Origin of the sequence: Pseudomonas sp. NyZ480 (assembly GCF_029537255.1) — a bacterium.
Lineage (GTDB): Bacteria > Pseudomonadota > Gammaproteobacteria > Pseudomonadales > Pseudomonadaceae > Aquipseudomonas > Aquipseudomonas taiwanensis.
On the sequence record NZ_CP120626.1, the window covers coordinates 5,360,060 to 5,416,570 of the forward strand.

Genomic DNA, 56,511 nt, shown 5'->3' on the forward strand with positions numbered 1-56,511 from the left:
CCCTTGTCGGAAACCCGCATGCCCACCAGGTTCTGCTCTTCAAGCGCGATCATCAGCGGCTTGCCGGCGTCCTGCTGCAACCAGGTCGGCTCCAGGGCCTTCTTGCTGGTCAGCTCGGCGCCCTGGAACAGTGGCAGCACCACATAGGCCAGGTAGAAGAAGATCAGGGTAATGGCTGCCAATACGGCAAGCCCGCCCACCAGTACATACCAGCGGGTCAGGCGATCCTTGAGGGCGCGCATGCGGCGCTTGCGTTGCAGCTCCGGCGTATTGAAGTCAATCCGCACGGGAGGGGAATTTTGGGTCATTGTGGAGTTGGCCAGATCATTCATGCGCACACCCTAGCGGTCCCGTATGACAAAAACATGACAGTGCGTTGACGCACAAAAGCCCGCCGCTCAGGAACCCTGGCTTCGGACTGGGAATTCGTGGAAAAGGCCGGCATCCGCGCCGACCTCTTCCTCAGTTACTTACTTCTTTGCAACGTTACCTGCGTGGGACAGGCCCAGGTCAGCCAGGGTCTTGTCGACCACTTTGGCCGGCAGCGGGATGTAGCCATCCTTCACCACGACCTGCTGACCAGCTTGCGACAGGACCAGCTTCACGAACTCGGCTTCCAGCGGGGCCAGAGGCTTGTTCGGGGCCTTGTTGACGTAGACGTACAGGAAACGCGACAGCGGGTAAGTGCCGTTCAGGGCGTTGGCTTCGTTGTCCTCGATGAACTCGCCGCCTTCTTTCTTGGCCAGGGCTACGGTCTTGACGCTGGCGGTCTTGTAGCCGATGCCCGAGTAGCCGATGCCGTTGAGCGAGGAGCTGATCGACTGCACGACCGAAGCCGAGCCAGGCTGTTCGTTGACGTTAGGCTTGAAGTCGCCTTTGCACAGGGCTTCTTCCTTGAAGTAGCCGTAGGTGCCGGACACCGAGTTACGACCGAACAGCTGAACCGGCTTGTTGGCCAGGTCGCCGGTCACGCCCAGGTCGCCCCAAGTCTTGACGTCGGCCTTGCCGCCGCAAAGGCGGGTCGAGGAGAAGATCGCATCGACCTGGGCCATGGTCAGGCCTTTGATCGGGTTGTCCTTGTGTACGAACACGGCGAGGGCGTCGACGGCAACCGGGATGGCGGTCGGCTTGTAGCCGTACTTCTGCTCGAAGGCCTGCAGCTCGACATCCTTCATCTTGCGGCTCATCGGGCCGAGGTTGGCGGTGCCTTCGGTCAGCGCAGGTGGCGCGGTGGAGGAGCCGGCAGCCTGGATCTGGATGTTTACGTTCGGATATTCCTTCTTGTAGGCCTCGGCCCACAGAGTCATCAGGTTCGCGAGGGTATCGGAACCGACGCTGGAGAGGTTGCCCGATACACCGGTGGTCTTGGTGTAGGTCGGGATCGCAGGATCGACAGCGGCTACCGCATTGGCGGTTGCAACGCCAGCGGCGGCAAAGGTGAGGGCCGCCATCAAACGCTTCAGTTTCATGCCTTGCTCCTAGCAGGAATATTGGGGGTGTTGGATGGATCGGGCCCAAGTATCTGCAGGCCGCATGAACACGATATGACTTCAATGTGACAATTGGATGAAAGGCCATCACCGGTTGCCGGGATGGCCTTTTCAGGATGTTTCAGAAAGGGGGAACCTTATCGCTGGCAAGCCGGCACCTACAGGGTCGGGGCTTGCCAGCGATCGGAGCGGTACCTCTGCCAATCAGCGTTTGTTGGCGAGCAAATAAAGGCCCACGACCAGACCAACGGCGCACAACCCCGCCACATAGTAGGCGGGCGCCATCGGGCTGACCTTCAGCAGCGCAGTGACCACCATTGGCGTCAAGCCGCCGAAGATGGCGTATGCCACGTTGTAAGAGAACGACAGGCCACTGAAACGCACCACCGGCGGGAAGGCTTTGACCATTACGTAAGGCACCGCCCCGATCACGCCCACGCACAGGCCAGTGACGGCATACAACGGGAACAGCAGGTCAGGCCGGACCGGCAGGCTGTGATAGAAGGTCCAGGAGCTTGCCAGCAGCAGCAGACTGCCAACCACGAACACGCGGCCCGCGCCGAAGCGGTCGGCCAGGCTGCCGGCACCGATGCAACCGAGGCTGAGCAGCACGATCGCCAGGCTGTTGGCCTTGAGCGAGTCGGTGGGGCTGATGTGGTAGATGCTCTGCAGCAACGCCGGAGTCATCAGGATCACCACGACGATACCCGCCGACAGCATCCAGGTCAGCAGCATGGACAGGATGATCGGGCCACGGTGATCGCGCAGTACCGCGCGCAATGGCAGCTCTTCGGCCAGTGCCTTGCGTTCCTGCATTTCGGCGAACACCGGGGTTTCATGCAGCCAACGACGCAGGTACACCGAGAACAGGCCGAACACGCCACCGAGCAGGAATGGGATACGCCAGGCGTAGCCGGCGACTTCCTCGGCGCTGTACACGCTGTTGATCAGGGTCGCGACCAGCGAACCCAGCAGGATGCCGGCGGTAAGCCCCGCAGTCAGGGTGCCGCAGGCATAACCTGTGTTGCGCGCTGGTACGTGCTCGGAGACGAATACCCACGCACCCGGCACCTCACCACCAATGGCCGCGCCCTGGATGACGCGCATCAGCAGCAGCAGGATGGGTGCCCACATGCCAATTTGCGCGTAGGTCGGCAGCAGGCCCATGACCAAGGTTGGCAGCGCCATCATGAAAATGCTCAAGGTGAACATCTTCTTGCGACCCAGCAGGTCGCCGAAGTGGGCCATGATGATCCCGCCCAGCGGCCGCGCCAGGTAGCCGGCGGCAAAGATGCCGAACGTTTGCATCAGGCGCAGCCACTCAGGCATGTCGGCCGGGAAGAACAGCTTGCCGACCACGGTGGCAAAGAATACGAAGATGATGAAGTCGTAGAACTCCAGCGCTCCGCCAAGGGCGGACAGTGAGAGAGTCTTGTAGTCACTGCGGGTCAGCGGCCGCGAAGGCTGCTCGATACTGCTGGGCACGGAGGTCATCGCTCGTTGTTCTCTTGTAGGTCATGCAGACCGCTTGGCACGCGGCTTCTGGATTGGGAGACAGGCGAAGATAGCAAATTGCCGAGGCGCATCGTTAGCGATACAAAATCCATACAGATATTCATCAATGCACGGTCGTCGCTGGCTGTTCTGCTCTATATACTGCCCACTCGTAGGAAAAAGGTTGGTCCAACTGTGGGATGTTGTGCGAAAACGCCGGTCACTATGCTCAGGCGGTTTCGCAGAGTTTCCCTACGGCCGCCCAGCAAAGCGAAATCAGCGTAGTATGTTTCGAGCTGAATCGTTTTCACGGCCTTGCGCCATACCAACGAAGCGTCACGGGTCAGAGGCCCCACCGCATGATTGAGCTCGAACAAGAAGATCCTATTCCGCAAGGCGACCTGGCCTTGCAAATCACCGCACTCCCCCGCGAAACCAACGGTTTCGGCGACATCTTCGGCGGTTGGCTGGTTGCCCAGATGGACTTGGCCGGCACCGCCATGGCCAGCCGCGTCGCCGGCGGCCGGGTTGCCACGGTGGCCATCGATCGCATGGCATTCCTTGTCCCGGTGGCCGTCGGCGCGCAGCTGTCGTTCTATACCCAGACCCTGGAAATCGGCCGCAGCTCGATCCAGATGATGGTGGAAGTCTGGAGCGACGACCCGCTGTCCAGCGAATGGCGCAAGGTGACCGAAGCGGTATTTGTTTTCGTGGCCATCGATGGCAGCGGCCGCACCCGCTCTGTGCCTCGTCGCTGAGCCTGGCGAGCGGTAAACTCATTGCAAGTCACAGGGTCCAAGACCCACAGGCATTCAATGAGACGAGCGCAATGGCTACCTTCAAGGTCGAATCCGAGCAACATGGCGAACTCAACTGCTGGCGCATCACCAGCGACCGCGCCGAATTACTGATCGCCCAGCAGGGTGCGCAGATCCTCAGCTACCAGCGCGTGGGCGAGCCACCGCTGCTGTGGCTGAGCGACCAGGCCATCTTCCGAAAGGACAAGTCGGTGCGCGCGGGGGTGCCAGTGTGCTGGCCGTGGTTCGGCAATCTGCAGCGCAACCCCCAGTCGGTGCAGGCCATGTACCGTGGCGAGCAGCCGCCTGCCCATGGTTTGGCGCGCACGCGTGACTGGCAATTGCTGGGTATCGAAGAAGTTGGCGATGGCCTGCGCATCGAGTTCGAGCTGCCCGAGGCAAAGGGTGAACTGCCCGGCTGGCCTCATGAAGTCGAACTCAAGCTTGTGGTGGAGCTGGACCAGGACCTGACGCTGACGCTGACCAGCTGTAATCAGGGCACTACCCCGGTCACCATCAGCCAGGCCCTGCACAGCTACTTTGCGCTCAGCGATGTGCGACAGGCGCGGGTCGAAGGCGTCGAGGGGCTGAGCTACATCGAGACCCTGGCAGACTGGGAGCAACGCCAACAACAGGGTGCACTGGGCTTCACCGGCGAGACCGACCGCATCTACCTGAACACACCCGCTCGACTGAGCATCGTCGATCCACACTGGAACCGGCGCATCACCTTGAGCAGCCAGGGTTCACGCTCGGCGGTGATCTGGAACCCATGGACCGACCGCGCCCGCGAACTGCCAGACATGGCCGATGATGGCTGGCAACGGATGCTGTGCATCGAGACGGCGAACGTGTGGGATGACGTAGTGGAGTTGGAACCTGGGGCCAGCAGTTCGCTGCAGGTCCGGGTGGGTAGTGACACGATCTGACAGCCTGCGCCTAGCTCATGGGCCTCTTCTAGGGTTCTCTCGCGAAGAGGCCGGCGCAGGCACTCAGAGGTCGGCGTCTTCAACCACCCTCACCTGCCCCGCATCCATCGCATACGCCGCATCGGCCAGGTCATTGCTGACCTTCTCCACCTTCAGCTTGCCGCTGACCCAAAGCGGGGTGTAGATATCGTCGATCTTCAGTCCCTTCGGGTAGCGCACCAGCACCAGCTGGTTGGGCGGCGGCGGTGGCACGTGGATGCAAGCTCCTGGGTACGGCACCAGGAAGAACAAGGTGCTGTTGCCCTTGGCATCGCTTTCCAACGGCACCGGGTAGCCACCCAAGCGGATTTCCCGGCCGTCCATCGCCGCCACGGTCTTGGTCGAGTACATCACCGCCGGCAAGCCCTTGCTCTGCTTGAGGCCGCCCTTGTCGGTGAAGGTGCCCATGGCCTCCGGCGAGTTGTGGTCGATCTCGGGCATCTGCTCGAGCGCTTTCTGATCCGACTTGGGCATCAGCTCCAGCCAGTCGGTCTCGGGCAGTTCGGCATGGGCCAGGGTACTGGCCAGAAGCAAGGGAATGAGAAAAAAGGCTCGCATGAAATGCTCGGCAACTCGGATGAATTGCCGGGCATTCTACCGCCTATTCAACGCTTCTTGATGAATCCATAGATCACCAGAAGGACGACGGCACCTACCAGCGCTCCGAAGAAGCCTGCAGCCTGGCCCGCCTGGTAGATCCCCAAGGCCTGCCCACCGTAGGTGGCGAGCAAGGAGCCGGCGATACCCAGCAGGATGGTCATGATCCAGCCCATGCTGTCGTCCCCTGGCTTGATGAAGCGCGCCAGCAGGCCAACGATGAGGCCGATGAAGATAGTTCCAATGATGCCCATGGCAGTCCCTCTGCAGTGAAGATGGAACAAGCCAAAGCCTAGACAGCGCTTTGGCTTGTTGCCATTTCAGAGACCCTGCCCGTAGCAGAAGTTCGATCAGTTGCTGATCAGCGCCTCTACCTCGGCGATTTTGCTCTTGAGGGTGGGCATGTCCTGGCAGCGCAATGTGGCGTGACCCACCTTGCGTCCGGCCTTGAAGGCCTTGCCGTAGTGATGCAGGTGGCAATCTTCGATAGCCAAGACCTTGTCGACCGCCGGGACTTCGCCGATGAAGTTGAGCATCGCGCTCTCACCCACCTTGGCGGTCGAACCCAGTGGCAGGCCGGCAACGGCGCGCAGGTGGTTCTCGAACTGGCTGCATTCGGCGCCTTCGATGGTCCAGTGCCCGGAGTTGTGCACCCGCGGGGCGATTTCGTTGGCCTTCAGGCCACCGTCGACTTCGAAGAACTCGAACGCCAGGACGCCCACGTAGTCGAGCTTCTGCAGTACACGGCCAACATAGTCTTCAGCCAGCGCCTGGAGCGGGTGAGCCTCGCTGGCCACCGACAGACGCAGGATGCCGCTCTCGTGCGTGTTGTGCACCAGCGGGTAAAAACGGGTTTCGCCATCCCGGGCACGCACGGCCACCAGCGAGACTTCGCCGGTGAACGGCACGAAGCCTTCGAGCAGGCACGGTACGCTACCCAGTTCGGCGAAGGTGCCGACCACGTCCTCGGGCGTGCGCAGGACCTTCTGGCCTTTGCCGTCGTAACCGAGGGTGCGGGTCTTGAGCACCGCCGGCAGGCCGATGCTGGCCACGGCAGCGTCCAGATCTTGCTGCGAGAGGATGTCGGCGAAGGCTGGGGTCGGGATGCCCAGGTCACGGAACATGCTCTTCTCGAACAGGCGGTCACGGGCGATGCGCAGGGCCTCGGCGCTCGGGTACACCGGTACGAATTGCGACAGGAAAGCCACGGTCTCGGCCGGGACGCTCTCGAACTCGAAGGTCACCAGGTCGACTTCGTCGGCCAGCTGGCGCAGGTGGTCCTGGTCGCCATAGTCGGCACGCAGGTGCTCGCCCAGTGCGGCGGCACAGGCGTCCGGCGCCGGGTCGAGGAAAGCGAAGTTCATGCCCAGCGGAGTACCCGCCAGAGCCAGCATGCGGCCCAACTGGCCGCCACCGATTACACCGATCTTCATGGGTTCAGCCTCAAGCCTGACGTGGATCTGGATTGTCCAGGACGGTCTCGGTCTGCTCTGTGCGGAACTGCTTGAGCGCTGCATGGTACTGAGGGTACTTGGCGCCCAGGATGCTCGCCGACAGCAAAGCGGCGTTAACAGCTCCGGCGCGACCGATAGCCAAGGTAGCAACCGGTACGCCGGCAGGCATCTGCACGATCGACAGCAGCGAGTCCACGCCCGACAGCATCGACGACTGCACCGGTACGCCCAGCACCGGCAGGTGGGTCTTGGCCGCGCACATGCCTGGCAGGTGGGCTGCACCACCAGCACCGGCGATGATCACCTCGATACCACGCCCTTCGGCTTCTTCAGCGTACTGGAACAGCAAGTCCGGGGTGCGGTGGGCGGAAACCACCTTCACTTCATAGGGAATGCCGAGTTTTTCCAGCATATCGGCGGTGTGGCTAAGGGTGGACCAATCGGACTTGGAGCCCATGATCACGCCAACCAGTGCACTCATCGTCGAGCCTCTCCTGCAAGCGCCTTCAGGCGCGCTAAAAGCAACAAGCCACGCAGGTCGACCGGCGTGGCTTGTCATACGGATTCTGAATCGACCTAGCCGGCCGAAGGCGCGGGATTATAGCGTATAGCGAAGCAGCCCGCCCACCCCCACAAGCACATGTCGGATCAAAGGGCAAGCTGTCTCGCGGGACAACTTTTTACCCCCTAATGATTCAGAGTGCAGGGTCCGCCTGGTTACCGGCCGACTCCAGTTTGCGCCACAACAAACGCACGTTGGCCTTGCGCACCAGGGCGCAGCGGTACAAGCGTATTTCCAGCGGAACATGCCACTGGCTACCACCACAGACCACCAGTTCGCCCCGCTCCAGTTCACCCCGCATGGAAAGCCGCGGCACCCAGGCCACGCCCATTCCTTCCAGAGCCATGCTCTTGAGACTGTCGGCCATGGCCGTTTCGTAGACCGTGGTGTAGCGCAGGTTGCGTTGACGTAGCAGCAGGCTCACCGACCGCCCCAGGAAGGCGCCGGCACTGTAGGCAAGCAGCGGCACGCTGCTGTCACCATCGAGGTCGAACAAAGGCTTGCGATCTGCGCCCACCGCGCACACCGGCAGCATTTCCGTGGTGCCCATGTGCAGCGACGGGAAGATCTCGGCATCCATCTGCAGGGCGGCATCCGGGTCATAGAAAGCCAGCATCAGGTCGCAGCCACCCTCACGCAAGGCATGCACGGCATCCCCCACGTTGGTGGCGACCAGGCGCGTGGCGATGTTCAACCCATCGTTGCGTAACTGTGCCACCCAACGGGGGAAAAAGCCCGATGCCAAGGAGTGCGCCGCAGCCACCTGGATCACCTCACCCTGCCCACCTTCAAGATGATGTAAATGGCGGAGAACTTCGCTCAACTGGTCGACAACCGTGCGCGCCGTGACCAGAAAAAGCTGTCCTGCCTCAGTCAGCTCGATGGGCGTGCGGGAACGATTCACCAAGGTCAAGCCCAGGGCAGCTTCGAGGCTGCGGATACGACGGCTGAAGGCTGGCTGGGTGACGAAGCGGCGCTCTGCCGCCTGAGAAAAACTACGTGTGGCGGCCAGGGCACTGAAGTCTTCCAGCCACTTGCTTTCGAGGTTCATCGACTACTCCGCAAGGCGTGCACCAAAATGGAACACGCTCGATTGTCAATCGGCGTCACATCAAACCGTATGCCGTTTATGCATAGGTTAGCGTGCAACAGCATTGGCCGCAAAATCGCGGCAGCCCTAGGATTGGCGCCATTCCGGCATGTGCCGGGTCAAAATCGAGATGATATCCATCATGTCCTCCGCTGCATCGTTCCGCGTCGAAAAAGATCTGCTTGGTACCCTTGAAGTCCCTGCCGATGCCTACTACGGCATCCAGACCCTGCGCGCTGCCAACAACTTCCACCTCTCCGGTGTTCCGCTGTCGCACTACCCGAAGCTGGTCGTGGCCCTGGCCATGGTCAAGCAGGCCGCTGCCGACGCCAACCGTGAGCTGGGTCACCTGAGCGATGCCAAGCATGCTGCCATTACCGCAGCCTGCGCCCGCCTGATCAAAGGCGACTTCCACGACCAGTTCGTGGTGGACATGATCCAGGGTGGTGCTGGTACTTCCACCAACATGAACGCCAACGAAGTCATCGCCAACGTCGCACTGGAGGCCATGGGCCACCAGAAGGGTGAGTACCAGTACCTGCACCCGAACAATGACGTGAACATGGCTCAATCGACCAACGATGCCTACCCGACCGCGATCCGCCTGGGTCTGCTGCTGGGTCACGACGCCCTGCTGGCCAGCCTCGACAGCCTGATCCAGGCCTTCGCCGCCAAAGGCAAGGAATTCGACCACGTACTGAAGATGGGTCGTACCCAGCTGCAGGACGCCGTGCCGATGACCCTGGGCCAGGAATTCCGCGCCTTCGCCACCACCATGACCGAAGACCTGCAGCGCCTGCGCTCGCTGGCTCCGGAGCTGCTGACCGAAATCAACCTGGGCGGCACCGCCATCGGTACCGGCATCAACGCCGACCCTGGCTATCAGGCCCTGGCCGTGCAGCGCCTGGCGACCATCAGCGGCCAGCCGCTGGTACCGGCTGCCGACCTGATCGAAGCCACCTCCGACATGGGCGCCTTCGTGCTGTTCTCCGGCATGCTCAAGCGTACCGCGGTCAAGCTGTCGAAGATCTGCAACGACCTGCGCCTGCTGTCCAGCGGCCCACGCACCGGCATCAACGAGATCAACCTGCCGGCACGCCAGCCAGGCAGCTCGATCATGCCAGGCAAGGTCAACCCGGTTATCCCGGAAGCCGTGAACCAAGTCGCCTTCGCCATCATGGGCAACGACCTGGCGCTGACCGTCGCCGCCGAAGGTGGCCAGCTGCAGTTGAACGTGATGGAGCCGCTGATCGCCTACAAGATCTTCGACTCGATCCGCCTGCTGCAACGCGCCATGGACATGCTGCGCGAGCACTGCATCGTCGGCATTACCGCCAACGAACAGCGTTGCCGTGAACTGGTCGAGCACTCGATCGGCCTGGTCACCGCCCTGAACCCTTACATCGGCTACGAAAACGCCACCCGTATCGCCCGCGTTGCCCTGGAAACCGGCCGCGGCGTACTGGAACTGGTGCGCGAAGAACAGCTGCTGGACGAAGAGATGCTCAACGACATCCTGCGTCCGGAAAACATGATCGCTCCACGTCTGGTTCCGCTGAAGGCGTAACCGACCGCTTGAAACGTCTCACCAGGTCGAGGGACTAGACACCTCTCAACCTTTCAAGGGCCCTAGCGCACGCTTAGGGCCCTTTTTTTATATCAAATTCAACGGGTCGGACGGGTCGTCCTCAGCGTCGAGCATGGCGAGGATGTCACTGTGCTGTGAGTGCCTGGCTCGGGCTTGTAAATCACACCAGCCAATAAGAAAAGTTTGGCGGTAGCTCACTTACCTACGTGAACGTATTCGATTGCTCTTCAAAACAATTGGTCTGTAACCATGCTGCGGTCACCACAACGACTCGTTTCAAACAATATTTCATTTCACACCCCCTAGCGCCGAACGGCGCAAACCGTCGCATCCGCTGAAAATGCGTCTCGGGTGTTTCCTCCGGCCACGGTGGTAAGCGGGCAGCTCAGCCGGGGCCAAGCTGGCCAACCAACCCCAATTCTGCTGCGGCGTCGAACGGTCAGGCTCGGCCAGACTTGGCTCGCCAGGCATCACCCGGAATGCCACTGGGCCAGCATTAGACGATTAGGCGGCTGGCGTCTGGCTATGAAGCGCGCACCATCGGTCGCTGCCCAGGGCGGCCATCAACTCGCGGCGAGTGAATGCTTCGCCATCCAGCACCACAATGACTTCACGCCCCTGGGCACGCTGCGGGGCCATCCACGGCCACACATCGAGGCCGTATTTGGCGTCGTACCCGTCTAATTCACTTCTATCGCCGTTGTTAAAGTGAAAAGGCACGCTAATTGCTCCAGAATCTGCCCAGCCCAACGGGATTCCGAGCATGCTGCACAGCCACCTCACCACCCTCAACGCGGTTTCGCTGATTCTCAACCTCTTCCAGGAAGAAGGTTGCGAGGCTGCGTCGCTGCTGGCCGGCAGTGGCATAGGCCCGGCAGACCTGGGGCATCCCGATGCGCGCATCACCACCCAGCAGGAGCTGCAGGTCTGCGCCAATGCTGTGGCTCGGCGCGAGGATATCGGCCTGGAATTGGGCCGGCGGATGCATGTGTCGTGCTATGGCATGCTCGGTTACGCCTTGCTCTCCAGTGCCACTTTGGGTGACGCCCTGCGCCTGGCGTTGCGCTACCCGGCACTGCTGGGAACAGTCTTCCAGCTGCGCCTGGTGGATGATGGCCAGCGCGTCTGGTTCAGTGCCAGCGACTACCGCGACAGCCCAGCGCTGGCGGCCTTCAATGCCGAGTTCTGCCTGGTGTCGCTGAAAGTCATCTGCGATGACCTGCTGGGACGCACGCTGCCGCTGCTTGGTGCCCGCTTCGAACACCGTCGGCCCGTCTACCATGCGCTCTATACCGGTGCATTCCAGTGTCCGCTGGGTTTCGATGCCGAGGACAATGCCTTCGCCTTCGAGCGCCGCTGGCTAGACACGCCACTGCCACTGGCCGACCCCATCACGCACAAAGCCATGAGCGAGCGTTGCCGGCGCCTGAACCTGGAGTTCACCGGTCGCCAGGCCTGGCTCGGGCGCATTCGCCAATTACTGCTGCAACAGCTGGATGCCGCACCTGGGTTGGACGGCCTGGCGCGGCAGATGAACTGTTCATCGCGCACCCTGCGCCGGCACCTGCAAGCGCTGGGCTGCAGTTATCAACAACTGCTGGATGAGCTGCGCTTCGAGCGGGCCAAGCAGCTGCTGGCCGATGCGCAGATGCCGATCTACCGGATCGCCGAAACCCTGGGATTTAGCGAAACAGCGAGCTTTCGCCATGCGTTCCAGCGCTGGAGTGGTGTGGCGCCAAGTCATTATCGAGGCTGACGGGTCTTATCGCCGGCAAGTCGGCCCATGGGTCGTTGAACGGCCAACGAGCTTGGCCACATCTATCCCCTTTTGGCCGTTTGCGTCGTTCTCCACCCCAGGCCTGCCCATGACAATGGGCCTACGCCAGTAAAACCGGAGAACAACAATGCTGACGATCTATTCCGATGATCATCGCCTGCACCACGGCCGCTGCGAGCTGATCGACGGCAAGCTGATGCCTTGCTTCGAAATGCCATCGCGCGCCGATCATGTGCTCGAACGCGTGAAAAAGCGCAACCTCGGCGAGGTAAAAGGGCCGAGCGACTTTGGTCGTGCGCCATTGCAGCGCATCCACAGCGCCGAGTACCTGAACTTCTTCGAAGGTGCGTGGGCACGTTGGGCCGCATTGGGTCACGAGGGCGACTTGCTGCCCTTCACCTGGCCCGCCCGCACCTTGCGCCAGGTCAAGCCCACTGGCCTGCATGGCGAACTGGGCTACTACAGCTTCGACGCTGGCGCCCCGATCACAGCCGGGACCTGGCAGGCGGCCTACAGCGCCGCCCAGGTAGCCCTGACCGCCCAGGCCGCCATCGTCGAAGGCGCACATTCCGCCTTCGCCCTGTGCCGTCCACCGGGGCACCACGCTGCCGCCGAAGTCATGGGCGGATATTGCTACCTGAACAATGCCGCCATCGCCGCCCAGGCCTTCCTCGATCAAGGCTATGGGAAAGTGGCGATCCTGGATGTCGACTACCACCACGGCAACGGCACCCAGGACATCTTCTACAGCCGCAACGATGTGTTCTTCGCCTCGATCCACGGCGACCCACAAGCGGAATTCCCGTTCTTCCTCGGCTACGCCGACGAAACCGGCGAGGGTGCGGGTGAAGGGTGCAACATCAACTATCCACTGCCGGCTGGCAGCGACTGGGCAGCCTGGAGCGCCGCATTGGAAGACGCCTGCCTACGCATCGCCAGCTATGACGCGGACGTGCTGGTGATCTCCCTTGGCGTGGACACTTTCAAGGACGATCCAATCTCCCAGTTCAAACTGGACAGCCCGGACTACCTGGAAATGGGCAAGCGCATCGCCGCCCTGGGCAAGCCGACCTTGTTCGTGATGGAAGGTGGCTACGCTGTGGAAGAAATCGGTATCAACGCAGTGAATGTGCTGGAAGGCTTCCAGCAAGCACAACCAGGAGCCCGGTAATGGTCCGACTCAAGCGTCTGCTCGCCCCGCTCATCGCCGCCACGCTGTTCACCGGCGCCCTCAATGCCCAGGCCGAACAGCGTACCCTGCGCGTATACAACTGGTTCGACTACATCACGCCACAGACCTTGACCGACTTCCAGAAGGACAGTGGCGTCAAACTGATCTACGACATCTTCGACACCAACGAAGCGCTCGAGGCCAAGTTGCTTACCGGTAACTCCGGTTATGACGTCGTAGTACCGTCCAACGTGTTCCTGGCCAAGCAGATCGAGGCGGGCGTGTTCCAGCCGCTGGATCGCGCCAAGCTGCCGAATTGGCAACACTTGGACCCTGCGCTGATGAAGCTGATCGAAGCCAACGACCCTGGCAACAAGTTCGCCGTGCCCTACATGTACGGCACCGTGCTCATCGGTTTCAACCCGGACAAGGTCAAGGCGGCGCTGGGCGACAAAGCACCTGTGGACAGCTGGGACCTGATCTTCAAGGAAGAGAACATCGCCAAGCTCAAGCAGTGCGGTGTCGCACTGCTCGACTCGCCATCAGAGATTCTACCGCTGGCTCTGCAGTACCTCGGCCTGGACCCCAACAGCGGCAAACCTGACGACTACAAGAAAGCCGAAGCCTTGCTGCTCAAGATCCGCCCGCACATCACCTACTTCCATTCCTCGAAGTACATGGCGGACATCGCCAACGGCGATATCTGCGTCGCAGTGGGCTATTCGGGCAGCTTCTCCCAGGCCGCCAACCGCGCCCGCGATGCCAAGAATGGTGTGGTGGTCGATATGCGCCTGCCCAAGGAAGGCGCGCCGATCTGGTTCGACATGCTGGCGATTCCGAAGAATGCGGCTAACCCGGAAGATGCCCACACGTTCATCAATTACCTGCTGCGCCCAGAGGTGATTGCGCCGATTAGCGACTTCGTCGGGTATCCAAACCCGAACAAGGATGCCACCGAAAAAGTGAGCCCGGCTATTCGCAACAACCCCAACCTGTACCCGACAGCGGAGGCGATGACCAAGCTGTATACCCTCAAGCCGTTGCCACGGGATGCGGAGCGGGCACGCACGCGGGCTTGGACACGGATCAAGTCAGGCACCTGAGTCGCTCACTTCGCGGGCAAAGCCGCTCCCCGTAAGGGTATGCCCCCAAGGAAGTGGACCCAAATCCAACCCTCGGGGGCGATATCCTTGAACACCCGTGCCTGTGGGAGCGGATACGCCCGCGAAGTGGCCATCAGCGTCACCGTTGCTTCCATGCCTTGCGCAAGCGCATCAACGCCTCAGCGATCTCCCCTTCTGGCACCGCCGCAAACCCAAGAACCAACCCAGCGCGTTTATCCACAGGCACCTCGCTGTCCTCAAGCCAATAACTGCTCAGCGGATTGACCTCGACCCCCACCGCCTCAGCCTTGGCTACCAGTTCCTGCTCCCGGGCATGGTTATCCACATCTACCTTCACATGAAGCCCAGCCTCGACTTCCGGCATTTCGCCTAGCCCGGGAACATCCACCGGCCATCCCGCCTTGAGCACGTTGCGGCGGCTCAACGCTGCCCGGCGCATGCGCCGGATATGCCGCTGAAAGTGCCCCTGGGCCATGAACTCGGCCATTACGCACTGCGAGCCCACTTCCGAATGCCGCACCGCCAGCGCGCGGCCCTGGCTGAAGGCCTCCGCCAGGCGCGCAGGCAATACCAGATACCCCAGGCGCAAGGCCGGGAAGGCAATCTTGCCGAAGGTACCCACGTACAACACGCGCCCCTGCTGATCGAGGGCGGCCAAGGGTGCCAATGGCGCGCCGCTGTAGCGATACTCGCCGTCATAGTCGTCTTCGACGATCCAGCCCTCGTTGCGTTCGGCCCAGTCCAGCAACGCCAGGCGTCTCGCCAGGCTCATGGTTACCCCCGTGGGGTACTGATGAGCGGGCGTCACATAGGCCAACCGGCAGTCCGTCACCTGCGCCAGTCGTTGGCAGTCCATGCCCTGCTCGTCCACCGCTACCCCAATCACCCTGGCCCCTGCAATGGCGAAGGCGTGACCTGCTGCCCGGTAGCCTGGGTTTTCCACAGCCACCTTGTCGCCGGGCTGCAGCAGCAACTGTGCACAAAGGCTGATGGCCTGCTGCGCGCCATGGGTGATCACAATTTGCTCAGCCGTGCACGAAAGTCCTCGGGAACGACGCATATATGCCGCTACCAGCTCTCGCAAAGCTCGCTCGCCTGCGGGGTCCCCATAGCCGAGTCGCGCGGGATCCGGATTTCTCCAGAAACCCGCTTGCAGCTTGGCCCAGACCTCGAACGGGAAAAGGTCGAACGCGGGAATGCCCACCCGAAATGCCCGTGGCGCGCCACTTTTTGGTGGTGGTAAATGGTTATTTTTCAGACGCTCAAGCGGCTCGCTGGAACGCTCTCGGCTGGATATATCCTCAGTGTTTTTCGATGAAAATGTGGATAACTCTGTTGATAAACCCCGGAATAACCCTGTGGATAGTTGTGTGGATAGTTTTGGCAGCCGACTGACATAGGTGCCATCGCCAACCCGGCTTTCGATGTAGCCCTCGGCATACAACTGGTCATACGCGCGGATCACGCTGTTGCGGGACAACGCCAGTATGGCGGCCAGGTCGCGGGTTGCTGGCAAACGTGTACCACTGCTGAGCCGGCCATCGAGCACCCGTGCCCGCAGTGCCTGATACAGCTGTTGGCTGAGGCCTCGGCGGCGGTCGAGGACGATGCCGGCAGGGTCGAATGGCAATACGAGAGGACGCTCGCTCATGGAATTGGACCTATGAAATCAGCCGTTAATGGCTCTTACTCGGTGCCAATAGCCTGCCTAGGATGGAGTGATTCGACAAGGAACCTCGCCATGTACAACAGCAAGCCTCATCAGGAACATGATCTCCAGCGCCTGCACCAGCACATGCTCGATACACGCCTTGCCGTGCTGGTCAGCCATGGCGAGCACGGCCTGCTGGCCAGCCACCTACCCGTGCTTGTCGAGCCAAGCGAAGGCGAGTTCGGCACCGTCTATGCTCACCTTGCCCGAGCCAATCGCCAATGGCAGGACCTGCAGCACGGCAGCGAGGCAATGCTGGTATTCCCAGGAGCGGACGCTTATGTCAGCCCCAGCTACTACCCCAGCAAAGCCGACAACCCCAAGGTCGTGCCAACGTGGAACTACCTGGCGGTTCATGCCTATGGCTCGGTCGACGTCATCCACGATGCCACCCCTTTGCTGGACATCGTCAGCCGCCTGACCGACCGCCACGAGCAAGGCCGTAACCTGCCATGGAGCGTGACGGACGCTCCCACCGACTACGTGGACGGCATGCTCCGCGCCATTGTCGGCATCCGCATGCCCATTGCCCGCCTGCAGGGAGCACGCAAGCTCAGCCAGAACCGCTCGGAGCAGGACATCGCTGGCGTGCGCGAAGGCCTCAGCGCCAGCGCCGACCACCTGGACAATCAACTCGCGGCGCACATGCGCCAACTCTGAAGGAAAAGCCCCATGACCTGCGTCACCCTGCGCCCCGTCCGCGCCGAAGACCACGCCGCCTGGCTCGCCCTGTGGCAAGCCTACCTGCGCTTTTATGAAACCGAACTGGCAGAGGAGGTCAGCGTCAGCACCTGGCAGCGCCTGCTCGACCCGAACGAGCCTACCCATTCGGCGCTGGCCTGGGTCGATGGCGAGGCGGTCGGGATGGTCAACTGGATCTATCATCGTTCCAACTGGAGCATCGAGAATTCCTGCTACCTGCAGGACTTGTACGTGGACAGCAAGCAACGGGGCCTGGGCATCGGCCGCCAGCTGATCGAACACGTTTATGCCACGGCCAAGGCCGCTGGCTGCATCAAGGTGCACTGGCTGACTCACGAGACCAACGCCACCGCCATCAGCCTGTACGAGCAGGTTGCCGAGCGCCCTGGCTTCATCCAATTCCGCAAAGGGCTGTAGGCTGAGCATGACTGACGCATTGAACTGGAAACCTGCATCTACGCCTACGGCAGAACCCATCGAAGGCCGTTTCATCCGCCTGGAAAAGCTCGACCCAGCGCGCCATGGCGACAACCTCTGGGAGGTGCTGCAAGGCCCAGCCTCGGACCCGCGGCTATGGGACTACCTGCCTTACGGACCCTTCACCGAGCGCGCCACCTTCGACCGCTGGCTAGACAGCAACGCTGCGGGGCGTGACCCGCTCTACTATGCCGTCATCGACCGCCGCAGCGGACAGGCGCAGGGCATCCTGAGCCTGATGTCGATCGTGCCCGATCATGGCCGCATCGAGATCGGTCATATCGCCTTCGGCGCCGCCATGCAGCGCACGCCAAAGAGCACCGAGGCGGTGTACCTGCTAGGCAAGCTGAGCTTCGAGCTGGGCAACCGCCGCCTGGAATGGAAGTGCAATAACGCCAACGCTCGCTCCAAGCGGGCTGCAGAGCGATTCGGCTTCCAGTTCGAGGGCGTGTTCCGCAAGCACCTGGTGGTCAAGGATCGTAACCGCGACACGGCCTGGTATTCGATTACCGATGATGAGTGGCCGCGAGTGGCCGCGGGGTTCGAGCAGTGGTTGAGTGCTGACAACCAGCGTCCCGAGGGCCAGATCAAGACACTCGAGGCGTGCCGCAACGGCTGATGGTGGTACTGGACCGACTTGCCGGCGTCCAGGCAAAAAAAGGGGAGCACCCGCTCCCCAGAGGTTAACCGCTTGTAGATGAGGGCGTATCTCAGCCCTCGATCTCGATCAGGATCTCACCCGGCGTCACACGGTCGCCCTTGGCCACATGGATAGCCACGACCTTGCCGGCGATCGCCGCCTGCACTTCGGTCTCCATCTTCATGGCCTCGGTGATCAGCACCGCTTGGCCGGCCTTGACCACAACGCCTTCCGTGACCAGTACATCGACGATGTTGCCTGGCATGGTCGTGCTGATGTGGCCCGGCGCGCTGGCCTGCTTGCGCTTGCTGCCGCCACCGCTGACGAACTCGTTGAGCGGCTCGAACACCACTTCCTCCGGCATGCCGTCGATCGACAGGTAGAAGTGACGTTTGCCTTCGGCCTTGACCCCCACACCGGTGATGTCGACGCGGTAGGTTTCGCCATGCACGTCGATGACGAACTCGGTCGGCACGCCTTCTCCGCCTGGCGCCGCCGCTGCGCCGGCTTCCGGAATCGGCAGCAGGGCTTCGGGGACCAAGGTGCCGGCTTCACGCTCTTCGAGGAACTTGCGGCCGATGTCCGGGAACATGGCGTAGGTCAGCACGTCTTCCTCGCAGCGCGCCAGGGCGCCGATATCGGCGCGCAGCTTGGCCATTTCCGGCTTCAGCAGGTCGGCCGGACGCACGTCGATCACTTCTTCGCTACCGATGGCCTGGCGACGCAGTTGCTCGTTCACCACGCCTGGCGCTTTGCCGTAACCGCCTTGCAGGTACAGCTTCACTTCGTTGGTGATGGTCTTGTAGCGCTCGCCAGCCAGCACGTTGAAGAACGCCTGGGTGCCGACGATCTGCGAAGTCGGGGTGACCAGCGGCGGGAAGCCAAGGTCTTCGCGAACACGCGGGATCTCGGCCAGCACCTCGTTCATGCGGTTCAGAGCGCCCTGCTCCTTGAGCTGGTTGGCCAGGTTGGAAATCATGCCACCGGGTACCTGGTTCACCTGCACGCGGGTGTCCACGGCGGTGAATTCACTTTCGAACTGATGGTACTTCTTGCGCACGGCATAGAAGTACAGGCCGATTTCCTGCAGCAGTTCCAGGTCCAGGCCGGTGTCGAACTCGCTGCCCTTGAGCGCGGCGACCATCGACTCGGTACCCGGGTGGCTGGTGCCCCAGGCGAAGCTGGAGATGGCGGTGTCGATGTGGTCGGCACCGTTTTCCACCGCCTTGAGCTGGCACATGGCTGCCAGGCCGGCAGTGTCATGGGAGTGGATGAACACCGGCAGCGACTGCTCAGCTTTCAGCGCCTTGACCAGTTCGCCGGTGGCGTAGGGAGTCAGCAGGCCGGCCATGTCCTTGATCGCCACCGAGTCGCAACCCATGGCTTCCATCTGCTTGGCCTGGGCGACGAACGCATCGATGGTGTGTACCGGGCTGGTGGTGTAGGCAATGGTGCCCTGGGCATGCTTGCCCGCAGCCTTGACCGCCTCGATGGCCACACGCAGGTTACGCACGTCGTTCATGGCGTCGAAGATACGGAACACGTCGATGCCGTTGACAGCAGCCTTGGCCACGAAAGCCTTGACCACATCATCGCTGTAGTGACGATAGCCCAGCAGGTTCTGGCCGCGCAGCAGCATTTGCAGGCGGGTGTTGGGCAGCGCAGCGCGCAGCTTGCGCAGGCGTTCCCACGGGTCTTCCTTGAGGAAGCGCACGCAGGCATCGAAGGTGGCACCGCCCCAGACTTCCAGCGACCAGTAGCCGACTTTGTCGAGCTTGTCGCAGATCGGCAGCATGTCTTCGGTGCGCATGCGGGTAGCCAGCAGGGACTGGTGGGCGTCGCGCAGGATCGTGTCGGTTACGTGAATTTTCTTGGACATTATGGAATTCCTCACAGGCCTGCGTGGGCGGCGATGGCGGCAGCGATGGCCAGGGCCAGCTCTTCGGGTTTGCGCTTGATCGAGTAGTTGGTCAGTTCAGGATGGCTTTCGACGAAGCTGGTGTTGAACTGGCCGCTACGGAATTCTGGGTTGCGCAGAATTTCCTGGTAGTACGCGGCGGTGGTTTTCACCCCTTGCACGCGCATGTCGTCCAGAGCCCGCAGGCCGCGGTCCATGGCCTCTTCCCAGGTAAGCGCCCAGACCACCAGCTTCAGACACATCGAGTCGTAGAACGGCGGAATGGTGTAGCCGGTATAGATCGCCGTATCGGTGCGCACGCCCGGGCCGCCGGGAGCGTAGTAACGGGTGATCTTGCCGAAGCTTGGGAGGAAGTTGTTCTTCGGATCTTCAGCGTTGATACGGAACTGCAACGCGTAGCCGCGGTGCTGGATGTCTTCCTGCTTGACCGACAGTGGCAGGCCAGAGGCAATGCGGATCTGTTCACGGACGATGTCGATGCCGGTGATTTCCTCGGTGATGGTGTGTTCCACCTGCACCCGGGTGTTCATCTCCATGAAGTACACCTCGCCATCGGCGAGCAGGAACTCCACGGTACCGGCGTTCTCGTAATTCACTGCCTTGGCCGCACGCACCGCCAGGTCGCCGATGTAGGCGCGCTGCTCGGGGGTCAGCTGTGGGCTTGGGGCAATTTCGATGAGCTTCTGGTTACGGCGCTGGATCGAGCAGTCGCGCTCGAACAGGTGCACCACATTGCCGAAGCTGTCACCGAGGATTTGTGCTTCGATGTGCTTGGGGTTGACGATGCACTTCTCCAGGAACACTTCAGCCGAACCAAATGCCTTGGTGGCCTCGGAAATGACCCGGGGGAAGTTCTGTTCCAGTTCTTCACGGCTGTTGCAACGGCGAATGCCGCGGCCGCCACCGCCGGAGGTGGCCTTGAGCATCACCGGGTAACCGATGCGGTCGCCTTCGCTCAGGGCTTCGTGGATATCGGCAACGTTGCCTTCGGTGCCAGGGGTCACCGGAACGCCAGCGGCGATCATGGTACGGCGCGCTTCGGTCTTGTCGCCCATACGGCGAATGACGTCGGCAGCCGGCCCGATGAACTTGATGCCGCGCTCAGCGCAGATCTCTGCCAGTTCAGCGTTTTCCGACAGGAAACCGTAACCGGGGTGCAACGCATCGCAGCCGGTTTCCACAGCCAGGTTCACCAGCTTGCGCGGGTTCAGGTAACCGGCCAGCGGCTCGGCACCAATGCTGTAGGCCTCATCGGCACGCTTGACGTGCAAGGCATGACGGTCGGCGTCGGAATAGATCGCCACCGAGCGAATGCCCATCTCGGCGCAAGCACGCACGATCCGAACTGCGATTTCACCTCGGTTGGCGATCAGGATTTTTTTTATCACTGGAGTCTTCCCAAAGCCGTAGGAACAGACGAGCCGGTTCTACCGGTCGGCGCGTGACCAGACGTTGATGGCCAGTCGCGTATTCACCCTAGCGCCGAAGGTCGATAAACAAAAATCAATATTTGTTAGAGGCTGTATTAGCAAAAGCTTATAGTGCAGTTACAAGGTTTTGCAGGAGCCCGGATAAAAATGCGTAAGTCCTTGATGCGTATGACATTGCGTCAGCTGCAGATCTTCAACGAGGTGTGCGATTTGCGCTCGTACAGCCGGGCTGCGGAAGAAATGGCGTTGACGCAACCCGCCGTTAGTCTACAGATTCGGCAGCTCGAAGAGCTGATCGGCCAACCGCTGTTCGAGTATGTCGGCAAGAAGCTCTACCTGACCGAGGCGGCTGAAGCTTTGCAGCGCGCCAGCCGGGATATCTTCGGTCGCCTGGAAAGCCTCGACATGCAACTGTCGGACATGCAGGGCTCATTGCAGGGGCAGCTGAAGCTGGCGATCGAGTCCAGTGCCAAATACTTCGTGCCACACCTGTTCGCCGCCTTCAAGCAGCGTCACCCGGAGGTCAACCTGACCCTGACGGTGGTCAACCGCGCCCAGGCCATCCGGCGCCTTTCGGACAACCGCGATGACCTGATCATCATGTCGATGGTGCCCCAGGACATGGGCTTGGAGTTTCTGCCATTCCTCAACAACCCGATCGTTGCCGTAGCGCCTCCGGACCACCCGTTGTGCAAGCTCGAACACTTGCGCCTGCAAGATCTTGAGCCTCATACCCTGCTCGTGCGGGAACAGGGTTCCGGCACGCGCAAGGCTTGCGAGGAGTACTTCAAGGACAAGCGCGTGCACTTCACCCAGACCCTGGAGGTGGCCTCGGCCGATGCCCAGCGCGAATGTGTGATCGCCGGGCTTGGCATTGCCCTGCTGACCCGCCATGCGCTGAACCTGGAGCTCGCCACTGGGGTGCTCAAAGAGCTGCCGGTCGAAGAGCTGCCCCTGTATCGCAGCTGGTGCGTGGTGCAGTCCAAGGCCAAGCGACAGTCGCCGGTGGCCTTGGCGTTTCTGGCGTTCATCCGCAGCGAACGTGCTTTGATCAGTGCGCTTGTTGAGCGTTTTTCGGGGAAGCTGCCGACGATGCCCGCCACACCGTGAGCGCTTGTAGCTCAGGGTAGTCCGCCAGGTCGCGGAGCAATTGACGTTGGTCGCAGTAGCTTTCGATCGCGCGTCGATATTCCATGCGACGCTGATCTTTTTCCTGCTGCTTGCGAGCCTTGGCGCTGGGTTGGTACGTACCGTCGTAGTCACGAGCCATTGCCTGTCTCCCAGATTAAGATGCGGGAGCTTCAGCGTGACGTTGGCGGTTTACGGTTTGGCTGTGAAACGGTGACAAAATGGTGAAATTTGGTCGTTTGGGTACCGGAGCATCGCCGGCAAACCGACGCCTGCAGTGCCTGCCCGGTCAGTCGTCCATCGCCTTGATCGACTTCGGCGACAACCGCAGGCTGCGCAGACTGCGCTTCACGCTCTTCAGGTGGTTGACCAGGCTTGGCCCGCGCGCCATGGCTACGCCCATGGCCAGCACGTCGATCACGACCAGGTGGGCGATACGCGAGGTCAGCGGCGTATAGATTTCCGTGTCCTCGTGCACATCGATCGCCAGGTTCACCGTGGACAGCTCCGCCAATGGCGTCTGGCTTGGGCACAGGGTAATCAGGTTGGCACCGCTCTCACGCACCAGGTTGGCGGTGATCAGCAAGTCCTTTGAGCGCCCGGATTGCGAGATGCAGACCGCAACATCACCAGGTTTCAAGGTGACGGCAGACATCGCCTGCATGTGCGGGTCGGAGTACGCCGCGGCGCTGAGCAACAGACGGAAGAACTTGTGCTGGGCATCGGCGGCCACCGCACCCGAGGCACCGAACCCATAGAACTCCACGCGCTGCGCCTGCGCCATGGCGCTCACCGCCTGCTGCAACGCCTGAGGGTCGAGGTGTTCGCGCACTTCCATGAGGGTGTGCAGCGTGGTGTCGAAAATTTTCAGGCTGTAGTCGGCGACCGAGTCATCCTCGTGGATCGCGAACTGGCCGAAACTGGCACCGGCCGCCAGGCTCTGCGCCAACTTCAACTTGAGGTCTTGGAAACCCGAGCAGCCAATCGCACGGCAGAAGCGCACGATGGTAGGTTCGCTGATACCCACGCTGTGAGCCAGGTCGGCCATCGAGCTGTGCATGACTGCAGCCGGATCAAGCAGCACATGGTCAGCCACTTTCAGTTCCGATTTGCGCAGCAGGTGGCGCGATTGAGCGATATGTTGCAACAGATTCACAGGCTGGACTCGGTTATGATCGGCTGGCCGGGATGTAGCTTTCTTGTAGTTATACTACATGCACGCCAACCCGCCCAGTTAAACGAACGTGGAGAGTGGTGGTTTTGACTATTCCTTGCGACATTCTGGTTTTCGGTGGCACTGGCGATCTGGCCCTGCACAACCTGCTGCCGGCGCTCTACCACCTGTATCGCGAGGCTCGCCTGAATAATGCCGTGCGCATCATTGCGCTGGCCCGGCGCAACCTGCCACACAACGACTATGTGAAGCTCGCCGAACGCCATTGCCGGGCACAGATCGCCCGCAACGATTTCGACGAAGAAGTGTGGCGGCGTTTTTCCGCACGCCTGGACTACTTCGCCATGGATGCTTCGCAAAGCGCGGACTTCGGGCGCCTGGCCCGCTACCTTGGCGAACCCGGTGGGCTTACCCGCATCTACTACCTGGCCACCGCGCCCAACCTGTTCGTGCCGATCGTCAACCACCTGCGCATCGCCGGCCTGGCTGACAGCGAAGCCCGCATCGTGCTGGAAAAGCCCATTGGCCATTCGCTGGAATCGGCCACCGCCATCAACGAAGCCATTGGCGCGGTGTTCGACGAGTCCCACGTGTTCCGGATCGATCACTACCTGGGCAAGGAGACCGTGCAAAACCTGATGGCCCTGCGTTTCGCCAACGCCCTGCTGGAGCCGGTATGGCGCAATGGCCAGGTCGACCATGTGCAAATCAGTGTCTGTGAAACACTGGGCGTCGAGAATCGTGGTGCCTATTACGACCGTGCTGGCGCGACCCGAGACATGCTGCAGAACCACCTGCTGCAGCTGTTGTGCCTGGTGGCCATGGAACCGCCTGCCCACTTCGAAGCCGAGGCGGTGCGTGATGAGAAAGTGAAGATCCTTCGAGCCCTCAAACCGATTACCGGCCAAGACGTGCAGGACAAGACCGTGCGCGGTCAGTACGGCGCTGGACGCATTGGTGGCCAGGAAGTGCCGGCGTACTACTTCGAAAAAGATGTCGACAACGACAGCGATACGGAGACTTTCGTCGCCGTTCAGGCTCATATCGAAAACTGGCGCTGGGCGGGCGTACCGTTTTACTTGCGCACCGGCAAGCGAATGGCAAGGCGCTCCTCGCAAATCGTCATCCAATTCAAACCAGTACCCCATGAGCTGTTCAACGGCGGCCAGGCCAACCAGCTCCTGATACAGCTGCAACCGGACGAACGCATCAGCCTGCGCATGATGACCAAGACCCCCGGCAAGGGCATGCGCCTGGAACCGGTCGACCTGGATCTGAACCTTGCCCAGGTGTTTGGCCAGACCCGGCGCTGGGAAGCTTACGAGCGCTTGCTGCTGGACGTGCTCGAAGGCGATTCGACCTTGTTCATGCGGCGCGACGAGGTCGAAGCGGCCTGGGCCTGGATCGACCCGATCATCAAGGGCTGGGAGGAGCATTTCCAAGCGCCACGCCACTACCCGGCGGGCACCAACGGCCCCGAGCAGGCCAATAGCCTGCTGGCCCATCAGGGACGGGCGTGGCACAGCTGAACTCAAGTTACCGCGCGACGCCAGGTGCGCATCAGGCCTGGCGGGTGGCGATCAAGCGTTCGAAGTCCATTTCGCAGATCGGTCGGCTGATCAGATAACCCTGTGCCTCGTCACACCCTTGCTCACGCAGGAACGCCATCTGCTCCTGCGTCTCTACCCCTTCCGCGACCACTCTCAGGTTCAGGCTACGCGCCATGGCGATGATTGCCCGGGTGATGGCCGCATCCTGGCTGCCTTCGTGCAAGCCTCGGATGAAGGCCTGGTCGATCTTCACGAAATCCACCGGTAAGCGCTTCAAGTAGCTGAGCGAGGAGTAACCGGTTCCGAAATCGTCGATGGCCAGTTTCACACCGAGTTCGTGCAGCTGCCTGAAGGTCGAAATGATGTGCTCGACATTCTCCAACAACTGGCTCTCGGTCAGTTCGAGCTCCAGCAGATGCGGCTGCAGGCCCGTTTCTTCGAGCACCTGCCGCACCAGGCTGACGATCTTGCCTTGGCGCACCTGGTAAACCGACAGGTTCACCGAGACACGCACATCCAGCCCCTGACGCTGCCACTGACAAGCCTGCCAGCAGGCACGCCGCAAAACGAACTCGCCCATTGGCGCAATCAGCCCGGTTTCCTCGGCCAGGCCGATGAAATCACCGGGCGGTACCATGCCCCATTGAGGATGAAGCCAGCGCACCAGAGCTTCAGCCGCATGCAAACGCCCGGTGCGCAAGCAGAGCTTGGGTTGGTAGTAGACCAGCAGTTGGCCTTCATCAATGGCCTTGCGCAGCTGGTTCTCCAGTTGCAGACGCTCCAAGGTGCTGGCGCGCAGGCTCTCGGTGTAGAACTGGAAATTGTCGCCACCCAGGTGCTTGGCGTGCTGCTTGGCCATGTCAGCCTGGCTGATCAACTGGTTGGGTTCGAAACTGCCGTCAGCCGCCAGGCTGATGCCAACCGATGCGCTGATCACCACTTCATGCTCGCCCAGACGCAACGGCACGCGCAGCTTGTCCAGCAGCCGGGTGGTCACCCGCACCAGGCTCGACAGGTTGCTATAACCGTCGAACAGCACGGCAAACTCATCGCCAGACAAGCGCGCCACGGTGTCGGCCTCGGGTACGGCATTGGCGATTCGCTGAGAGATCTTCTTCAACAGTTGATCGGCATGCTCATGGCCGAGGCTTTCGTTCAGCAGCTTGAAGCGGTCCAGGTCGATGTGCAGCAACGCCAGGCTGCGGCCACTCAGACGCACACGCCGCCCGGCCTCATCGAGGCGCATGCGGAACAACGCACGGTTGGCCAGGCCGCTGAGCTCGTCGTGCTGGGCCAGGTAACGAATGCGCTCTTCGGACGCCCGTCTCGCGGAAAGATCGGAGAAAAAGCCAACGATATTGCTCAAATTCCCCGAAGCATCACGAACGCCCGTGAACTGCAGCCATTGCGGGTACAGTTCTCCACTCTTGCGAGCTTCCACCAACTCGCCCTGCCAGTACCCCTGCTGACGCAGCGACTGCTCGATCTGGCCGCTGTGCCGCCGAGCATCGCTGCTGCAGGGCAGATCCAGGACATTGCGCGCCAGCAGCTCGCTGCGCGAGTAACCGGTCATCTGACAGAAAGCCCGATTGACGGTCAGCAGCGTGAAGTCAGCGCTCAGGATGACGATACCTTCACTGGAAGCCTCGAACACCGAGGCCGCGAGCCGTTGGTGGTCCTCCAGGGCTTTCTGGGCCTGGACGCGCTGCAGGTCCTCGGTCAACAGCTGGTTCTGGAAGCGCCGCAACAGCCCGCGCTCGATCAGGCGATTAACCTGCCAGGCCACGACCAGCAATGCCGCCAGCAGAATCAGGCCAAAACATCCCCAGCCCCGTTGTTCGCCGGCATCGTAAAAGAACAGAAACGCAATCGGTGGCAATAGGCATGGCAGGGCAAAGCTGAGGAAGGCTGGCAAACTCACCGCGTAGGCGACACTGGCCGACAGCGTAGCCGCGCCCAACAGGCCAAACCCCCACGCCTGCTGGACGAAACTCTCCGCAGGTACCAGAGCGATGGCCGCACAGGCCAGGGTCAGGCCGCTGAAACCCGAGCCAAGCAGGAACATCCGCCACCATATAGGCCGGGCCTGGCGCTGGGTGTCGGCCGCTTCGAAAGCGGTTACCTGAATGACTCGCAAGGCCACCAGCGCCAGCAGCCAGACAATCCAGACACTGACCAGCAGGTAGCGCTCAGGGCTCCACAGCAACCAGGCGCAGAGCAGGCCGTTGAGCAGCATGAACAAGGTGGGCAACAAAGAGCCCTGGTAGAGCAGACGGGTGCGCTCGATCGAAAGCTGGGTAGCGAATTGCCTGCGAACACTCCGTGTCGTATCCGGCGATGCTCCGATCGCCACGCAATCCTGGGTCATAATGTCGGGTTCTTGTGCTGTTATTGTTATGGATGACCGCAAACGTGCTGGGAGAATACACAAGCGCCGCGCCAGACCAAACTGCTCTGGATCATGATTTGCCAAAACCCCGACAAACCCGCACCGAACCGCTCAATTACGCTGCCCTGGCACAAGCCCGGATGAACGGCAACGGACGAACGGCAAGTTTTGCCCCATCGGCGTTTGCCCCTGTCCCCTGCACGGCCCTAGAATGGCCGGATGCACAATGATGACCTCTCCCTCCTGCTGAACTCCCTCAACGATGCCCAACGCCAGGCCGTAGCAGCCTCGCTGGGGCGTCAACTGGTGCTTGCTGGCGCCGGCTCCGGCAAGACCCGTGTGCTGGTGCACCGTATCGCCTGGCTGATCCAGGTCGAGCAGGCTTCACCGCATTCGATCCTGTCGGTGACCTTCACCAACAAGGCCGCAGCAGAAATGCGCCATCGAATCGAGCAATTGCTGGGCATCAACCCGGCTGGCATGTGGGTCGGTACCTTCCACGGCCTGGCTCACCGCCTGCTGCGCGCGCACTGGCAGGAGGCGCGGCTGGTGCAGAACTTCCAGATTCTCGACAGCGACGACCAGCAGCGCCTGATCAAGCGGGTGATCCGCGACCTGGGGCTGGACGAACAGCGCTGGCCAGCACGCCAGGCACAATGGTTCATCAACGGGCAGAAGGACGAAGGGCTTCGCCCGCAGCACATCCAGGCCAGCGGCGACCTGTTCCTGGGCACCATGCGCAGCATCTACGAAGCCTACGAACAGGCTTGCGAGCGAGCCGGGGTCATCGACTTTTCCGAACTGCTGCTGCGCGCCCTCGACCTGTGGCGCGACCACCCCGGCCTGCTGGAGCACTACCAACGGCGCTTCCGCCATGTACTGGTGGACGAGTTCCAGGATACCAACGCCGTGCAGTACGCCTGGCTGCGCCTGCTGGCCGGCGGCGGCGTGAGCCTGATGGCCGTGGGTGACGACGACCAGTCGATCTACGGCTGGCGTGGCGCCAAGATCGAGAACATCCACCAATACACCGCCGATTTCCCCGACGCCGAACTGATTCGCCTGGAGCAGAACTATCGCTCCACCGGCGGCATCCTCAAGGCCGCCAACGCGCTGATCGCCAACAACAGCGGGCGCCTGGGCAAGGAGCTGTGGACGGACCTCGGCGAAGGCGAACCGCTGACCCTCTACGCCGCCTACAACGAGCATGACGAAGCGCGCTACGTGGTCGAGACCATCGAGAGCCTCATCAAGCAAGGCAACTCGCGCAGCGACATCGCCATTCTCTATCGCTCCAACGCCCAGTCGCGGGTATTGGAAGAGGCGCTGCTTCGCGAACGCATCCCGTATCGCATCTACGGCGGCCAGCGCTTCTTCGAGCGTGCCGAAATCAAGAACGCCATGGCCTACCTGCGCCTGCTCGAAGGCCGTGGCAACGATGCCGCTCTCGAGCGGGTCATCAACGTACCGCCACGGGGCATCGGCGAGAAAACCGTCGAGGCCATCCGTGAACATGCCCGCCACAGCCAACTGTCGATGTGGGAGGCGATGTGCCAGTTGCTGGCCGCCAAGGCTCTCAAGGGGCGCGCCGCCAGCGCCCTGGGGGCCTTCATCGAGTTGATCGAAAGCCTGACAGGCAAAACGGCTGACATGCCCTTGCACCTGATGACCCAGACGGTCATCGAACAGTCCGGCTTGATCATCTATCACCAGGAAGAAAAAGGTGAAAAGGGCCAGGCACGGGTAGAAAACCTTGAGGAACTGGTCAGCGCAGCACGCAACTTCGAAGCGGGCGAAGAAGATGCCGATCTGACGCCGCTCTCGGCCTTCCTGGGTCATGCGTCGCTGGAAGCGGGCGAGGCGCAGGCCGACGAGCACGAGGACAGCATTCAGCTGATGACCCTGCACAGCGCCAAGGGCCTGGAGTTCCCCTATGTGTTCCTGGTGGGCATGGAAGAAGGCCTGTTCCCACACAAGATGAGCCTGGAAGAGCCTGGCCGCTTGGAGGAAGAACGCCGCTTGGCGTATGTGGGCATTACCCGCGCCATGCGTCAGCTGATCATGACTTACGCCGAGACCCGACGCCTGTACGGCAGCGAGACCTACAACAAAGTGTCGCGTTTCGTACGGGAAATCCCGGCCGGCCTGGTTCAGGAAGTGCGTTTGTCCAATAGCGTCAGCCGACCATTCGGTGGGGCGAAGACCAGCTCGGCCAGTAGCCTGTTCGCCAACGCCAGTATTCCGCAGACCGCCTTCAACCTTGGCCAGCGCGTGCAGCATGCGGTGTTCGGCGAAGGGGTGATTCTCAACTTCGAAGGTTCCGGCGCCCAGGCACGGGTGCAGGTCAACTTCGCCGAAGGCAGCAAGTGGCTCATGCTGGGGTACGCCAAGCTCGAGGCTATCTGAGGCTCCTGCGCCGCCATCGCTGGCAAGTAGACTCCTGCGGGATTTCGGGATCGGTGCCATACGGGCAGGAGCCGGCTTGCCCGCCACAAGGTCTTGGCAACATCAGGCAAAAGCTCGAAACATTATGACGCTGGTCATGTGCCCAGGAACCTGTGCAACATGACGCGCGTGCAATCCACAACAGGGGAAATCCCATTTATGCAACGTTTTCTTAGCATCGCTCTGGCGCTCTGCGTCGGCCTGACGCTGAGCCTGGACGCCAACGCCAAGCGTTTCGGCGGCGGCAAGAGTTCGGGCTCCGCGCCTATCCACCAGACCCGCCAGGCCACGCCAACCACGCCTGCTGCCGCGCCGACCGCTCCTGGCCGTGCTCCGGCCGCCGCCAGCGGTGCTTCGCGCTGGCTGGGCCCACTCGCCGGCCTCGCCGCCGGTGGCCTGCTGGCGTCCATGTTCATGGGTGACGGCTTCGAGGGCCTGCAGATCATGGACTTCCTGATCGTCGCCCTGATCGCGTTCCTGGTGTTCCGCTTCATTGCTGCGCGCCGCCGCCAGCAGCAGCCGCAAATGGCCGCGCCTGGCCATGCGCCGTTCCAGCGTGAAGCTCACGCCCAGCCTGCCCAGCCGTCGATCTTCGGTGGTTCGGCCGCGCCAGCCGCCGCAGCCGCTCCGGTGATCAACGCACCAGCCTGGTTCAACGAGCAGAACTTCCTGGCCGCCGCTCGCAACCACTTCCAGGCGCTGCAGCAGCACTGGGATGCCAACGAGATGGACAAGATCGCTGAGTTCGTGACCCCGCAAATGCTCGAGTTCCTCAAGCGTGAACGTGCCGAACTGGGTGATGGCTTCCAGTCCACCTACATCGACAACCTCGATGTGCAACTGGACGGTGTAGACGATCGCCCAGACCGCACCGACGCTACCCTGACCTTCCGTGGCGTGTCGAAGAATTCGCGCTTCGATCAAGGTGAGGCCTTCAGCGAGAGCTGGCACATGGTTCGCGCTCAAGGCGAGAACCAGCCGTGGCTGGTCGCCGGTATCCGCCAGAACGGTTAACCGACGCACGCTGTGCAAAAAACCCCGGGCTTGCCCCGGGGTTTTTGCTTTTGCCAAAGTGGGATACTAGGGTATAACGCGCAGCGTTCATCAAGGTTAGAGGATGTGAACCGTGGAAGAAGTGATCGAACAACTCCGTGAAGCCAACGAGCCGGTACCGGTACCCTTGGAACTTCCCGACGAAGATCTGCTGGTCGAGATCGAGGAACAACTGTTCATCAACATCCCTTTCGTGTTCAAAGAGTTCCTGCTGACCGTCAGCGATGTGGTCTATGGCTCTCTTGAACCGGTAACCGTCACCGACCCGCAGTCGCACACCTACCTGCCCGACGTCGCGGCAAACGCTTGGGATGCTGGCGTACCGCGCGACCTGATCCCCATCTGCCAGGACGGCGACAACTACTACTGCGTCGAGGAAGACGGCACTGTCGTGTTGTGGGATGCCGAAGAGGAAGCCTTGGGCGAAGACAGCTGGGAGTCGGTCTGGCACTGGGCCCGGGACGTCTGGCTTGAAAGCTGAGTGAGAATTAAACTCACAAAATAATGGCCCATGGCCATTTTGCCCCGTAGAATCCCCAGGCTTTCTGCGCTTGGCGCCATCGCTACCGCTCCATCCCCTCGGACTTCGGTGAACGCTGGCGCAGAAAGCCCAACCCGCTCAGTGCGAGTGATCGCGACTGTTCTCCAGGGTTTCAAGCAGGGCGATTTGCATGCGCGTGTGTACGCGTATGAACCAACGCCAAAGCAACGCCACCACCAATGCCGCCACCACCGCGATCACCAGCAGCAACTCGCTGGTGGGCAGAATGCTCGCCGATAGCGCCGACAGCAGCAGGAAGATGACCAGCAACGACAACAGCGGGATCACCTCGGCAATCACCCTCCGCACGCGCTGCGTGTGACGCCCGGCCATCTCCGGCTTGACGCCCATCTCCGCCAGCAGCATCGACAGCGCCTTGAGCTTGCGATAGGCCGCAATCAGAAACGGGAGCGAAAGCAGCAGTGCAGCGCCCCAGATCACCGCCTTCTGCTGACTGACATCGCTCACCCACTCGGTCAGCCAATTGCCGATACGGCCAGCAAAATAGCCTCCGCTGAAGAAGATCGCGATCACCAGTGCCAGATTCACCCCCACCTGCAGCAGGATGCGACGGATCATCGCGGCCAGCATCGCGCCCTCGCCCTGCGGCTGGATGCTGCGCAACCACTCGCCATACAGCGACAGCACCCGTGCCAGGCGGCGCGGCACCACGTGCCCGAGTTTGATCGAAAGCGGATCAGCGGCGCGGATCAGATACGGCGTCAGCAGCGTGGTGATGGCCGACACCGCAACGGCGACGGGGTAAAGGAAGTCGCTGGTTACCTGCAGGGTCATGCCCAAGGCAGCGATGATGAACGAAAACTCGCCAATCTGCGAAAGACCCATGCCCACGCGTAGCGACGTGCGGCCGTCATTGCCGGCAATGAATGCCCCCATGCCACAGGACAGCATTTTGCCCAGCACCACCGCCAAGGTGATGACCACGATCGGCCAGGCATAATCTACCAGCACCTGAGGATCGATCATCAAACCGATGGCGACGAAGAAGATCGCGCTGAACAGGTCGCGAACGGGTTCGATCAGGCGTTCGATTTTCAGCAACTGCCGCGACTCGGCCATGATCGCGCCAATCAGGAAGGCCCCCAGTACCATGCTGTATTCGAGCTTCACCACCAGCAGGCAGAAGCCGAAGCACAGCCCAAGCACGGTGATCAGCAGCATCTCGTTGCTTTCGAATTTGGCGACGTAGGCCAACAGCCTCGGCACCAGCAGAATGCCGATGACCAGCGCCACGATCATGAACAAGGACAGCTTGCCTACGGTGGAAAACACTTCCCCGGAGCTGACAGTGCCACTGACCGCGATTCCTGACAGCAAGGCGATGATGCCGATACCGAGGATGTCCTCGACGATTAGCACGCCGAAGATCAGCTGGGCGAAACGCTCGTTCTTCATCTTCAGGTCATTGAGCGCCTTGACGATGATGGTGGTCGATGAAATCGCCAGGATCGCCCCTAGGAACAGCGAATCCATGGTGCTCCAGCCGAACCAGCGGCCTATCTCGAAGCCGATCCAGATCATCAGGACGATTTCCAGAAACGCTGCGATGAAGGCGGTGGCACCGACCTTGAACAGTTTGCGCAGACTGAACTCAAGGCCCAGGCAGAACATCAGGAAGATCACCCCAAGCTCGGCCAGGGTCTTGATGGTGTCTTCGTCGTGGATCAGGCCAAAGGGCGGAGTGTGCGGGCCGATGATGAAGCCTGCGACGATGTAGCCCAGCACCACGGGCTGTTTGAGCCGATGAAAGAGAATGGTCACGACACCAGCGACAAGCATGATCACTGCGAGGTCCTGGATGAAGCTGATGGCATGCATGGCGCGATTCTCCTTTTTCTCGATGCCAAGGCAGACCGCTCCTCTGCCAAAGCAGCCCCGAGCGAGCAGCAAGTACATACTGTATTGAATGCTGGAAAGCCCATGTTGCAGGGGCGTACTCAGGTTAACATCGCACCTCGCCGCAAATTGCCGGTGCAATATGCAGAAACAGATCGGCTACTTAACCGCCGCCGATGGCGTGATCGGCGTGACGATGGAGCGTCAGCCAACGTCCCGTATCAGGATGGCAAACACCAAGAGGGGAACCGACGTGTCTGTAGATACCCACCCCGCTTCAGCGCAACCTCACCGTGAGCACTCTATGGAACCTGGAAACGCCCAGCTGACTATGACCGTTTTGATGACGCCGGACATGGCCAACTTCTCCGGCAACGTACATGGCGGCACCCTGCTCAAGTATCTCGATGAAGTGGCTTACGCCTGCGCCAGCCGATATGCCGGCAGCTACGTGGTGACGCTGTCGGTGGACCAGGTGATATTCCGTGAGCCGGTACACGTCGGCGAACTGGTGACCTTCCTGGCTTCGGTCAACTACACCGGCAATACCTCGATGGAGGTGGGCATCAAGGTGGTGACCGAGAACATCCGCGAACGCTCCGTTCGCCACTCAAACAGCTGCTTCTTCACCATGGTGGCTGTCGATGACAATCGCCGCCCGGTCCAGGTACCACCGCGTCAGCCACAAACCAGCGAAGAGAAGCGGCGCTTCCTGCAAGGCCAGCAGCGCCGCCAGATCCGCCAGGAACTGGAAAAGCGCTACCAGGACCTGAAGACCGACTCGATCTAGAACGCCAGGCGTTGCGCCTCGAAGCGCACACGCGGATGGGCGATGCGATCATGGGCCCTCACCAGCTGCAATTCGTAGCTGGTGCAGGCTTGGGTTTCCAGCAATACCTCGTGCACCGCCGCCGCAGTGAACTCGAAGGCCTGCTGCCAGCTGTCCCCCAGCAGCACACGCGCCAGGAACAGCCCCGAGGTAAGGTCACCGACACCCACCGGCTGGCGCGGGAAGGCCAGCAGCGGCCGCTTCAGATGCCAGCTCGCCTGCTCGGTAACCAGCAGCATCTCGAACGAATCTGGCGCCCGATCGGGGTAGGACACGTGCTTGACTAGCACCACCTGCGGGCCACGCTTGAGCAGGCTGCGCGCCATGGCCACGCAATCGGCCAGCGACTCTGCGCGCCGGCCGCAGAAGCTGTCCAGCTCCAGCTGATTCGGACATAGAATGTCAGCCTTCGCGACGGCCTCTTCGAGCAGGAACTCGCTCACCTCGACCGGGACGATACAGCCCTTCTCCGCATGGCCCATGACCGGGTCGCACAGGTACAAGGCATTCGGGTTCACCGCCTTGATACGCTCCACCCCCGCCAGAATCGCCCGCCCTTGCTCCGCACTGCCCAGGTAGCCGGAAAGCACGGCGTCACAGTTGCCTAGCTCCCCGATGTTGCTAATGCCTTCCACCAACGCAGGAATTTGCGCTGGAGCAAGCACTTCTCCTGCCCACTGGCCATACTGAGTGTGATTGGAAAACTGCACGGTATTGAGCGGCCAGACGTTGACCCCGATACGCTGCATGGGAAACACCGCAGCACTGTTTCCGGCATGGCCAAACACCACATGGGACTGGATTGCGAGCAGGTGCGGGGTACGTTTCATGCGGGAGATTTCCAAAGCTGTTTCAAGGATTGTGCGCAGCGCAGTATGAACTCGATTGCCACCTGTACGACAGGCCAGGGACGCAGTTAAGCTGGTTCGACCTGTTTGGAGCATATGCAAATGTTGACCCTTGAGAATCTTCTCGTCCTGATGCTGGTGGCCACGGCAGGCGCTTGGTTGTGGCACAACCATGGGCTGCGCGAAAAAGCCTTGGAACGGGTCAAGCAGCATTGCGCCAAGCTCGACCTTGAGCTGCTCGACGACGCCGTCGCCCTCAAGCGCATCGCCTTTGTCCGCGATGCCAATGGGCGCAAGCGCTTGGCGCGGGTATACGCCTTCGAGTTCACTGTCACAGGCGAGCAACGTCACCCAGGCACCGTAACGCAATTCGGTGCCCACAGTATGCAGATCGAATTGGCGCCTTACCCGTTCGAGATCAAGACCCCGCCTCGCGGCGACAACGTGATCGAGATGCAGCAGTGGCGCCAGGAGCACAACCGCTGGCGCAATTGATCAATCGATCCGGCAGTCAGCCAGCGCGTCCTGCAGGACTTGCTGGGGCTGGGCTTGGTCGAAGATCAATTCGATACGGGTGTCCCTGCGCCAATCGCTGGGCTGCCAATCAGGCGCCCTGCCATGGACACCGTTGAACGATTTCCAGCCCTGCGCACTGTGGATAACACCCTTGGCGCGACGCCAAGGCCAGGACTCAAGAAGACCGCGCAGTCGCTGCTGATCGAAACACTGGCTGGGGTGCCAGCGCCAACCGATGCTCCAACTCTCCTCTCCCGCGTGGACAAGGCACATTGGGATTCGTGGGTCTGTCCACAGGGGCTGAGGTGGAGCCGGCGCATTACCCACAGCCAGTGCTTCTACCGAACCTCGACCGGCCGTCCCTGTGGACGAAACCGGAAGTCGGGCCAAGGGCAATGCGCCAAAGTCCGTCCAGTAGCCTTCCTGGCCGGCCAAGGCGGCAGTTATCAACAGCCGTTTCTGTTCATCCACAGCAGCGGCCTTATTGAAAACCACCAAACCCGATGCCTGTAACGCCTGTGCTTGAGCATCTGCCAGAGGCTCGCCGCGCGCCAGCGCTTCTGCGTCCACCACCATCAACAGCGGCTGGACAGCCAGGACCCCAGTCCACGGCGCTTGCCCAAGCTGCTTCAACAGCTGCACAGGGTGACCCAGCCCCGAGGGTTCGATGAACAGGCGGTCGGGCCGAGCTTTGCGCAGCAGCCGGCCCAATCCTACCTGAAACGGCATGCCATTGACGCAGCACAGGCAGCCTCCTGCCACCTCGCCGATGGCAATGCCATCGTCATCGCGGTGCAGCAGGGCGGCATCCAGTCCTATTTGCCCAAACTCGTTGACCAGTACCGCCCAACGCTCATTGAGTGGGCGCTGGGCCAGCAACTGGCGAACCAGACTGGTCTTGCCAGCGCCCAAGGGACCGGCGATGACATGGGTGGGAATATTCTGCAGCATGCGATGAGTTCAAGGCGGGTGTGTCACCCACTATGCCCCGTCACGCCAACCAGTCAAGACTGAGCAGCAAACGCCGCTCGTTACTCGACGGCGAACGATGGACCAATCCGGCACCTTCGTTACCCAACCATTTCTCACCTTTGAGAATGGCAACTTCGCCCGCTTGCAGGCGCTGTATCTTATCCACAGGCTCGTGCGCCAGCGACAGGCCGTCGCGGGCTATAGACCCCTCGGGTAACCACTCGCTACCGGGGCCGGCGTAGGTCGTGAGCAAGCGCAAAGGCACATGATCAACATGAAAGCGGGGACACATGGCCCCCTCCAGTACGCGCACACGCAGGCCGACACGGCGCGCACCGACAAGGCAGGTAAACGCAGAGACCAGCCAGTAGACATCGGCGACGAACCCTTCGTAACCATGCAGATCAGCCGCCTCGGGCAATAGAGGGCTCAGTTGGAGCGGGCGATCTTCATTCACCTCCAGCACACGCGCATCCGCCAGCAATTGGCCTTGACCGAGCAGCAAGCTGGCAAAGTCCTGCACCTGGACCGGCAGTCGACGTTGCCACACGGCCAGGTTGACGCCATCGAGCAGAATGTCGGACAGGCTGCGCGGTGATTCACCTGCGACCTGACGGATATCCACAGCCCTGAGCGCGGGCGTCATGCCGCCGCCTCCTCATGCCAGGGACCAAAAGGATCAGGCAACCGCAGCCAAGCCATTGCGCCAAGCGCCATCTCCTGGTCGGTTAACAGGCATGCATCGAGCTCTGTGGATAACCTCTCGAAGTCGATGTTCTGCCCGATGAACACAAGCTCCTGCCGGCAATCTCCGCATTCTTCGGTCCACAGCTTAAGAATGGCGGCGATGTTCTCCTCGTCCTGAGGCCATTGCTCCTTCGGCACGAACCGCCACCAACGCCCCGCCAACCCATGGCGCATCATGCCGCCAGCCTGCGACCAACTGCCGGCCTCCTGAAACTTGCTAGCAAGCCAGAAGAACCCCTTGGAGCGCAGTAAACGACCATTGCTCCAAGGGCTGTGGATAAAATCAAAGAAGCGTTGTGGATGCAGGGGTCGACGGGCCTGCCAGGTGCTCGCGGCGATGCCGTATTCCTCAGTCTCTGGCACGTGCTCGCCCCGCAGCTCACGTAACCAGCCCGGCGACTGTGCAGCTTGGTCGAAGTCGAACAGACCCGTGTCCAGGATGCGCGCCAGCGGCACCTGCCCCATGACCATCGGCACGATCTGCGCCCGAGCGTTCAGGCTGCGCAAGATGGCCGTCAGCTCTTCTCGCTCGTGCTGGCTGATGAGGTCGATCTTGCTCAGCAACAGCACATCGGCAAATTCCACCTGCTCGATCAGCAGGTCGCTGATCGAGCGTTCATCCTCCTCGCCCAGTGTCTCACCACGGCTGGCCAAGCTTTCGGCCGCCTGGTAGTCACGCATGAAGTTCAGGCCATCGACGACGGTAACCATGGTGTCCAGGCGCGCCATGTCAGACAGACTGCGCCCTTGCTCGTCGCGGAAAGTGAAAGTTTCCGCCACGGGCAAGGGTTCGGAAATCCCCGTGGACTCGATCAGCAGGTAATCGAAACGCTTCTCCTGCGCCAACCGGGCAACTTCCTCCAGCAGATCTTCCCGTAGCGTGCAGCAGATGCAGCCGTTGCTCATCTCCACCAGTTTTTCTTCAGCGCGGTTAAGGCTGACATTGCGCTGCACTTCACTGGCGTCGATGTTGATTTCGCTCATGTCGTTGACGATCACCGCCACACGCAGGTTGTCGCGGTTACGCAGGACATGGTTGAGCAACGTGCTCTTGCCCGCTCCAAGGAAGCCGGACAACACGGTAACGGGTAAGCGATTGGACATGGTGAAACCTCATCAGGCAGACGCATTCGAAACGATGCATTGCATAATGTTATAAAGTAACAATACAATTTCGCCAAGCCGTTCTCGTCGGACGTGTTGCCCGGAGCTGTAAATGAACCTGTCGCGCGCGGTGGCACTGCTGCTGCTTTTCACGCCTTTGCCACTGTTCGCCATGCCCAAGGTCGGCAACCTGGCGCTGTGCACACGCAGCGCCACGCTGCTGGCCTGCCAAGATGGCAAAGGCAATTACTACAGCGTGCGCAGCGAACGGGGCACGCTTTACCTGCGGGGTTATGACAGCGCCAGCCGCCGCTTGTGGGCACAGACCAATAGCCGCTTCGGCGCGATGACCTTTTTCACTGGTCTGGCCAGCGACGGCGAAGCTTGGGTCGGCTACAGCCACCGCGTCGGCTGGACCACGCTCAATCGTGTATCGAGCTCCAGCGGAGCCCGGTTCAACCTGCATTGCAGCCTGATCGGCGGTTGCCGCTGACAATACTTCCCTTGGATATTCACATGACCAGCCTCACGCTTCCCGATATCGCCGCACAAACCCAACAACACGCAACCCCGCTGGACTGGGTTGGCATGTGTGGGATCGCCGTGCCTATTCAGTTCGAGACACGCAGCGTGGCTGCACTGGCCGACGCAGGGGTGAACCTGAGCGACGGAGCATCGCGCGGTATTCACATGTCGCGGCTGTACCTTTCGTTGGAAGCATTGGAGCGGCAACCACTCACTCCACTCGCCATTCGGCGATGCCTGGCGGAGTTTCTGGCCAGCCACGCGGAGCTGTCATCCGGTGCATACCTGCGCCTACGTTTCGATCATCTGCTGAAACGGCCAGCCTTGGTCAGCCCGTTGGCGGGTTGGAAAAGTTACGCCATCACCGTGGACGCTAGGATGGAACACGAAATGTTCCACGTGGAACTATCGGTGCGTGTGCCCTATTCGTCGACCTGCCCCTGCTCGGCGGCCTTGGCCAGACAATTGATTCAACAGCAGTTTCAGGCAGATTTTGCCGGGCAACCGATCAATCATGAAGCCGTATTGCAGTGGCTGGGCAGCACCCAGGGAATCGTCGCGACACCCCATAGCCAACGCAGCCTGGCACTGGTGGGCGTACGATTGCAGGACAACTTGGACCGTTTACCCGTGACCGAACTGATCGATAGCATCGAATCGAGCCTGGGCACGCCGGTGCAGACGGCGGTCAAGCGCGCCGATGAACAAGCCTTCGCACTGGCCAACGGACAGAACCTGATGTTCTGTGAGGACGCCGCACGACGCGTTCATCAGACGCTGCGGCAGTTGAGTTGGAGCACTGCTTTCACCTTGCGCGTGGAACATGCGGAAAGTCTGCATGCCCACGACGCGGTCGCCACGAGCCAGTGGCAATGGTGAACCATCAGCTTCGTGGTTTGACGGTACCGCAATCATTTCCCAGCCAGACCGCTTTGGTATTCATGCTGCCCTGCTGCTGAACCCCGGAGGCATTGAAGGTCCCGCTGACCTGCGTGTGAAACTCCCGATCGCTGAGGAAAGTCGCTTGCCCGCTGCCTTGGGCGCGAGGGCAACTGAACTGGAACTTCCAGACATTACCCGTGCGGTCGGTGATCTTCTGCGTGCATCCGGACTGAGGATCCTGCAGGGGGATGTCGTTGGTCTTGACCTGCTCCGGCGTGAGGCACGAACGCACGCCCTTGCCCCCTACCGTCACACCTTGTTTGGCCAACACCCCCTCCATCATCGCCCGCTGCTCCGGTGGAAGATTTTTCAGTTGGCCGAGCATGAATTCCATGTCGGGCAGCGGTTTACCATCGACCTGCATGTTGCTGGTGGTCAGTTCCCACAGGCCTGGTTGCAACATCTGCGCATGCACCACGGGGCTACTCAGGCCCACGGCCAAGACCAACAGTGGCAGACGAATCTTCATGGACGAACGCTCCTAGAGAAAACCGGTCAACGGGCCGGACTGAGCCTTAGACGCTAAAACCGCACGCAGGTTGCAAGCCACACCCTGAACGTGTTCTGTTAGCCCAAGTGTATTCGGCAAGCAGGATGCGTATGGATTACCACAGCCCCTACTTCTTCGGTTACGTGCTTGGTGTGATTCACCTGATCGGGATTTTCGCCGCCCTCCATGCGGTGTTCACCGTGCGCACTGCCCAAGGCGCAATCGCCTGGGCGATGTCACTCTTCTTCATTCCCTACTTCACGTTGATCCCCTACCTGGTGTTCGGCGCCCGCTCCTTCTACGCCTACATCCACGCCCGACGCCAGGCCAACCAGGAAATGCACGTGGCCATGGCTAACCTCAACTGGCGGCCCTGGGTCGAGGAAGCCCTCACGGCCAGAGAGTCGGAAAGCTACGCCGCCCTGCGTGCCATGCCCAAACTTGGGCGCATGCCTTGCCTGGCTAACAACCAGGTGAAGTTGCTGGTCAATGGCAGGGCGACCTTCGATGCCATTTTCGCTGCCATCGCCGACGCCAAAGAAGCAGTGTTGGTGCAGTTCTTCATCATCCACGATGACGTCATCGGCCAGGAGCTTCAGCAGCTGTTGTTACGCAAAGCTGCCGAGGGGGTGAGGGTCTTCGTGCTTTACGATCGGGTTGGTAGCCATGCGCTGCCAGCAAGCTACAGCCAAGTGCTGCGTGAGGGCGGCGTGCAGATCCATGCGTTCGCCACCCGCCGCGGCTGGTTCAATCGTTTCCAGGTCAACTTCCGCAATCACCGCAAGATCGTCGTAGTGGATGGCCTGCTGGGCTTCATCGGTGGCCACAATGTGGGTGATGAGTACCTGGGCGGGCATCCTCGATTGTCACCGTGGCGCGACACCCATGTGCAAGTCAGCGGGCCTGTCTTGGCCTGCCTTCAGGAGTCGTTCGCCGAAGACTGGTACTGGGCCACGCGCCAGCTACCGCCGCTGATCCTGCCAGATGCGTACCCAGAGAACGGCATACTCTGCCAGGCCTTGGCCAGTGGCCCGGCAGACTCTCAGGAAACCTGCTCGCTGTTCTTCATCGAAGCGATCCATTCCGCGACCCGGCGAGTCTGGATAACCAGCCCCTACTTCATCCCCGACGAAGCCGTGTTCGCGGCCTTGCGTCTGGCAGTGCTACGGGGCGTGGATGTGAGGATTTTGATTCCGTCGCGCCCAGACCACAGGATCGTCTACGCCGCCTCCAGTCTGTTCGCCTTCGAAGCGGTACGCGCAGGCGTGCGCATGTTCCGGTACCTGCCGGGCTTTCTGCACCAGAAGGTGGTACTGGTGGATGATGAGGTCAGCGCTATCGGTAGCGCGAACCTCGATAACCGTTCGTTTCGCCTGAACTTCGAGATCACCCTGCTGACCATCGACCGCACGTTCGCCGACCAGGTCGAAGCGATGTTGTCCCATGACTTCGAGCATGCCAGGGAGATCACCGCAGAAGACAGCCGCGACACGCATCGCCTGCAACAACTTGGGATGCGTATCGCCCGGCTGATCTCACCGATTCTCTGAATGGCTCAGCGGTACAGGTCCTCCCGAGTCCAGGGCAGGTCATGGTGTCCATCGGCATACGGCTTCACCGCCAGTATCTGGTGCAGGTTGATCCAGCCCTTCTGGAAGGCATAGGCACAACCGGCCAGGTACAGGCGCCAGATGCGCAGGGTCTTTTCGGGCACCAGGCCTGCGGCCCTGTGCAACTGGTTCTCCAGGTTTTCGCTCCAGTGGTTGAGGGTCTTGGCGTAATGCAGACGCAGGCTCTCGACATCCACCACCTCAAGGCCGGTCTCGCAGATGCTGGCACTGATCATCGACAGGTGCGGCAGCTCACCATGGGGGAACACGTAGCGGTCGATGAACTCGCCGGCGCCACGCCCGACCGGTCGACCATCCACGTGCTTGGCAGTGATCCCATGGTTCATGACCAAGCCGCCTTCACGCACAGCCCCGTACAGCTTCTGGCAGTACAAGGCGAGGTTGGCGTGACCTACGTGTTCGAACATGCCGACGCTGACCACCTTGTTGAAACGACCGTCCTGGGGCAAGTCGCGGTAGTCGAGGATCTGCAAGTCGACCTTGTCGGCCAGCCCCTCCTCCTTGACGCGCTGACGGCCAAGTTTGAGCTGCTCTTTACTCAGCGTGATACCGAACACTTTCGCACCGTACTCACGCGCGGCGAAACGTGACAGCCCACCCCAACCACAACCGACATCCAGCAGATAGTCACCGGCCTGCAACCGCAGCTTGCGGCACAGGTGGTCGAACTTGTCTTGCTGGGCTTGGGCAAGTGTATTGTCGGGCTCTCTGAAATAGGCACAGGAGTACGCCATGTCCGGATCGAGCCACAGCTGATAGAACTCGTTGGAGAGGTCGTAATGGTAGGAAATGGCTTCGGCGTCGGTTGCCTTGTCATGGGCAATGCGCTGCGGCGAGGTTTCATCCTCATCCGTGAGCAGGGCTTCACTGAGCTCATCGCAAACCCGAATGACCTCCCCGATATTGCCCTCGAGCTCCAGCTTGCCTTCAACGAACGCCTCACCCAGTTCACCCAGGCTAGGATGATTCAATTGGGCAATGAGCTGAGGTTCCTTGATCAGGATGGTGACTTGCGGGCTGGGCCCCAGATCGAACTGGTTACCGTCCCACAACTTCAGACGCAAAGGTAAGTGCAGGCTTTGCAAGGCTGGTGGAAGTTGCGCAAGCATCGATGACCCTCCCCTTCATGTAACGGACGTGCCCCCTGAAAATTGGGACGCCACCGCAAAAGGGTAGTTCATTGAAACAAAGTTTCCGCTTATCACGACCATCGTCTAGAACCAACAGCAATGAAAACGACGCAGATTGTATACAATTCAAGGCACTACGACTAACCTTGTGCCCCTCTCGCGCTTCTTCATCCTGGAGTAGAACCCATGAAATCCTATGACGTGGTGATCATCGGCGGCGGCCCCGGTGGCTATAACGCAGCAATTCGCGCAGGTCAGCTGGGCATGAGCGTTGCTTGTGTGGAAGGCCGCCCGACCTTGGGCGGTACGTGCCTGAACGTCGGCTGCATGCCGTCCAAGGCGCTACTACATGCCTCCGAACTGTACGAAGCCGCCAGCGGGGCCGAATTTGCGCACCTTGGCATCGAGGTGAAGCCCACCCTCAATCTCGCCCAGATGATGAAGCAGAAGGACGAGAGCGTGACCGGCCTGACCAAGGGCATCGAGTACCTGTTCCGCAAGAACAAGGTCGACTGGGTCAAAGGCTGGGGTCGCCTGGATGGCGTCGGCAAGGTAGTGGTCAAGGCAGAGGATGGCAGCGAAACCACGCTGCAAGCCAAGGACATCGTCATCGCCACTGGTTCCGAGCCCACCCCGCTACCAGGTGTGACAATCGATAACCAGCGCATCATCGACTCCACCGGTGCCCTCGCCCTGCCCCAGGTGCCCAAGCACCTGGTGGTGATCGGCGCCGGTGTGATTGGCCTGGAACTCGGTTCGGTGTGGCGTCGCCTGGGCGCCCAGGTCACTGTCATCGAATACCTTGACCGCATTTGCCCTGGCACCGACGAAGAAACCGCCAAGACCCTGCAAAAAGCCCTGGCCAAGCAAGGCATGGCCTTCAAGTTGGGCAGCAAGGTCACCCAGGCAAACGCCTCGGCCGATGGCGTCAGCCTTACCCTCGAACCCGCCGCAGGGGGCGCCGCCGAAACCCTGCAAGCCGATTACGTACTGGTGGCCATCGGTCGCCGTCCTTATACCAAGGGCCTTAACCTGGAAAGCGTGGGCCTGGAAACTGACAAGCGCGGCATGCTCGACAATCAGCATCACCGCACTTCGGTGCCAGGCATCTGGGTCATCGGCGACGTCACCTCCGGCCCGATGCTGGCGCACAAAGCCGAAGACGAAGCGGTGGCCTGCATCGAGCGCATTGCAGGCAAGCCCCATGAGGTCAACTACAACCTGATCCCCGGCGTGATCTACACCCGGCCGGAACTGGCCAGCGTGGGCAAGACCGAGGAGCAGCTAAAGGCCGAAGGCCGTGCCTACAAGGTAGGCAAGTTCCCCTTCACCGCCAACAGCCGCGCCAAGATCAACCACGAGACCGAAGGCTTCGCCAAGGTCATCGCCGACGCCAATACCGATGAAGTGCTGGGCGTGCATCTGGTCGGCCCGAGCGTCAGCGAGATGATCGGTGAGTTCTGCGTGGCCATGGAGTTCTCCGCCTCGGCCGAGGACATCGCCCTCACCTGCCACCCACACCCGACCCGGTCCGAGGCGTTGCGCCAGGCCGCGATGAACGTCGATGGGATGGCGATGCAGATCTGACCCCAGGGTACGGTGCCAGACGGTGGTAGGCCACCGTTTGGCGCCTGGCCAAGCAGACGCTCAGCTCGTGGAATCAGCTCGGCCGTCGGGTCTAAACGGATTTCACTCGGCGCTTGATCGGTTTGCGCAACGGCTTATCGTTGCTCGGCATGTGCAGGTAGGACATCACGCTTTCGGTCAGCTCTGAAGCCAACTGCACCGCTTCTGTGTTGCGGGCCATCACACCCGCCACCAATGCCTCTATCAGCGCCAGTACGCTGCCGTTGGAACTGATCAGCACAGGGTGGTCCGCTGGGGCAAAGAGCGCATGGTCGGCGATATTGGTCAGCGGTGAAGCGGGCGAGTCGGTTATCGCCAGGACCGTTGCCCCGCGTTCGCGTGCAAAGCGCGACAGCTGCAGCGTATCGAGCGAGTAGCGCGGCAGGGAAATCGACAGCAATACATCCTGTTCGGTGATAGCCGCCAGGCGATAAGCGGCGTTTTCATTGCCCCCCTCCATACTCACCGCCGTGGCATCGGCACAGAACGGTACCAGGTTCGCTGCCGCCAAGCCTGCCATGTACGCACTGTTGCCAAAGCCCAGGATGAAAATCTTGCGTGCCTGGGTCAGGCAACGGATGAAAATTTCGAAGGTATCGGCGGTATTGTTGGCGCCAGCGGTGTCGAGATTGCTGGCGGCGATCTGTATTTGCTCATGCAGGCCGAAGGCCCCGTCCGGGCGATGCGCAAGCTCATTACGCAGCTTGTCCACTGGCGACACCATCTGCTGCAGTGTGGCTACCAGTTCGGCCTTCAGACCGGTATACCCGCCCATGTCTATCGCTTTGGCCAGGCGGTTGACCGCGGCTGGCGAAGTGGCGGTTTCAACTGCCATCTCCTCGATGGTCAGGGTCGCAGCCTTCAGCGGATGACGCAGGATGAAGTCGGCCACCTTGCGCAGCGAGGGTTGCAGATGGGGTGCAGCCTCCGCCAGCTTGCGCATCACCGGGGCAGCGTAGACGGTTACATGCTTGGTAGATGTCGGCATGGATGGGCTTTCAGCACGTTTGAATGAATGGACCTACGCGCTCTATCGGGGCGAGGCTTGGGAAGTTCCGGCTGAAGTGTATCCGAAGCAGAGCGCCGGTGTAGCGCTCTGCTGGGTGTCCTGCGCGTCGCCTACTTCAGGCTGCCGGCCAGAAACTGCTGTAGGCGCTCGGACTTTGGCTGGGCCAGAACTTCGCGTGGGCAGCCCCTTTCCTCGACGCGACCTTGATGAAGGAAGAGCAGCTGGTTGGAGACTTCCCGGGCGAAACCCATTTCGTGGGTGACGACCACCATGGTCCGCCCCTCTTGCGCCAGGTCACGCATGACCTTGAGCACCTCGCCAACCAGCTCCGGATCCAACGCCGAGGTCGGTTCGTCGAACAACATCACTTCAGGCTCGACAGCCAGGGCTCGGGCAATGGCCACGCGCTGCTGCTCTCCCCCACTCATGTGCCCCGGGTATGCGGTTCGGCGATGGCCAACACCAACCTTCGCCAGATAGTGCTCGGCTTTCTCACGGGCTTCTTTCTTGCCAACGCCCAGCACATGCACCGGTGCTTCCATGACGTTCTCCAGGGCAGTCATATGGGACCACAGATTGAAGTGCTGAAAGACCATGGACAGGCGTGATCGCATCCGTTGCAATTGCCTGCTGTCGCTGGCAGTGAGGGTTCCGCGGGTCTTGTGCGACCGCAGCTTGAGCTCTTCGTTGTTGAGCAGAATGCGCCCGCTATGCGGCTCTTCCAGCAGGTTGATGCAACGCAGGAAGGTACTCTTGCCCGACCCGCTGGATCCGATGATGCTGGTGACATCACCGGCTTTGGCCGTCAGGGACACGCCCTTGAGCACTTCATGGGTGCCGTAGCGCTTGTGTAGGTTGTCGATTTCCAAGGTGTACATGGCAGTCGGTGCTCTTGTTGTCAGTCGGTGAGCAGGCGGCCCTGACGAATCGGGTGCCGACCGGCAACTTTGGCCAGCCACAGGCCGGGCTGGGCATAGCGCAGACGCTCGCGGGCATAGAGAACGCCGCAGGTCGTGGCGTACACCACAGAGTGCCGATCGCTGAGCGGGTCGATGACCTCGAACAATGGGTCGCCGACGTTGACCTGCTTGCCTAGCGGCTGGAGAAAACTCACTACGCCTGGGTGCGGTGCATAGGCATACTGCGCGCCAGAAAAAGGGGTGGCTTCACAACATGTAGAAGGCACGGCTGGCCACTCGCCGCTGATCAACCCTTGGTCGGCAAGGAAGCCGAGTATGTCCTCGGCACTCTGCTGTACCTGTGGTCGATCGGTATCGGCCATGCCACGCAATTCGATGGTGGTAGCCGTGCACGCCAGCGGAATGTTGTGTTGCGCGAAGCGCTGCGCCAAATGCAGCCAAGGGAGCGCGCAGGCTTCATCGAAGGAATTGCCGCCGCTGTCTTCGGCCAACAACACCGCGCCCGCGTTCAAACGAGCGGCCAACGGCTTCAGGGCTGGCCAAAGCTGTGGCAGCGCGTAGAGCAGCATGATCGATTCGAAATCGCAATGCAGGTCGAGCACCACATCCGCATCGCAGGCCTGTTGCAGCAGCAAGCGGCGCAGCCCATCGAGCTCCGATCTGGCCGGCGGCAACGCGGCGATGGCCTCTTGCATCAGGTGGCGAATCAGCGTGACGTTCACCTGCGGATCGTCGCTCAACCTGCCTTCGAGCTGCGGAACGATCAGCTCCGCCAACGCAGGAAAATCGCGGTTGAAGTTCTGTCCGCTGGCCAGGTCGAAACGTCCCTGATGGGTGGCTTGAAACATTTGCCCCAGGCCAATCGGATTCGCCACGGGTACAAGCTCGATGACGCCGTTGAGTTGGCCCTGCCGCTCCAGCTCGATCAGACGTTGTTTGAGCTCCACCGCCACGCGCATGCCTGGCAGTTCGTCGGCGTGCAGGGCGGCCTGGATATAGGCCTTGCGCGGGCCGCTGCCAAAGCGAAACACCGAGAGTCGACGCTCCGTTCCAGCGGTGCTCCAGGGCAGTGGGTGTTGAATATGTTCCATGGATATCTCTCAACTCTTGCGCGGGGCCAGGTGCGCAAGCCAGCGACCTTCGGCCAGCTTGAACAGGCGCAGCAGGATAAAGGTCAGGCACAGGTAAAACAGGCCAGCGGTGACAAAAGCCTCGAACGGCATGTAGTAGCGCGAGCTGACCGTACGCGCCACGCCGGTGATATCGACCAAGGTGACGATCGAGGCAAGCGAAGTGGTGTGCAGCATCATGATCACTTCATTGCTGTATTGCGGCAGCGCCCGGCGTAGGGACGAGGGCAACAGGATCCGGCGATACAGCGTGAAGCGCGACATGCCCACAGCTCGCGCCGCTTCGATTTCACCACTGGGCGTAGCTTTCAAGGCGCCAGCAAGAATCTCCGCACTGTAGGCACTGGTGTTGATGGCAAACGCCAGACAAGCGCAAAAAGTGGCGCTGGAGAGGTACGGCCAGAACACACTCCCCCGCACGGCCTCGAATTGCGCCAGCCCGTAGTAGATGAGAAAAAGCTGCACCAGCATTGGCGTGCCCCGGATCACGTAGGTATACAACCAGGCCAAGCGGTTGAGCCAAGGCGTGCGGGATATGCGCAGCAGTGCCAAGGGAATGGCCAATGCCAGGCCCGCGGCCAGGGCGATCAGAAGCAGTTTGAAGGTCACCAGGACGCCTCCAGCGTAGAGCGGAAGGCTGTCGGCGATCAGCTTGAAATCCAGCACGGGCGTTTCCTCAGAATTCGGCCAGGCGGGTACCGACGGCGTAGCGCTGTTCCACCCAGCGCAGAATCACCAGGGACACCGTAGTGAGCAGCAGGTACAACCCGGCAACGGCCAGGAAAAAGGTGAAGGGTTCGCGGGTAGCGTCAGCGGCGTTCTTGGCTTTGAACATCATGTCCTGCAAGCCCACTAGCGATATCAGTGCCGTCGCCTTGGTCAGGACCAGCCAGTTGTTCGTGAAACCTGGGATAGCAAAGCGAATCATCTGCGGCAACAGCACCCGCCGAAATACCTGCATCCCGCTCATGCCGTAGGCCGCACCGGCTTCCGCTTGTCCTCTGGGGATAGCCATGAAAGCCCCGCGAAACGTTTCCGAGAGGTAGGCTCCGAAGATGAAGCCCATGGTGCAGACGCCAGCGATGAAAGGGTTGATGTCGATGTATCGAGGGTGACCCAGCAAGGGAGCCAAGCGGTTGACCAGGTCCTGGCCTCCGTAAAAGATCAGCAGGATCAGCACCAGGTCGGGAATGCCACGGATGACCGTGGCATAGCCTTCGCCGAGTGCTGCCAACCATTTCACATGCGACAAGCGAACCGCCGCCCCCAACAAGCCAAGGGCAATCGCCACCGTCATGGAAATCAGCGCCAGGCTCAGCGTGAGCCAGGCACCCTGGAGAATGGTCGGGCCATAGCCGTGCAGCATGGTGGGGGTCCTCAACCGGCGCCGTCCGAGGCGGCGCTCAAGCACTAAAAGGTGGAAGCGGTTGCGCTCCCAGCAGTCACTTGCCGTAGATATCGAACGCGAAGTACTTGGCCTGCACTTGCTGGTACTTGCCGTTGGCACGTACCGCGTCGATCGCAGCATTTATGCGCGCAGCGTTCTCGCTGTCGCCCTTGCGAACCGCAATACCAGCCCCTTTGCCGAAGTACCTTGGGTCGTTGAAGTCCGGCCCGACCAAGGCGAAGCCCTTGCTTATGGGGGTTTTGATAAACCCTTCACTGGTATTGATGATGTCGGCCAAGGTAGCGTCCAGCCGACCGGCCACCAGGTCGAGGAAGGCTTCGTTTTGTGAGGCATAACGCACCACTTCGATGCCAGCGGGTTCAAACTGGTCGGAGGCAAAGCGATCGTAGGTAGACGCGCGCTGTACACCGACCTTCTTGCCCTTGAGGTCAACCAATGGATCATTCACCACGCTGCCAGCTTTCATCGCCAGCTTGCCTGGGGTCTGGTAATACTTCTTGGTGAAATCCACTGACTTCAGACGGTCTTCAGTGATGGACATCGACGACAGCACCGCGTCGATCTTGCGTACTTTCAGCGATGGAATCAGCCCATCGAATTCCTGCTCGACCCACTCGCATTTGACCTTCATTTCGGCACACAAGGCGTTGCCGATGTCGTAGTCGAACCCGCTGATCTGGCCTTCAGGGGTTTTGAAGGCGAAGGGCGGATAAGCCGCTTCGATACCAATACGCAGGGTGTCTTCGCTGGCGGAAGCGATGCTGGTGGAGGCGTAGAGCGCCAGTGCTCCGAGAAGTACGATCTTGTTCATCTTATTGACTCCTGACTGGGGCGAGGTGGTTGTCGACGCAGGGCTTCACCCCTGCTCCTGACAGTTCTTTTCCCGCACCGAGTGGCAAGCTTTTCAGCGCCAAGTCCTAGAGCCTGCGTGCAGCCCTGACGTGAAAGCCTACCCGCTCACGGGACCGGTTTCGGCAGCATTTATGACACGTTTATTTTCATAAATCTACAATGCAGAAATATTTGTGTCAGATGCAGAATGACACTAAACCCATAGAAAAGGCTCTATTTAGCTGGTTTTGGGGATTTGACCGGACGTTTCGAGAAGGGGGAAATTTGAAGTACCGCGCGCTAAAGTGCTTGAAGAAGGATTTCCTCCGCGATACACAGTTTCACAGGATCGGTTCGTGAAAAAAAACATTCACTGTTGGGCGGCTGGGTGCGCAAGTTCCATGACAAGGGTGGCTTGGTTGATGGCGCCAGCGTGTCTGGCGCTCAGATACCCCTCTCTCCCCTCCAGGGATGATGACCGAGATTCAGGCTACCTTGGCCTGAACGGTGAACAGGCTCGCCCCCAGCGCCACGAACGAGGCGCCGAACAGCCGATTCATCAGCCTCGCACGGTTCGGCGCAGCAAGCTTGCTGCGCAGCACCTGGGCCAAGGTCACATAGAAGGCATGGGAGATCATCGAGCAGGCCGCGAAGGTCAGCACGAGAATGCCCAACTGCACGTTCGAATCATTACCCGGGCGGATGAACTGCGGCAGGAACGCTGCGAAGAACAAAATCGCCTTGGGATTGGTCAGCGCCACGGTCACACCGTTGAGCATCAGTCTGTTGAGGGGGGTAGCGCGCCTGGCCGGCTGATCGAGTTTATCGAAGGCACTGGTGCGGCTCTTCCACTGCTTCACGCCCAGGTAGATCAGATAGCTTGCACCGAGCACCTTCAGCAGCAGGAAGGCCGTGGCCGACGCCTGCAGTAGCACGCCCAGTCCCGCACTGGTGGCGGCCGAGATCACCAGCAAGCCCAAGGCGTTTCCGACCGAACCCAGCATGGCCCGTCGCGGCCCAAAGGCCACCGAATTGGACAGCGCCATGATCACGCCGGGACCTGGGGTCAGGGTGACCAGCATGGCGACGACGACAAAGCCGAACCAATCGTGAAGTGACATCCTTGTACATCTCCTGGGGATTGACTGGCGGACTGTAACAGATAGTCGCCCTGCTCTCGCATGAATGCCTGCGGCAGGGCGGGCGTCTCCCACTGGCTGATGAGCTCAGTTTGTCCCACTCAGCGAGACACTTATTCCTGCCGAAGCGGGTTTTTCAACCCAGGCATTGACAGTAGATTTCTCTCATCGCAAACCTCGAAGCCTGCGTACTGGGCTGCGCATGCTTTCTCGCACTGCCAGGCTTCGTTACCAAGCACCGGGAATCACCTGGACCCGATAACACCTAAAGGGCAGCAACGGAATGAACACATCGACTGCAAGCGCTTGGAGCCCCCTGCGCAACACCACCTTCCGCATGTTGTGGATCGCAACGATTGCTTCCAACATCGGTACCTGGATGCATGAGGTCGGCGCCGGATGGTTGATGACGACCCTTTCCGCCAACCCGCTCCACGTGGCATTGATCCAAGTGGCCGGCTCGCTACCAATGTTCTTCCTGGCGCTACCCGCCGGTGCCGCCGCTGACATCGTCGATAAACGTCGCTACCTGCTGCTCGTGCAGCTGTGGATGTCTGCAGTAGCGGTAACACTCGCTGGCCTTACCTTGCTGGGGCTGATGAACATTCCTTTGCTGCTGATGCTCACCCTCGCCTTGGGCATCGGTACGGCCTTGATGATGCCGGCGTGGAGTGCACTGACGCCTGAGCTCGTCAGCAAGGACGACCTGCCCAATGCGGTGGCGATCTCCAGTGTCGGGATCAACGTATCGCGCGCGATAGGCCCAGCGTTAGCAGGCGTTGTCGTGAGCCTGGTCGGCCCGTGGCTGACATTCGCCCTCAACGCCATTTCATTCGCGGGTGTCATCCTGGTGCTGTTCACATGGAAACGTGAGATCAAGGAGCCACTGCTTCCAGCAGAACGTTTCATGGGTGCCATGCGTACTGGTTTGCGCTTCGCTCGCAGTTCCAAACCCCTTCAAGCAGTGCTGATTCGTGCACTGGCATTCTTCTTGTTCGCGAGTGCCGGTACCTCGCTGCTGCCGCTGATCGTCCGCGGTGAAATGCAAGGTACCGCCGCTGACTTCGGCATGCTTCTCGCCGCCATCGGTATTGGCGCAGTGGGTGGGGCTACCCTGCTGCCTCGCCTGCGCGAACGCATCAGCAGAGATCGACTGGTGATGATCGCCAGCCTTCTCTATGCGCTTTTCCTGCTGGTTTTGGCTTTGGTGCGAAATTTCTATGTGCTGATGCCCGCCATGCTGTTGAGCGGTGCGGCCTGGATCGCGGTGCTCTCGAACATGCAGGTCGCTGCGCAAACATCGGTCCCAGCGTGGGTCAGAGCCCGTGCGCTGTCGGTTTATATCCTGGTCTTCTTCGGGGCCATGGCCAGCGGAGGCTTTTTGTGGGGCTCCGTGGCGAGCCATGCCTCGATCACCCTGAGCTTGCTGGTGGCTTCTGGCGGGTTGGCGCTAGGCACGATTCTCACATGCAACGTTACGCTTCCCGAGACCGAAGCCGACGAACTCGCGCCCTCACTGCACTGGCCAACCCCTCTGATCAACGCTGAGATGGATCAAGAACGCGGACCGGTAATGGTGACGCTCGAATACCACATCGACCCTGCGAAGGCCGAGGCGTTCTCCGAGGCTGCCCGCGACCTGGAGGCAATGCGCAAGCGTAACGGCGCGTTGTCTTGGGGATTGATGCAAGACAGTGCCGAACCCGCACTGTGGCAGGAGTTCTTCTTCGAGGAATCGTGGCTTGAACACTTGCGCCATCACCACCGCGTCACACGGGGTGAGCTGAAAATCGAGGCCCGCGTGCGGAAGTTTCAAACCGAAGATGTTCCCGTGCGTATCCGCCACCTTCTGGCTGAATCACATACACATCACCGCTAAAGCGCGGACGTCGCAAGAGGACCTTTGAAAATGACTCCAACTGAAATCCGCCAGGGGCCCGCGGGCCTGGCAAAAATCTCATTGCCGCTTGGCCTGCTGTTTCTACGCGTATCTGCCGCTCTGTTGCTTCTTCAGATCCACGGTCTGCCGAAGCTTCTTCACTGGAGCAGCGAGCTGCAACGGATCGAGGATCCGTTCGGTCTGGGGGCAACCCTGACACTCTCGATGGCGGTGTTTGCGGAAGTGGTTTGCCCGATCTTGTTGATCCTGGGCGTTTTCGCGCGCCTCGCTTGCCTGCCAGTGCTGGCCGTGCTCGGAGTTGCGCTGGTGGTAGTCCACCCCGACTGGACGTTGGAACAAGCGCAATTCGCGTGGCTGTTCACCATCCTGTTTGCAGGCTTGGCCATCACTGGTCCGGGCGCCTGGGCCATCAGGCCTGACGTACGAAGGAGAGGGACTCATCAGGCTGAGTTTGCAGAGAAATAAGCCTGAGCCGAAGCCGAAGTGCGGCCGGCACAGAACTATCCGGCTCGTACAGGTAATGCACCGTCCGCCCGGTATCGCCTACATCCTGCGGTGGCGGACTTTCCCTGGCGAGTTTGTCGCCATACCAGCCGAAAAGGGTAAAGCCGCAGCCCAGCTCACGCTGTCGCTTCGCCCGATAAATCATTCCAACCCGTGCCGGCTTCAGACCTGTCCCAGAAGTGCGCGACAGACCGCTTGTGCAAGCCTTGCTCGCTGCGCCAATGTGGGCGGACTGCGCCGCGTGGGCTGTGTCGTTGGCGCTGGTGAAGTGGGTGATGCTGCCGGCGTTGTAGGTGGTGGCGCTGCCGCCGCCCTGGATCACCAGCTCGATCTTGGCGGTGATGTCGAGTTTGGCCAGCAGGTTGATGTTGTCCTTCAGGGGGAAGGGGCTTAGTATAACCAAACCCTTTGCCGCCTAACACCTTATCTGCTCTTGTTGGCTGAGCCATAGCTCAGCGCAGTGAGGGCCCCCTTGGCAGTATTTCCTTACGTCAAAAATTCCCCGCCATGTGCTTTCAAATTGTATCAAGTGAGGCAGAGCCATACGCATCTAGCGGCAAAAACTCAACACCTTGAATCTTTTGCTCCTCGGCTCTACGCATGAATTCCTCGTTACAAAAAAGTGTATCAACGTATGAATTGAAGTCTTTGATCTTAAATACAGGCGCACGCGCCCCCTCACTAATCACTAGCCTCTCAAATGATTCCACCCTTCCGTATTTGTCACGCTCTACAACTGAAGCAGGCTCTAAGACATCCTTGCTCGAAAAACTTTCAAACAAGCCGGCATAATAGCTAAGTGGATTTAGAGCCGAACCTTCAGAAACCTTAAACTCAACAGGCTCGGCATCTACGAGTACAACGTTGGCTTGTTGGCATGCCTTGAAAAAACTGTCACTCAAAATATAAATATCACCAATAAGTTGGCGCACACCAAAAAGGTATTTTTTTGATCGCCCCACAAGAACCAACCCAGAAGGCAGTTTTTCGTGAGGGCGCCTCCTCACTGAATTCGCATACCAAGGCAAGTAACCATGTTCGACCGAACCCCAATCATCATAATGCTTATCATATAAAGTGGCGTCTAGTCTACCCACAGGGCAACCTGGCGCTTTTTTACGCGACATCATGTAGTATTTCATTGGGTTACCTCAAACGAATTGGTGAAGTCCCGGGAATAGCAGGCGTTTTAAGCCACATTCTATTACGAACTTGAATTGCCAATATTTTTTGAATGCTCATAGACTGAAGGCTCTCAAAATTCCGGAATCTGCTGGACTGTGGCGCTCACAACATAGTTTGACACAAGCAGACAGGAGTCCGAGCTGGTTGCGGCGAGGTGGTAACTCCACCTGAAAGCTGCATTTAGCAGCACGATATTCGGTGAAGCCACCCTGGAGACGGCTCAGGAGATTTCATCGTCGAGCTACCTCCGGAAGTCCTGAGGGAGCTCGGTGTCACAGTTGATGACCAGCTGACCGAGTTTGTCCCAGCGATAGCGCAGGGTGTGTTCGTTGGCATCGATGCGTTCGGCCAGCAAGCCGGCGGCGCTGTATGACCAGATGGTACAACGGTCGAGGCCATCGGAGTGGGCCAGCAGGCGGCCTTCCGGTCTGTCCCAATAGTGCGCGACCGAGTTCTTGTAGAGGCGCCGGCCCAACGCGTCGTAGCCGAAATCGACCTTGAGCTTATCGTCGTTGAAACTGACCAGCCGATCAAACAGGTCCCAGGTGAAGTGCGCATGCGATCCGTTCTGCAGGCGATGCACCGGATTGCCGCGCTCGTCGTACTTGTAATGGGTGCCAGCGTACTCACGCAGCAAGTTATCCATCAGCTTGTTGCGACGTGAATCCGCCTCCAACGGGCGATTGAGTTCCTGGGCTTTCTGGTCCAGCAGGTTACCGGCCGGGTCGAAGGCGAAGGTCTCGACACCCAGGCGGCTGGTGGCTTGGAGCAGGCGGCCGACCGGATCGTATTGATACTCCAACTGGCCGCGACGGGTGTCGTGGATGTTGGTCAACTGGCCCGCAGCGTCGTAACGGTATTGCCGCTTGAGCAGAGTGGACTGGCCATCGTGGCTACCCAACTACTGCTCTTGCAGGCGCCCTGCAGGGTCCCAAGTCTGGGTCTGCATGAGCTTGTTGCCCTGGTGCCGCACTACCTCGCGGTGCAGGTCGTCGCGCTCGTAGGCCAGCATCTCATGATGGTCGAGGGTCATGCCCAGCAGGTGACCGCTGCCATACGTCACCTCGGACGGACTGACACCGCATTCTTCACAATGGTTCTACATCTTCAGAGCAGCTCGTTTCTAACGGAATAAACTCAAGCCCCTTAAGCCCTACACCTTCCGCTTTCTCCTTGAATAAGTTAGCGCAAAACAATGTACTAAAGTGAGCACTTAGCCCCTGAAACCTGAACAGCATTGGCAGCTTGACTCGAAGGTCAGCTGGTAAAAACAGGCTAAAAAAGGGGGATTTCGGAGAGGGCGGAATTTAGGTCGGAAATTTTTTCCAACGAACGGTAGATCTGGGGCCAACAGGTTTTCGCCGGAAGGTTTTCAGCGCTTATGAGATCGAGCCCCTCCCGCGCGGCGCATCGCGAGCTACGCTCGCTCCTACGTTTGTTTCGGGCCAGTTATTCCTGGAGGATTTGCGCGCGGACGCCTTGGCGCATGGCACGCTATCGCGGGGTACGAACAAGGCGGTCGCGCGCGCATGGCACAATCGTGTCCCGGGAAGTGGTGTAACTGAACCAGCCAAAGGCGCCCTGCGGGCGAAAGAGGATGGTCGGCGAGCGGCCTTCAAAAAAAGCCTTCCCGTTTGGAAGGTTTGGAAAACTTTTGACGTTCGCCGGGTTGTCGAAAACTGTCCGGAGAGAGGCATGAATGCTCAGGATGAGGCCGATTCGCTGCTGCTGGTCGGCATCTAATTTCGGTGGTGTGCTTGTGTCATCTGTGGCGCGGCGCAGGGTAGAACAAGAAATAGAGGGTCGCCGCCGGTATAAGCCGTCAACACTATGAGGCGCATGCGAATGGGGACTGGGGTTTGGGCAGCACCAATACCCCACCCCGTACTCATAGTTCTCTTGGACGAAATGAGCAGATTCACCGCCGCCCGCATGGTAGGTATTCCACAGAGAATCCGTAGGCCGTCCCCGCTCAGCCAACGATTTGAGGTGTTCTGC

54 protein-coding genes and 1 pseudogene (2 of these 55 only partly in view) are annotated in these 56,511 nt (G+C 60.6%); 22 read left to right on the top strand and 33 right to left on the bottom strand.

Annotated elements, in window-relative coordinates; genetic code table 11:
* From P3R38_RS24660 to P3R38_RS24670, 3 genes are all read right to left on the bottom strand, one after another.
* A protein-coding gene (locus P3R38_RS24660; RefSeq protein ID WP_023383062.1) for an ABC transporter permease subunit crosses the window boundary here: on the bottom strand, positions 1-332 show its start. The gene continues 1,957 nt to the left of window position 1, outside the view; the window shows 332 of its 2,289 coding nt (coding positions 1-332); its start codon is at positions 330-332; the stop codon falls past the left edge of the window.
* Positions 333-470: 138 nt separating this feature from the next.
* Positions 471-1,469 carry a phosphate ABC transporter substrate-binding protein PstS gene (locus P3R38_RS24665; protein WP_003258169.1) on the bottom strand — a complete coding sequence of 333 codons (999 nt, stop codon included), beginning with the start codon at positions 1,467-1,469 and terminating at the stop codon, positions 471-473.
* Positions 1,470-1,694: 225 nt separating this feature from the next.
* Positions 1,695-2,984 (bottom strand): MFS transporter, encoded by a 1,290-nt coding sequence (locus P3R38_RS24670; protein WP_023383063.1) that lies wholly within the window; start codon positions 2,982-2,984, stop codon positions 1,695-1,697.
* Between the two features lie 359 nt (positions 2,985-3,343).
* Here P3R38_RS24670 and P3R38_RS24675 point away from each other — a divergent pair, with 359 nt between their 5' ends.
* Both P3R38_RS24675 and P3R38_RS24680 read left to right on the top strand, forming a co-directional pair.
* Positions 3,344-3,742, top strand: a complete 399-nt coding sequence (locus tag P3R38_RS24675) for an acyl-CoA thioesterase (protein WP_003253317.1) — start codon at positions 3,344-3,346, stop codon at positions 3,740-3,742.
* A gap of 71 nt (positions 3,743-3,813) precedes the next feature.
* The gene (locus tag P3R38_RS24680) at positions 3,814-4,710 is read left to right on the top strand and encodes a D-hexose-6-phosphate mutarotase (RefSeq protein ID WP_023383064.1); all 897 of its coding nucleotides are present in this window, start codon (positions 3,814-3,816) and stop codon (positions 4,708-4,710) included.
* 63 nt (positions 4,711-4,773) lie between these two features.
* Here P3R38_RS24680 and P3R38_RS24685 read toward each other — a convergent pair whose 3' ends face one another.
* The 5 genes from P3R38_RS24685 to P3R38_RS24705 all read right to left on the bottom strand — a co-directional run bounded on the left by P3R38_RS24685 (position 4,774) and on the right by P3R38_RS24705 (position 8,413).
* A complete protein-coding gene (locus P3R38_RS24685) occupies positions 4,774-5,307 on the bottom strand; it encodes a DUF3299 domain-containing protein (protein WP_023383065.1) in 534 nt (177 codons plus the stop codon).
* A 47-nt stretch (positions 5,308-5,354) separates the two neighbouring features.
* Complete coding sequence (locus P3R38_RS24690; RefSeq protein WP_010955824.1) at positions 5,355-5,600, bottom strand: GlsB/YeaQ/YmgE family stress response membrane protein; 246 nt, start codon at positions 5,598-5,600, stop codon at positions 5,355-5,357.
* Positions 5,601-5,696: 96 nt separating this feature from the next.
* Positions 5,697-6,779: a 5-(carboxyamino)imidazole ribonucleotide synthase gene (locus P3R38_RS24695; protein ID WP_023383066.1), complete on the bottom strand. Its 1,083-nt coding sequence runs from the start codon at positions 6,777-6,779 to the stop codon at positions 5,697-5,699.
* 10 nt (positions 6,780-6,789) lie between these two features.
* Positions 6,790-7,281: a 5-(carboxyamino)imidazole ribonucleotide mutase gene (gene purE / locus P3R38_RS24700; RefSeq protein WP_023383067.1), complete on the bottom strand. Its 492-nt coding sequence runs from the start codon at positions 7,279-7,281 to the stop codon at positions 6,790-6,792.
* Between the two features lie 214 nt (positions 7,282-7,495).
* Entirely contained in the window at positions 7,496-8,413 is a 918-nt protein-coding gene (locus P3R38_RS24705) for a LysR substrate-binding domain-containing protein (protein WP_023383068.1), read from the bottom strand.
* 181 nt (positions 8,414-8,594) lie between these two features.
* Between P3R38_RS24705 and aspA the strand changes: the two genes are divergently transcribed.
* A complete protein-coding gene (aspA, locus tag P3R38_RS24710) occupies positions 8,595-10,019 on the top strand; it encodes an aspartate ammonia-lyase (protein ID WP_023383069.1) in 1,425 nt (474 codons plus the stop codon).
* Between the two features lie 525 nt (positions 10,020-10,544).
* Here aspA and P3R38_RS24715 read toward each other — a convergent pair.
* Positions 10,545-10,760: a hypothetical protein gene (locus P3R38_RS24715; protein ID WP_277686683.1), complete on the bottom strand. Its 216-nt coding sequence runs from the start codon at positions 10,758-10,760 to the stop codon at positions 10,545-10,547.
* A gap of 43 nt (positions 10,761-10,803) precedes the next feature.
* On the opposite strand from P3R38_RS24715, the gene P3R38_RS24720 reads away from it, so the two are divergent.
* The 3 genes from P3R38_RS24720 to P3R38_RS24730 all read left to right on the top strand — a co-directional run bounded on the left by P3R38_RS24720 (position 10,804) and on the right by P3R38_RS24730 (position 14,091).
* Positions 10,804-11,796, top strand: coding sequence for an AraC family transcriptional regulator (locus P3R38_RS24720; protein ID WP_023383071.1), 993 nt, complete (start codon positions 10,804-10,806; stop codon positions 11,794-11,796).
* A gap of 148 nt (positions 11,797-11,944) precedes the next feature.
* On the top strand, positions 11,945-12,988 hold the full coding sequence (locus P3R38_RS24725; RefSeq protein WP_023383072.1) for a histone deacetylase family protein: 1,044 nt from the start codon (positions 11,945-11,947) through the stop codon (positions 12,986-12,988).
* Entirely contained in the window at positions 12,988-14,091 is a 1,104-nt protein-coding gene (locus tag P3R38_RS24730; protein WP_023383073.1) for a polyamine ABC transporter substrate-binding protein, read from the top strand. The genes P3R38_RS24725 and P3R38_RS24730 overlap by 1 nt, the downstream gene beginning before the upstream one ends.
* Positions 14,092-14,230: 139 nt before the next feature.
* Here the strand turns inward: P3R38_RS24730 and P3R38_RS24735 are convergent, their stop codons facing one another.
* Positions 14,231-15,763: a PLP-dependent aminotransferase family protein gene (locus tag P3R38_RS24735; protein ID WP_277686684.1), complete on the bottom strand. Its 1,533-nt coding sequence runs from the start codon at positions 15,761-15,763 to the stop codon at positions 14,231-14,233.
* A gap of 90 nt (positions 15,764-15,853) precedes the next feature.
* Here P3R38_RS24735 and P3R38_RS24740 point away from each other — a divergent pair, with 90 nt between their 5' ends.
* Genes P3R38_RS24740 through P3R38_RS24750 form a run of 3 tightly spaced genes read left to right on the top strand, consistent with a single transcriptional unit; the run spans position 15,854 to position 17,621 of the window.
* The gene (locus P3R38_RS24740; protein WP_023383075.1) at positions 15,854-16,483 is read left to right on the top strand and encodes an FMN-binding negative transcriptional regulator; all 630 of its coding nucleotides are present in this window, start codon (positions 15,854-15,856) and stop codon (positions 16,481-16,483) included.
* A gap of 12 nt (positions 16,484-16,495) precedes the next feature.
* Complete coding sequence (locus tag P3R38_RS24745) at positions 16,496-16,942, top strand: GNAT family N-acetyltransferase (RefSeq protein WP_023383076.1); 447 nt, start codon at positions 16,496-16,498, stop codon at positions 16,940-16,942.
* 7 nt (positions 16,943-16,949) lie between these two features.
* Positions 16,950-17,621 carry a GNAT family protein gene (locus P3R38_RS24750; RefSeq protein WP_277686685.1) on the top strand — a complete coding sequence of 224 codons (672 nt, stop codon included), beginning with the start codon at positions 16,950-16,952 and terminating at the stop codon, positions 17,619-17,621.
* A gap of 91 nt (positions 17,622-17,712) precedes the next feature.
* Here P3R38_RS24750 and oadA read toward each other — a convergent pair whose 3' ends face one another.
* Complete coding sequence (gene oadA, locus P3R38_RS24755) at positions 17,713-19,521, bottom strand: sodium-extruding oxaloacetate decarboxylase subunit alpha (RefSeq protein ID WP_023383078.1); 1,809 nt, start codon at positions 19,519-19,521, stop codon at positions 17,713-17,715.
* Positions 19,522-19,532: 11 nt separating this feature from the next.
* Positions 19,533-20,948 (bottom strand): acetyl-CoA carboxylase biotin carboxylase subunit, encoded by a 1,416-nt coding sequence (locus P3R38_RS24760; RefSeq protein ID WP_023383079.1) that lies wholly within the window; start codon positions 20,946-20,948, stop codon positions 19,533-19,535.
* Between the two features lie 189 nt (positions 20,949-21,137).
* Between P3R38_RS24760 and P3R38_RS24765 the strand changes: the two genes are divergently transcribed.
* Entirely contained in the window at positions 21,138-22,100 is a 963-nt protein-coding gene (locus P3R38_RS24765) for a LysR family transcriptional regulator (protein WP_023383080.1), read from the top strand.
* Here P3R38_RS24765 and P3R38_RS24770 read toward each other — a convergent pair.
* Both P3R38_RS24770 and hexR read right to left on the bottom strand, forming a co-directional pair.
* Positions 22,042-22,260 (bottom strand): hypothetical protein, encoded by a 219-nt coding sequence (locus P3R38_RS24770; RefSeq protein WP_081669616.1) that lies wholly within the window; start codon positions 22,258-22,260, stop codon positions 22,042-22,044. The two genes, P3R38_RS24765 and P3R38_RS24770, sit on opposite strands and share 59 nt — an antisense overlap.
* Positions 22,261-22,407: 147 nt before the next feature.
* Positions 22,408-23,274 (bottom strand): transcriptional regulator HexR, encoded by an 867-nt coding sequence (hexR, locus tag P3R38_RS24775; RefSeq protein WP_023383081.1) that lies wholly within the window; start codon positions 23,272-23,274, stop codon positions 22,408-22,410.
* Positions 23,275-23,378: 104 nt separating this feature from the next.
* On the opposite strand from hexR, the gene zwf reads away from it, so the two are divergent.
* The gene (gene zwf, locus P3R38_RS24780) at positions 23,379-24,821 is read left to right on the top strand and encodes a glucose-6-phosphate dehydrogenase (protein WP_277686686.1); all 1,443 of its coding nucleotides are present in this window, start codon (positions 23,379-23,381) and stop codon (positions 24,819-24,821) included.
* Positions 24,822-24,852: 31 nt separating this feature from the next.
* On the opposite strand, the gene P3R38_RS24785 is transcribed toward zwf, so the two are convergent.
* On the bottom strand, positions 24,853-27,210 hold the full coding sequence (locus tag P3R38_RS24785; protein WP_023383083.1) for an EAL domain-containing protein: 2,358 nt from the start codon (positions 27,208-27,210) through the stop codon (positions 24,853-24,855).
* A 240-nt stretch (positions 27,211-27,450) separates the two neighbouring features.
* Between P3R38_RS24785 and uvrD the strand changes: the two genes are divergently transcribed.
* The 3 genes from uvrD (at position 27,451) to P3R38_RS24800 (ending at position 31,210) form a co-directional block, all read left to right on the top strand.
* A complete protein-coding gene (uvrD, locus tag P3R38_RS24790; RefSeq protein ID WP_023383084.1) occupies positions 27,451-29,637 on the top strand; it encodes a DNA helicase II in 2,187 nt (728 codons plus the stop codon).
* Between the two features lie 198 nt (positions 29,638-29,835).
* Positions 29,836-30,690 (top strand): TIM44-like domain-containing protein, encoded by an 855-nt coding sequence (locus P3R38_RS24795; protein WP_023383085.1) that lies wholly within the window; start codon positions 29,836-29,838, stop codon positions 30,688-30,690.
* 112 nt (positions 30,691-30,802) lie between these two features.
* Entirely contained in the window at positions 30,803-31,210 is a 408-nt protein-coding gene (locus P3R38_RS24800; RefSeq protein ID WP_023383086.1) for an SMI1/KNR4 family protein, read from the top strand.
* A gap of 138 nt (positions 31,211-31,348) precedes the next feature.
* On the opposite strand, the gene P3R38_RS24805 is transcribed toward P3R38_RS24800, so the two are convergent.
* Positions 31,349-33,109: a cation:proton antiporter gene (locus tag P3R38_RS24805; RefSeq protein WP_023383087.1), complete on the bottom strand. Its 1,761-nt coding sequence runs from the start codon at positions 33,107-33,109 to the stop codon at positions 31,349-31,351.
* 322 nt (positions 33,110-33,431) lie between these two features.
* Here P3R38_RS24805 and P3R38_RS24810 point away from each other — a divergent pair, with 322 nt between their 5' ends.
* A complete protein-coding gene (locus P3R38_RS24810; protein WP_023383088.1) occupies positions 33,432-33,917 on the top strand; it encodes an acyl-CoA thioesterase in 486 nt (161 codons plus the stop codon).
* Here the strand turns inward: P3R38_RS24810 and pdxY are convergent.
* Positions 33,914-34,786 (bottom strand): pyridoxal kinase PdxY, encoded by an 873-nt coding sequence (gene pdxY, locus P3R38_RS24815; RefSeq protein ID WP_023383089.1) that lies wholly within the window; start codon positions 34,784-34,786, stop codon positions 33,914-33,916. The genes P3R38_RS24810 and pdxY overlap by 4 nt on opposite strands.
* A gap of 120 nt (positions 34,787-34,906) precedes the next feature.
* On the opposite strand from pdxY, the gene P3R38_RS24820 reads away from it, so the two are divergent.
* Complete coding sequence (locus P3R38_RS24820) at positions 34,907-35,299, top strand: DUF3301 domain-containing protein (RefSeq protein ID WP_023383090.1); 393 nt, start codon at positions 34,907-34,909, stop codon at positions 35,297-35,299.
* On the opposite strand, the gene P3R38_RS24825 is transcribed toward P3R38_RS24820, so the two are convergent.
* The 3 genes from P3R38_RS24825 to zigA are packed head-to-tail and all read right to left on the bottom strand — an operon-like array spanning position 35,300 to position 38,143.
* Positions 35,300-36,271, bottom strand: a complete 972-nt coding sequence (locus P3R38_RS24825) for a CobW family GTP-binding protein (RefSeq protein WP_104881055.1) — start codon at positions 36,269-36,271, stop codon at positions 35,300-35,302. It lies immediately after the preceding gene.
* A 40-nt stretch (positions 36,272-36,311) separates the two neighbouring features.
* Positions 36,312-36,938, bottom strand: a complete 627-nt coding sequence (locus P3R38_RS24830) for a DUF1826 domain-containing protein (RefSeq protein WP_023383092.1) — start codon at positions 36,936-36,938, stop codon at positions 36,312-36,314.
* The gene (zigA, locus tag P3R38_RS24835) at positions 36,935-38,143 is read right to left on the bottom strand and encodes a zinc metallochaperone GTPase ZigA (protein WP_023383093.1); all 1,209 of its coding nucleotides are present in this window, start codon (positions 38,141-38,143) and stop codon (positions 36,935-36,937) included. The genes P3R38_RS24830 and zigA overlap by 4 nt, the downstream gene beginning before the upstream one ends.
* A 112-nt stretch (positions 38,144-38,255) precedes the next feature.
* On the opposite strand from zigA, the gene P3R38_RS24840 reads away from it, so the two are divergent.
* Together P3R38_RS24840 and folE2 are read left to right on the top strand one after the other, a co-directional pair.
* A complete protein-coding gene (locus P3R38_RS24840) occupies positions 38,256-38,636 on the top strand; it encodes a glutamine synthetase (protein ID WP_104881054.1) in 381 nt (126 codons plus the stop codon).
* A gap of 23 nt (positions 38,637-38,659) precedes the next feature.
* Positions 38,660-39,547: a GTP cyclohydrolase FolE2 gene (gene folE2, locus P3R38_RS24845; protein ID WP_023383095.1), complete on the top strand. Its 888-nt coding sequence runs from the start codon at positions 38,660-38,662 to the stop codon at positions 39,545-39,547.
* A 4-nt stretch (positions 39,548-39,551) separates the two neighbouring features.
* Here folE2 and P3R38_RS24850 read toward each other — a convergent pair whose 3' ends face one another.
* Complete coding sequence (locus P3R38_RS24850; protein WP_023383096.1) at positions 39,552-40,079, bottom strand: DUF3617 domain-containing protein; 528 nt, start codon at positions 40,077-40,079, stop codon at positions 39,552-39,554.
* 131 nt (positions 40,080-40,210) lie between these two features.
* On the opposite strand from P3R38_RS24850, the gene cls reads away from it, so the two are divergent.
* The gene (gene cls, locus P3R38_RS24855; RefSeq protein ID WP_277686687.1) at positions 40,211-41,650 is read left to right on the top strand and encodes a cardiolipin synthase; all 1,440 of its coding nucleotides are present in this window, start codon (positions 40,211-40,213) and stop codon (positions 41,648-41,650) included.
* A gap of 5 nt (positions 41,651-41,655) precedes the next feature.
* Here the strand turns inward: cls and cfaB are convergent, their stop codons facing one another.
* Positions 41,656-42,840, bottom strand: a complete 1,185-nt coding sequence (cfaB, locus tag P3R38_RS24860; protein WP_277686688.1) for a C17 cyclopropane fatty acid synthase CfaB — start codon at positions 42,838-42,840, stop codon at positions 41,656-41,658.
* A gap of 207 nt (positions 42,841-43,047) precedes the next feature.
* Between cfaB and lpdA the strand changes: the two genes are divergently transcribed.
* Positions 43,048-44,448 (top strand): dihydrolipoyl dehydrogenase, encoded by a 1,401-nt coding sequence (gene lpdA / locus P3R38_RS24865; protein ID WP_023383099.1) that lies wholly within the window; start codon positions 43,048-43,050, stop codon positions 44,446-44,448.
* A 91-nt stretch (positions 44,449-44,539) separates the two neighbouring features.
* Here lpdA and P3R38_RS24870 read toward each other — a convergent pair whose 3' ends face one another.
* The 7 genes from P3R38_RS24870 to P3R38_RS24900 all read right to left on the bottom strand — a co-directional run bounded on the left by P3R38_RS24870 (position 44,540) and on the right by P3R38_RS24900 (position 50,906).
* Positions 44,540-45,475: a MurR/RpiR family transcriptional regulator gene (locus P3R38_RS24870; protein ID WP_277686689.1), complete on the bottom strand. Its 936-nt coding sequence runs from the start codon at positions 45,473-45,475 to the stop codon at positions 44,540-44,542.
* Positions 45,476-45,606: 131 nt separating this feature from the next.
* On the bottom strand, positions 45,607-46,374 hold the full coding sequence (locus P3R38_RS24875; RefSeq protein ID WP_023383101.1) for an ABC transporter ATP-binding protein: 768 nt from the start codon (positions 46,372-46,374) through the stop codon (positions 45,607-45,609).
* Positions 46,375-46,394: 20 nt separating this feature from the next.
* Positions 46,395-47,507, bottom strand: a complete 1,113-nt coding sequence (locus P3R38_RS24880) for a succinylglutamate desuccinylase/aspartoacylase family protein (RefSeq protein WP_023383102.1) — start codon at positions 47,505-47,507, stop codon at positions 46,395-46,397.
* A 9-nt stretch (positions 47,508-47,516) separates the two neighbouring features.
* Complete coding sequence (locus tag P3R38_RS24885) at positions 47,517-48,212, bottom strand: ABC transporter permease (RefSeq protein ID WP_023383103.1); 696 nt, start codon at positions 48,210-48,212, stop codon at positions 47,517-47,519.
* A 10-nt stretch (positions 48,213-48,222) separates the two neighbouring features.
* On the bottom strand, positions 48,223-48,912 hold the full coding sequence (locus P3R38_RS24890) for an ABC transporter permease (protein WP_023383104.1): 690 nt from the start codon (positions 48,910-48,912) through the stop codon (positions 48,223-48,225).
* A gap of 76 nt (positions 48,913-48,988) precedes the next feature.
* Entirely contained in the window at positions 48,989-49,765 is a 777-nt protein-coding gene (locus P3R38_RS24895; RefSeq protein ID WP_023383105.1) for an ABC transporter substrate-binding protein, read from the bottom strand.
* A gap of 505 nt (positions 49,766-50,270) precedes the next feature.
* Positions 50,271-50,906, bottom strand: a complete 636-nt coding sequence (locus P3R38_RS24900; protein ID WP_023383106.1) for a LysE family translocator — start codon at positions 50,904-50,906, stop codon at positions 50,271-50,273.
* Positions 50,907-51,207: 301 nt separating this feature from the next.
* On the opposite strand from P3R38_RS24900, the gene P3R38_RS24905 reads away from it, so the two are divergent.
* The gene (locus P3R38_RS24905; RefSeq protein ID WP_277686690.1) at positions 51,208-52,803 is read left to right on the top strand and encodes an MFS transporter; all 1,596 of its coding nucleotides are present in this window, start codon (positions 51,208-51,210) and stop codon (positions 52,801-52,803) included.
* Positions 52,804-52,833: 30 nt separating this feature from the next.
* Entirely contained in the window at positions 52,834-53,289 is a 456-nt protein-coding gene (locus tag P3R38_RS24910) for a DoxX family protein (RefSeq protein WP_023383108.1), read from the top strand.
* On the opposite strand, the gene P3R38_RS24915 is transcribed toward P3R38_RS24910, so the two are convergent.
* From P3R38_RS24915 to P3R38_RS24930, 4 genes and pseudogenes are all read right to left on the bottom strand, one after another.
* Complete coding sequence (locus P3R38_RS24915) at positions 53,234-53,731, bottom strand: hypothetical protein (RefSeq protein WP_277686691.1); 498 nt, start codon at positions 53,729-53,731, stop codon at positions 53,234-53,236. The genes P3R38_RS24910 and P3R38_RS24915 overlap by 56 nt on opposite strands.
* Before the next feature lie 112 nt (positions 53,732-53,843).
* Entirely contained in the window at positions 53,844-54,470 is a 627-nt protein-coding gene (locus tag P3R38_RS24920) for a hypothetical protein (RefSeq protein WP_277686692.1), read from the bottom strand.
* A 464-nt stretch (positions 54,471-54,934) separates the two neighbouring features.
* Positions 54,935-55,576 (bottom strand): annotated as a pseudogene (locus tag P3R38_RS24925) (RHS repeat protein); the annotation flags it as partial.
* Between the two features lie 431 nt (positions 55,577-56,007).
* Positions 56,008-56,511: the 3' portion of a hypothetical protein gene (locus P3R38_RS24930; RefSeq protein WP_104881049.1), read on the bottom strand. 144 nt of this gene lie beyond the right edge of the window; 504 of the gene's 648 nt are visible here — the last part of the coding sequence; the start codon falls outside the window, past its right edge; it ends in the stop codon at positions 56,008-56,010.

Excerpts from the sequence above, each read along its gene's own strand:
- P3R38_RS24695 (WP_023383066.1), bottom strand. The coding sequence starts at position 6,779 with ATGAAGATCGGTGTAATCGGTGGCGGCCAGTTGGGCCGCATGCTGGCT.
- P3R38_RS24870 (WP_277686689.1), bottom strand. The coding sequence starts at position 45,475 with ATGCCGACATCTACCAAGCATGTAACCGTCTACGCTGCCCCGGTGATG.
- P3R38_RS24765 (WP_023383080.1), top strand. The coding sequence starts at position 21,138 with ATGCGTAAGTCCTTGATGCGTATGACATTGCGTCAGCTGCAGATCTTC.
- P3R38_RS24680 (WP_023383064.1), top strand. The coding sequence starts at position 3,814 with ATGGCTACCTTCAAGGTCGAATCCGAGCAACATGGCGAACTCAACTGC.
- P3R38_RS24900 (WP_023383106.1), bottom strand. The coding sequence starts at position 50,906 with ATGTCACTTCACGATTGGTTCGGCTTTGTCGTCGTCGCCATGCTGGTC.
- P3R38_RS24840 (WP_104881054.1), top strand. The coding sequence starts at position 38,256 with ATGAACCTGTCGCGCGCGGTGGCACTGCTGCTGCTTTTCACGCCTTTG.
- P3R38_RS24895 (WP_023383105.1), bottom strand. The coding sequence starts at position 49,765 with ATGAACAAGATCGTACTTCTCGGAGCACTGGCGCTCTACGCCTCCACC.
- P3R38_RS24670 (WP_023383063.1), bottom strand. The coding sequence starts at position 2,984 with ATGACCTCCGTGCCCAGCAGTATCGAGCAGCCTTCGCGGCCGCTGACC.
- P3R38_RS24770 (WP_081669616.1), bottom strand. The coding sequence starts at position 22,260 with ATGGCTCGTGACTACGACGGTACGTACCAACCCAGCGCCAAGGCTCGC.
- P3R38_RS24675 (WP_003253317.1), top strand. The coding sequence starts at position 3,344 with ATGATTGAGCTCGAACAAGAAGATCCTATTCCGCAAGGCGACCTGGCC.
- P3R38_RS24850 (WP_023383096.1), bottom strand. The coding sequence starts at position 40,079 with ATGAAGATTCGTCTGCCACTGTTGGTCTTGGCCGTGGGCCTGAGTAGC.
- cfaB (WP_277686688.1), bottom strand. The coding sequence starts at position 42,840 with ATGCTTGCGCAACTTCCACCAGCCTTGCAAAGCCTGCACTTACCTTTG.
- P3R38_RS24740 (WP_023383075.1), top strand. The coding sequence starts at position 15,854 with ATGTACAACAGCAAGCCTCATCAGGAACATGATCTCCAGCGCCTGCAC.
- cls (WP_277686687.1), top strand. The coding sequence starts at position 40,211 with ATGGATTACCACAGCCCCTACTTCTTCGGTTACGTGCTTGGTGTGATT.
- pdxY (WP_023383089.1), bottom strand. The coding sequence starts at position 34,786 with ATGAAACGTACCCCGCACCTGCTCGCAATCCAGTCCCATGTGGTGTTT.
- P3R38_RS24685 (WP_023383065.1), bottom strand. The coding sequence starts at position 5,307 with ATGCGAGCCTTTTTTCTCATTCCCTTGCTTCTGGCCAGTACCCTGGCC.
- P3R38_RS24820 (WP_023383090.1), top strand. The coding sequence starts at position 34,907 with ATGTTGACCCTTGAGAATCTTCTCGTCCTGATGCTGGTGGCCACGGCA.
- zigA (WP_023383093.1), bottom strand. The coding sequence starts at position 38,143 with ATGTCCAATCGCTTACCCGTTACCGTGTTGTCCGGCTTCCTTGGAGCG.
- P3R38_RS24745 (WP_023383076.1), top strand. The coding sequence starts at position 16,496 with ATGACCTGCGTCACCCTGCGCCCCGTCCGCGCCGAAGACCACGCCGCC.
- folE2 (WP_023383095.1), top strand. The coding sequence starts at position 38,660 with ATGACCAGCCTCACGCTTCCCGATATCGCCGCACAAACCCAACAACAC.
- P3R38_RS24690 (WP_010955824.1), bottom strand. The coding sequence starts at position 5,600 with ATGGGCATCATTGGAACTATCTTCATCGGCCTCATCGTTGGCCTGCTG.
- P3R38_RS24890 (WP_023383104.1), bottom strand. The coding sequence starts at position 48,912 with ATGCTGCACGGCTATGGCCCGACCATTCTCCAGGGTGCCTGGCTCACG.
- P3R38_RS24880 (WP_023383102.1), bottom strand. The coding sequence starts at position 47,507 with ATGGAACATATTCAACACCCACTGCCCTGGAGCACCGCTGGAACGGAG.
- P3R38_RS24805 (WP_023383087.1), bottom strand. The coding sequence starts at position 33,109 with ATGCATGCCATCAGCTTCATCCAGGACCTCGCAGTGATCATGCTTGTC.
- P3R38_RS24725 (WP_023383072.1), top strand. The coding sequence starts at position 11,945 with ATGCTGACGATCTATTCCGATGATCATCGCCTGCACCACGGCCGCTGC.
- P3R38_RS24705 (WP_023383068.1), bottom strand. The coding sequence starts at position 8,413 with ATGAACCTCGAAAGCAAGTGGCTGGAAGACTTCAGTGCCCTGGCCGCC.
- oadA (WP_023383078.1), bottom strand. The coding sequence starts at position 19,521 with ATGTCCAAGAAAATTCACGTAACCGACACGATCCTGCGCGACGCCCAC.
- uvrD (WP_023383084.1), top strand. The coding sequence starts at position 27,451 with ATGCACAATGATGACCTCTCCCTCCTGCTGAACTCCCTCAACGATGCC.
- P3R38_RS24825 (WP_104881055.1), bottom strand. The coding sequence starts at position 36,271 with ATGCTGCAGAATATTCCCACCCATGTCATCGCCGGTCCCTTGGGCGCT.
- P3R38_RS24905 (WP_277686690.1), top strand. The coding sequence starts at position 51,208 with ATGAACACATCGACTGCAAGCGCTTGGAGCCCCCTGCGCAACACCACC.
- P3R38_RS24730 (WP_023383073.1), top strand. The coding sequence starts at position 12,988 with ATGGTCCGACTCAAGCGTCTGCTCGCCCCGCTCATCGCCGCCACGCTG.
- P3R38_RS24810 (WP_023383088.1), top strand. The coding sequence starts at position 33,432 with ATGGAACCTGGAAACGCCCAGCTGACTATGACCGTTTTGATGACGCCG.
- P3R38_RS24735 (WP_277686684.1), bottom strand. The coding sequence starts at position 15,763 with ATGAGCGAGCGTCCTCTCGTATTGCCATTCGACCCTGCCGGCATCGTC.
- P3R38_RS24920 (WP_277686692.1), bottom strand. The coding sequence starts at position 54,470 with ATGAAATACTACATGATGTCGCGTAAAAAAGCGCCAGGTTGCCCTGTG.
- P3R38_RS24830 (WP_023383092.1), bottom strand. The coding sequence starts at position 36,938 with ATGACGCCCGCGCTCAGGGCTGTGGATATCCGTCAGGTCGCAGGTGAA.
- P3R38_RS24720 (WP_023383071.1), top strand. The coding sequence starts at position 10,804 with ATGCTGCACAGCCACCTCACCACCCTCAACGCGGTTTCGCTGATTCTC.
- aspA (WP_023383069.1), top strand. The coding sequence starts at position 8,595 with ATGTCCTCCGCTGCATCGTTCCGCGTCGAAAAAGATCTGCTTGGTACC.
- P3R38_RS24910 (WP_023383108.1), top strand. The coding sequence starts at position 52,834 with ATGACTCCAACTGAAATCCGCCAGGGGCCCGCGGGCCTGGCAAAAATC.
- P3R38_RS24785 (WP_023383083.1), bottom strand. The coding sequence starts at position 27,210 with ATGACCCAGGATTGCGTGGCGATCGGAGCATCGCCGGATACGACACGG.
- purE (WP_023383067.1), bottom strand. The coding sequence starts at position 7,281 with ATGAGTGCACTGGTTGGCGTGATCATGGGCTCCAAGTCCGATTGGTCC.
- lpdA (WP_023383099.1), top strand. The coding sequence starts at position 43,048 with ATGAAATCCTATGACGTGGTGATCATCGGCGGCGGCCCCGGTGGCTAT.
- P3R38_RS24795 (WP_023383085.1), top strand. The coding sequence starts at position 29,836 with ATGCAACGTTTTCTTAGCATCGCTCTGGCGCTCTGCGTCGGCCTGACG.
- P3R38_RS24665 (WP_003258169.1), bottom strand. The coding sequence starts at position 1,469 with ATGAAACTGAAGCGTTTGATGGCGGCCCTCACCTTTGCCGCCGCTGGC.
- P3R38_RS24875 (WP_023383101.1), bottom strand. The coding sequence starts at position 46,374 with ATGTACACCTTGGAAATCGACAACCTACACAAGCGCTACGGCACCCAT.
- P3R38_RS24750 (WP_277686685.1), top strand. The coding sequence starts at position 16,950 with ATGACTGACGCATTGAACTGGAAACCTGCATCTACGCCTACGGCAGAA.